This window comes from Niastella sp. OAS944, from assembly GCA_024809215.1.
In the GTDB taxonomy this organism is placed as follows: domain Bacteria; phylum Bacteroidota; class Bacteroidia; order Chitinophagales; family Chitinophagaceae; genus Niastella.
This window is the reverse complement of record JANUBW010000016.1, coordinates 57,672-115,342: the sequence shown is the minus strand read 5'-3', so window position 1 is coordinate 115,342 and position 57,671 is coordinate 57,672. Positions and strand designations below refer to the sequence as shown.

Genomic DNA, 57,671 nt, shown 5'->3' with positions numbered 1-57,671 from the left:
CAATTTTTTGGCATATAGTGGCTCAAAACCTATTCCGTTATCTTTTACACATATCATGTGATACATAACTCTCCCCTCTGCCATAAACTCGGGAATTACATCCCCAGGTACTTGTTTATAGGTTATGCTCACTTGCAATCTTCTTTCTGGATGTTTATATTTAACTGCATTATCAAAAAGATTAACCAACAATTGCTTTATTTGAAAAGGAACGGCCTTTATAACTGTAAGCTTTTCTAAGTCCACGGTTATATCAAAATGCTCCATTTCCTCTTTGAAAATATGAGTTACTTCCTCCATCAACTTATTTAAATCTACTGTTTCATAACTTTCAACTTTCGCTGTTGTGCGGGAGTAAATTAACAGGTCATCAATGAGCTTCTTCATTCGGTCAGCGGCATTAATAGAGCGGTTTAAATAGTCACGAGACTTGTCGCTTAACTGACTTAACCCGTCTTCAGCAATATAATCACTATAAAAATGGATCTTTCTTATAGGTTCTTTTAAGTCATGCGAAGCGGCATAAACAAATTGCTCAAGTTCTCTATTCTGAAATTCAAGTTGGTTTAAATACTCCTGCATTTTATCTTCCGACTGTTTTCGTTCGGTAAGATCACGGGTTACTTTAGAAAACCCTGTTACGTTACCTTGAAGATCATGTAAAGCAGTTATGACAGTGCTTGCCCAAAAAATGCTATTGTCTTTTCTTTTCCTCCATCCTTCATGAATGGCTTTGCCGGTTTCTCTGGCATGGTTAAGCAACTGTAATGGAATCCCGCTTTTTGTGTCATTGGGCAGATAAAACACCTGAAAGCTCTTTCCTACTATCTCCTCTTCTTTATACCCTTTTATCTTCTCGGCGCCTTTATTCCAGTTCTGTACAATACCTTCCTTATCTAACAGAATGATCGAATAATCTTCTACCTCTTCGACCATTTTATGATATCGTTCCTCGCTCTTCTTTAAATCTTCACTTTTGGATTTTAAATCCTGCACTTTTTTTTCAACTTCTTTTTCAAGAGAATTTGCTAATATCCGGTACTTTGTTTCACTTTCTCTTAAAGCATTTTCGGCTTCTTTCATGCGCGTAATATCAATCAGCATATTTATTGCTCCGGTCATATTTCCCGCGCTGTCAAAAACCGGCTGCGGATGCGGCGCAACATTTCTTATAGACCCGTCAGGCCGTACCACCAGAATTTCTTCGCCATACACAGGGCGTTTTTCCTTTAAGCAAATTGCCATAGGGCAGGTGTCCAGTGGCATATCAGACCCATCGACGTTAAGAATCTGAAAAGAACCACACCATAGATCTTTGCCTATAACCGGCTCTCTTCCCCAAAGTTCAGCTGCGGCTTTGTTATAAAGAGTAATACGGCCCTCCGTATCCGTGGTATACAATGGTGTTTCCAGAATATGAATGAGCTGCCGGTATTTTGATTCACTATCTCTTAACGCCGCCTCTATCTGTTTTGAATTAGTTACATCCTGGAATACGTTGATGGCACCAATAAGATCTCCATTTGCATCAAAAAGAGGATCAATATTTATACTGGCAAAAAAAACAGATCCGTCGGGACGTTCAACATATGCTTCAATATTTCTAAAGGCCTTTCCGGTATGTAAAGCGATCGCCATTGGCGTTTCATCAGGGTGTATCTGTTTACCCTCCCAGTATACTTTATGGCAGGCGCAATATTTCAGCAATTCATTATTGATATCGGGTCTATAACCCCATAATTGTACGGCCACTTCGTTGAAAAAGGTAATAGCTCCATCCTTGTTACAGGTATATATGGCAACTGGTAAACTGTTGACCAAATTTTTATAACGCACTTCACTTTCTATAATCTCCTTAACTAACTTCTTCTGCTCAGTAACGTCAACTGTAAAGCACCGGGTATGTATAAATTTCCCATCTTCCCGAAAGACATTTGAACTGATATGAACTGTCTTTATAGTTCCATCCTTACAACGCATTTCTGATTCATACTGTTTCAACGTTTCATTACAACGCAACTTTGTCAGAATTTCCGATATTTTATTTTCGTTGACATGAAATTCAGCAATGTGGTGGCCGATATATTCATTCTCATCATAACCCAGCAAATCCATCTCCGCCTTGTTAGCCCATTTAATTATTCCATTCTCATCAACCCAATGAAGCCCAATGCTGGCATTTTCTACATAGTCCTGTAACTCAACAGTTTTTCGCTGAAGCTGTTTTTCTGTGCTCTTTTTTTCCGTGTTGTCATAAATACAATTGATAATACCAATCTGATGGCCGTTGTCATCTTTTATAGGAATTACATTTACCTCTACATTTATTTTTGAATTATCAGGCCGTTCAATTATTAGTTCTATACCTCTACGAGGAATACCGTCCTTTAAGCAGGCGGCTGCCGGAGATAATTCGTGGGGCAAAGGATAGCCGTCGGTATAGTATAATTTCCAGGCGCCATTAAAACGCTCATTTAAATCGCCTATTAAAGGCCTTCTGCCCCATAATTGTACCGCCTGTTCATTATACTTCACAATGACGCCCGACAAATCACACATATATACTGCCTCCGGAATCAAATTGAGAATATAACTTTCGTGTAAATAATCTGAGGGAAATTTTGCCTCTACAGGGGATATTTTTATGTCTACCGATTGATTTTCCATTGACCGTATTTAGATATAAAGGTACCAAATAACTTCTGTCGACGGTAGTCCTGAAAAGGAATTAGCATAAAGAGGTTTTAGTGAAGCAAAGTTGATGCTGGCATGATTTTTTTATAGACACAGATCAGCAAATCCTCGCCAATGAATACAGGCTCTGTTTGGATTATTGATAGTGATATCGATGATCAGGAAATGGTTCGCGAAGTATGGAAAGAGTTACATTTACCGAACGAACTGGCGTTTTTTGAAACTGCGGAAGAAGCCATGGGACATCTTGCGAATATACCGACAGCACCATTCATTATAATTAGCGAATTACGCCTGCCAAAAACAAACGGGTTTGAATTAAGGGAAAAAATGTTAGCTACCCACTCCCCTAAATTCAAAAGCGTTCCCTTTATTATCTGGACCAGTCACGCATCCGAAGAATACATCATACGTGCATACGACTTGTCGGTACATGGATTTTTTATTAAGGACCCTCGTTTTGAAGAGCTAAAAGTTACCTTTCTCAACATAATAAATTACTGGCTGCGCTGCAAAATCCCTCCTAAAGGGGAAAAATAGGGCACTTCGATTAGTCATTGAGGATAAATGTAGATTGCCAAGTTATTCATTTACTTCACTTGTAGCCTACTTTCGTTCCCCTTGGCGAAAGCGACCTCAAAATTAGAAGCTATATTAACTTTAACTTATTTCGGCAGTGATTAATATTGCATCCCCAATAGTCAAATGGCCTTCAGAGGGTTTGTCATAGAATAATTGACAAATTTTCAAAAACTTGACAGTTCGACAAGCTTTTTGAACAGATGGGCGCAAATCTGGTCAAGGTAAAAGTTGATGAAAATGGCATTGATGTTGACGAAATTGAGAACATCTGCAAAAAATCGCCACCTGGCCTTCTATACATTATTCCTCACCACCACCAACAACAACCGTTACTCTAAGTAAAGAAAGAAGGATAAAACTTTTGGAGATTATTCGACACTATCGTTTTCCTGTTATTGAGGATGATTATGATTATGACTTTCATTATGAAAATTCTCCGATACTCAAGCAGACTCGAACTGGTGTAGACTGGTTGTTGCCGAATTGTCTGTCCTACAGAATTGTAAGTAGCTAACGATGAAGCCTTTTGTAAAATATCGGGCGCATAACCGCTTTTATTGTATTCATCAGTGCCCCTGCCATCTGTATAGGCTGAGATCTGAATTCATTCTCTTTCCGAAGCATAGCTATTGCCAAGTTTAATCTGGCTTTACGTTTCGTTTTACATTGTGAGATAACAAGTTACAATCCTTGAACGAACTTGCACAGACTTGAACAAGCCTTGAACACGATCCGTGAGCCTGATAGCCGATATTCGGTATGCAATTCATAAAGCATAAAACATTTATATGGTAAAACATTTGTTTCGGTCAATGGTATTGTTGCTTTGCTCACTGCCGTTTTTAAAGGCCCAGGCCCAGGGTATTAACCTGGCAGACTGGCTGGTATTGTCTGAACAAAAAGGTACCGCGGCCTTAACAGATACTGTTTTCCAGGGTAAGGCCTGCATAAAACTTGACGGTAAAGCCATTGCCGGCATCTGGAACAAAACAATAGTCTTGAAAAATTTCAGATTGGAACTTGATATTGCAGGTACAGTAATGCCTGGTGTTGGTTTCCATGCGAAGAATGAACAAAATTACCAGTTTCTTTATTTTCGCCCAGGCTATGGTGGCACAATTGAGGCTGTTCAATACATTCCCATTTATAACGGTGCATTGAGTTGGGTGTTTTATGGCGGTTATCAGGCCGCTGCAGATATTACTAGAAATGAATGGTTTCATGCAACCATCGAAGTAAGGGGTAATCATCTTAAAGTATTTACCAATAAGAACCCGAAGCCCAATATGGATATTACCATGCTGCAAACAGAAGCGGACAAAGGTGCACTTTTATTACGATCTATGTTTGGCCCAGCTTACTTCGCCAACATTACCTGGCGGGAGTTGCCGGAAGGAATTACCGACTGGGAAATTTCTGACCAACTACCCGCAGGCTTTATATACGATTATGAAAAGGTAAAAAAATTGAAAAACTGGAAAAAGATTAATGAGCCTGGTGATGACTATGTGAACCTTTGCCGTTATTTTAAATTACCGGAAGGTACCGTGGTTGCACGCCATATACTACATGCAGATAGTGCCGCAGAGAAATTGCTTAATTTTGATTTTACCGGTACACTTCAAATCATTTTGAATGGTAGAGAAGTCTTTAGCTATAATAAACACAAACTGGAAAGAGTAGAGGTAGATACCTATGTCACCAAACTTTCCCTTCAAAAGGGACAAAACGAACTACTTTTTATTACACAGGGCGATGGATTTTTTTTCGGCAACGGATATAACTCTCTTGGGCGATTGCAACACCAGAATTGGGGTTTTATTGCAGGAATTGGAAACCTTCATTAACGACAGTATTTTCATTGAACTATGAACCTTGCCTTTATAAAACGAGAAGGAAGGAGTAAAAATCCCTTCCAGTTAAACTAACTGTTTGCCTATGGAAAATTTGTTCGCCGGTGAGGTAGAATAGTTTCTAAATAAGGGGAGAAATGTCTGCGGCAAGCCCGACAGTTCGTAAATCAAAAATGGCCCTTGCTCGCCATTTCGCCTTCAATAAAGATCGGTTAAATCGAATTCAACCTTTATGAGGTGCCCAAGCAAATCCCATGAAGAAGCATAAGCAATAGTAAGTCAGCAACAACAACAGTTTTCTTTAAAAGCCCGGAGCCGAAGTTGCTTAGATGCACTTAAGTAGCTAACTATGACGCATTTTGACTTAAAATGAGCTATTAGTGACTAACGATGCGGAATATGTAGCTAACTATGAACTACAGTTAGTAACTATGCTGCGCAGATAGTTATGATTGGGTGTTCGCGGCCAAACATCCGTAACAAAGTTGTACCAATAGACCAAATGTTACCTACTGATGGGTCATAGTTACCTACTGATGAATCATAATAACCTACCGATGAGTCATAGTTACTTGCCGATAAGCATCAGTACGTTATGGTAAGGCATCCAGACTTTTCAATTTGCATAGGTGATCCACTATAAGGCATTATTGCGCAGCTTTGTATAACAGTTTGAAATTTTAAGACGCCAGTTGTTGACTTTTGATTTATTTTTTCAAACATACGACCTTATCTTATACACCGAAAGACTAAACTTCCGCCCTGACATTACAAAGTGAGCTACTGAAGATTCATAGTTAGTTCCAGCCGAACCAGGATGAAGTATACAACGAACGTTGCAACAGATAGCTACGGAATATTATATGCTTTTTTTTTATTAAAAGATATGAACGACGACTGTTTTGCTGCTCTTCAACCGCGCAACAAACACCATCAATGCGCCGGTGGCCAGGCAAATACTAATACCCCATAACAACCATACATACACCGGGTTGTAATTGCCCAGCAACAGGCCAACACCCTGTACTAATAATATCAGTTCCTGAACAATAACTGCCGCGGCAAATACCTGCAACGACAACCGTACAAACCGTAGCTGCACATTAAATGCACCTGCACCAATATAATTCGACAGAATGTAAAAACTAACCTGTCCTAAAAATACCAGGTGTAAAAAGCCAATGATGATGGGGCGTAAACCAAAAACGGCATTGCCTAAGTGAGGAAAAATGGTACCCATTTGTAATACTGATTTTATTACAAACGACGCCATTGATAAGAATAAGATCCCTTTTGCCAGTGGTGAAGTATATACCTTGTGAATAGGAAATGTTTTGCCTGCCCTGAAAAAACATATTAAACAACCAATGATAAGCACCACAGCTAATATGGATATAATTCTTAGAACGGGGTTATCGGCATGATACAACAGCGACAGGAAAAACGAAGGAAGTACAGAAGCGTTCAATAAATGCGCAAACCATTTTACTGATGTTGGTGATGCTGTTGGGTAGGCAGCATAAATAAGCAGCGCAAAAACCGACAAGGTAAAGAAACCATTGTATTGTAGATGCAGATAATAGTAAATGGCGTCTTTATATAAAATGCTATTTGCCGAACCCGATGCTTTTATATAGGCTAAAGAAAATGGTCCGGCCGATGAAATAATAAGGCACACCATGGCGCACAGCGCCAGCATATATGCCGGGTGGCGGTAATTGAGTTTTAAAATATGCTTTATTAAACACGCGCCATAACCGTAGGTAAAAAAAATAAGCAGCGTAGAAAAAATAATGGAAACTGCAGCATAACCCGTAAAGGGAAATGATAAAAGCATACCAAATGAAGCGATCGTTATACCCCACATCATCCACTGATACCATTTTCGTTGCTGGTATGTGGGCGGTAGCAAAGTATGGGTAAGCAGGTTCAATAATGCCAGGGTAATAAAGCCCCCGAATGCAAAATGCGAATGGGCATCAACCAGGTATTGGTGATTGATAAAAGGCAGCGGAAATAAGATCTTGCTGCGCAGGGTGAATCCCAAAACGGCTACAATACATAAATTGGCCAGCGATACGGTTATCCAGAACTGCTTCCTGTTCATGATAGGCAAAGTAACAACCTGTCGTCATTGTTTTATATGAGTAAACTCATATCCGGGGCTGACTTACCTTCATATGCCATTGTTTACATTTTTATTGCGGCTATCGTTCAACTGTTTATTGAGGTTGAATGCCGCGCTTATAAGTCCCAGGTGGGTAAATGCCTGCGGGAAGTTACCCAGGTGCTCACCTTTGAATCCAAGCTGTTCAGCGTACAGGCCCAGATGATTGGCATAGCCCAGCATTTTTTCAAAACAAAGACGGGCTTTCTCCAGTTGTCCCGAGCGGGACAGGCATTCTACATACCAAAAGGTGCACATGGAAAAGGTGCCTTCCCTGCTTAGTAATCCGTCTGGCGCAGCCTGTTTGGGTTTATAACGGTAAACCAGCGAGTCGGATACAAGTTCTTCTTCAATACGCTTTAATGTTGAAAGCCACCGGGGATCTTTGGGGCTTATAAAACGCACCAGGGGCATCAGCAGCACCGATGCATCAACGGTATGGGCGCCGGGGTACTGCATGAATGCTTTTTTCTTTTCGTCCCAACATTCACTATAAATGCGGTTGTAAATAATATCGCGGGTTTTTCGCCAGCCGGGTTTTAAAGGGAACGAGCGGGCATTGGCTATTTTTATGGCCCGGTCGAATGCTACCCAGCAAAGCAACCGGGAATACAGGAAATGCTGTTTGCCGCCTCGTACTTCCCATATGCCTTCATCGGGTTGGTCCCAGTTTTCGGCCAGCCAGTCAATTTGCTTTTCCAGGTCTTTCCAAAAATCGTAGGAGATCTTTTCACCGTATTTATTATACAGGTATATGGAGTCCATCAGTTCGCCGTAAATATCCAACTGCAGCTGTCTGTATGCATTATTACCAATTCTTACCGGTGATGTTTTTTTGTACCCTTCAAAGTGTTCGAGTATGGTTTCCTGTAACTGCCGCTGGCCGTCTATGGAATACATAATGCCCAGTGGGTTCTGTCCTTTTATATCGCGGCAAAGTTTTTCAACCCAGTTTATGAATTTGCCGGTTTCTTTTGAATAACCAAGCCGTAATAAAGCATATACGGTAAATGAGGCATCCCTGATCCAGGTATACCGGTAATCCCAATTTCTTTTCTCGCTTATGCTTTCGGGAATGCTAAATGTTGGCGCTGCTATTATTGATCCGTATTTATGCGAGGTGAGCAGTTTCAAGACCAATGCCGACCGGTTCACGGTTTCCATCCATCGGCCCTGGTACTGCGAGCGGCCGATCCAGTCTTTCCAGTAATTTACCGTTGCGAAGAGGCTGTCGGTAACTACGTCTTTGAATTTTTTTTCGCTGGTATGTTCTTTATCAACATGCTCCAATATAAAGTCGGCCGTTTCATTGGGCGATAAAGTAAACGTAGCTGTGATGGAACCGTTATTGGATTGTAATGGCACTGTGCTTTTAAGCCGCAGCGTAGTTTTGTCGTCGCCTTTGCTTTGCAGTATGATCTCGTTGTCTGAAACAATTTCTACCCTGTGGTCGCTTCGGCCATAATTGAAACGGGGCACACAATGCATTTCATATTTTACTTCTCCCCGTACGGTAGTTACCCGTCTTATCAATTCTTTACCATTCAATAGTTCTTCAACCGGCATAAAATCGGTGATCTCTCCTACCCCTTCCGGTGAAAGAAATCTGGTAAGCAAAACATTTGTGTCGGGCAGGTACAATTGTTTTGTGTTCATTTCTGAGAACACAGGCTTAATTTGATAATACCCACCTTTTTTGTCATCGAGCAAGGCTGCAAAAATGCTGGGCGAATCAAAATTGGGGAAACACATAAAGTCAATGGAACCATTCAATGCCACCAGGGCAATTGTATTCAGATCGCCTATAATGCCATAATTTTCTATGGGTTCATAAGCCATGGTCATTACATTTTGAGTGAACTGCGGTTTCCGGGGGGCCATTATGCTATGCAAATTCGGTTCCCGCCATAAAAAAGGCCCCAACGGTATCGTCGGGGCCTTCTTGTATATTCCTTACGCCTTTACATTAAAATCTATAACTAATGGTAGCCGACACCTGTGTTGGTGCTATTGGGTTCACGCTGTAATTTTCGTGAACAGAATAGTTATAGGTATTGGTGATATTCGAGATCTTTGCCAACAGTGAAACCTTTTTAATAGTATAACCGGCTGTAATATCAATGGTAGTATAACCACCTACTTCAATAAGCCTGTTGCGGTAAGTAACCGGGCCGGTTTTGGTTACATCAGTATTCCAACCTGCATAGCGATCGCCTAAATACACGATAGTTGTTCCTATTTTTAAACCTTCTAACCGGCCTTTGCCAAAGGTATAAAAAATACTTCCGTTGGCAGTATGCGCCGGGTTGTTCACCAACCGTTCGCCGGTTTTAAAACTACCTACCGAGGTATCGGTTTTCGTATAGCGCATATAGTTGTAGCTATAGCCAGCTGTAATGTTTAATCCGGCAATTGGGTTAGCAGCCAGGTCAACTTCTACCCCATCGCTGGTTGTTTCACCGCCCAGCAATTTAGTACTAGTATAGGGGTTGGGCCTGCCATCCAATAAATAGGGAGCTGTTTGCGCCAGGTTATTGTTAATGATGCGGTATACAGTAACGTTAGCTGACAGCAAACCATTCAGGAACTGGTTCTTTACACCTGCTTCATATTGATCTACAAGCGAAGGTTTTATCGATTTGCCATAGATATCCTGACCGGTATTGGTGATGAACGAACTGGAGTAGCTTACAAAAAATGAGGTCGAATTAAATGGTTTATATACCAGGCCAAAGCGGGGTGAAAATGCTTTGTCGTTTCTGGTTTCTCCTGTAATTTTTGTACCGTTTATGAGGTTGGTAGAGTCAATGCCGCGTGTTTCTACATAAGCCCATCTTACACCAGCCAGTAAATTGAATTTGGGTGTAAGTTTTATCAGGTCCTGTACAAATACACCAAAACGGTTTACCGGCGCAAATCGTTCTCTTATGGCAGTTGCTTCGGGTACATCGGTACGTGCGGCGTATTTGCCCATATCCAGCACATTGATAGAGTCGTAGATGGTATTTGTGACGTTATAGTCGTTATTGAACGTAACGGTGCGATCAGCATCTAAACCGGTAAGCAGGTTATGCTCCAGCTGGCCGGTATTGAATTTCCCGATCAGGTTAAACTGGGCGGCATAAAATTTTTCGGTAGTATAGATCTTACCCAATGGCCTTTTCCATTTTCCGGTTGAGTCGGCCTGTATGCGCTCTACTGCATAGTAATCTCTTTTGTAGTTCTGATACGAGAGAGAGCTGTTGATCTTCCAGTTGGCCGACAACTGATGTTTTACCGTAAGGGTGCTGGTAGTTTGCCATATTTTATTGTACTGCCAGGGTGTGCCCATAAAACGTGAACGGGGTACATCGGGAATACTTTTGTCGGCGATTGAGCCAATGCCGAAATCGGGTGTGAATTCATTATACAGGTAATCGCCTTCTGCTATCAGTTCGGTACGTTTGCCCAATTTAAACAACAGTGAAGGGTTAATATAAAACCTTTCGCTGCTTACCTGGTCGCGAAAACTTTTGGCGTTCTCATATGTACCGTTAACCCGGTAAGCAATGGAAGAATTGATGGGGCCGTAAATGTCAAATGTAGGTTTGTAAAGCGAATAGCTGCCTATGCGCATAGATACTTCGCCACCTTGTGTGAACTTGGGTTGTTTGGTAACCATATTTACAATACCACCGGGCGCAACCTGTCCGTATAGAATGGCGCCGCTTCCTTTCAGGATCTCTACTTTTTCCAAAGAGGTCATTTCGGGCAGTACGGTTGAATTTATGCGGAAACCGTTCTTGAACAAATTGGTGCTACCCAGGTTGTAGCCACGGGCGCCAAAACTTTCCTGTACGTTTCCTCTTGTAGTGGTAAGATATACACCATTTACGTTCCTGATCACATCGCTCAAACGTAAAGCCTGCTGTTCACGGATCACTCCCTGTCCCAGCACGCTAATGCTTTGTGGCAGGTCCATAGGGTCAATGGCAATTTTACCAAGGCTTACCGGCTGGTTGTTCATACTTCTGTGGTTTGTTACCACAACTTCTTCCAGTTGTTTATGATTTTCGGAAAGTGTAAAATCTGTTTCGGTGGTGGCCTGAGCTTTTACAGTTACTGATTGTTCTCTTGATTGCAATCCGGCCATGGTAACCACCAAGGTGTACTGGCCGGGTTTTATGTGTTTGATTGAATAAACACCCTGTTGATTGGTAAGGGTATTACGATTGAGTTCTTTTAGTGTAACAGTTACATTTTCGGCGGGCTGATTATCATTGGTAAGCACACGGCCCTGTAAGGCACCGGTCTCTTTGTCTTCGGGAACTTCGGTAACGGGAATTGATGAGGTTGCTAATGCAACAGTTTGAGTGTAACCAGTTTGAAAGAATGCAAGTGTAAGTAGTAGGGTGTAAAGTCTGCTCACAGCAATTTAATTTTTTGCAAAGGAAAAGCAAGCATAGTCAGTGTTTGCACGCGATGCGGAAAACGGTTTACGCAATCGGGAATTATGAAAATTTACGCACGAAAGCAGGTAAAATTCAGAATGTCTTCAGAATTGATGTTTATGGGTGACTTGCCTAATTACAAAGAAACCATTAATGGTTTGTAACCAACTTGTTAATTGGCTTTTACTACATTGAAAAAAGGCCCGGATTTCGGTATTTTTAACTGTCAGGTTCAAACAATTATACACTCCACATCTGTTATTTCTGAAAGAATTTTATCCTGCTTTTTATTTTAATAATCGCTGGTAAAAAACACAAATGAAATATTTACTCCTGTTATTGACGACGGGCCTGGGGCTTTCTTTCGCACCCTGGCAACCTGATTTTGATTCGGCCCAAAAACTGGCCAAAGAAAAAGACAAATACATTCTGCTGAACTTCTCGGGGAGCGACTGGTGCGGGCCCTGTATTCAATTACATAAAGAAGTATTTGAAAGCGCTGCGTTTAAAAAACTGGCCGATGAATCGCTGATATTGTATAAAGCAGATTTTCCGCGTAATAAAAAGAACCAGCTGGCAAAAGAAGTTCAACAAAGCAATGAGGCGCTGGCCGATAAATACAACCCGTTAGGTAAATTCCCTTACACCGTTGTATTGTCGGCCGAAGGAAAAGTAATAAATGCCTGGGAAGGTTACCCCAACCATAACAGCACTCAATTTATTGAGCAGCTAAAAGCAGTTTGCGATGCAGGTGGAAAATGATATAGGGCTAACTGAATTTAAACTGGTGGAACGCCTTATGGGCAACACCTTTGAGTTTACCGTAGTGGGCGATGATAAAGAAAAAGCTTATGAAGCTATAAACCTGGCCATCGCAGAAGTAAGAAGAATAGAAAAGCTGTTCACCACCTTTGACGACAACAGCCAAACCAACCAAATAAACCGTATGGCGGGAATAAGCCCGGTGAAGGTTGATAAGGAAGTGTTTGAACTTATAAAAAGATCGCTGAAGATAAGCGAGGTTACCGATGGCGCTTTTGATATTACATATGGATCAATAGATAAGCGGTTATGGAATTTTGATAAGACCATGACCAGTTTGCCCGATGCGGAAACTGCCAAAAGTATGGTTCGGCTTATCAATTACCGCAATGTGCTTTTGAATGAACAGGACTGCACGGTAATGCTAAAAGAAAAAGGCATGCGCATTGGGTTTGGCGGAATTGGCAAAGGCTATGCTGCCGACCGCGCCAAAGCCGTGCTTGTACAGGCGGGTGTTAAAAGCGGTATTGTAAATGCATCAGGAGATCTAATAACCTGGGGCCGCCAGGCCAACCAGCAACCCTGGACCATTGGCATTGCGCACCCCGACAATGCACGTGCTGCATTCTCATGGCTTAATATCTCTGACCTGGCCATTGCTACATCGGGCAATTATGAAAAATATGTATTGATCAACGGAAAGAAATATTCCCATACCATTAATCCAAAAACAGGTATGCCGGTAACAGGTATAAAAAGTGTTACCATTATAAGTCCGTATGCCGAAATAGCCGATGCCATGGCCACACCGGTTATGGTAATGGGTGTACAGGCGGGCCTCAACCTTATAAACCAGATCAATTACCTGGGTTGTATTATAGTTGATGACAACAACGACATTTACTCCACAAAAAATATACGTGTAACATGACGAACCAAAAGATCGCAGCAGCAGTGGGGATACTTTGTATACTCGCAACTGCCTGCCAGCCGGTTAAAGAATACCAGAAAAGTAAATTGAACGATTCGGAGATGAGCCTTGGTAACAGGAAAGTGGAAAAAACTGAATTAAGCTTTCAGGCCTACCGCGAAGGCGCTTCCGGCGCCAATGCCGGCAAAAGCGGCGGCGGTTGCGGTTGTAATTAATTCACCTGTTAAACCTACACATGAAAAAATTCTTTTTAACTGCTTTTGGCATTGCCTGTTTGCTGAAAAGCTTTTCACAACAAACACCCGATACCACCGGGTTTGGTTCGCGTAAACTAAAGGTCGATGAGATCAATCTTGTTTCGAGTTATTATGGGCAGAATGGCGATCATGCCGCTGTTACCGGTGGCATTGGTACGCAAAAGCTAACGGATATCGCTAATGTCTTTGATATAAAACTGGTTAAATACGACAAGAAGTTCCGCAAACATGCATTCGATGTAGAAGTAGGTATCGATCATTATACATCGGCTTCTTCTGACCGCGTAGACCTGAATGCAAATACTTCTGCCTCTTATGCCGATACCCGCATTTATCCTTCTTTAACCTGGAGTATGGAAAATGAAAAAAAGGGTACCACCATTAGCGCAGGTGTGTCAACTTCAACAGAGTTCGACTACCAGTCATTTGGCGCCAATATAGGATTTGCTAAAAAAACGAAAGACAGGAACGGTGAATTCTCTGCACGCGTGCAGGCTTATTTCGATCAGGTTCGACTAATAGCACCTGAGGAACTGCGGGGTACAGGCACTGCAAAGGATGGAGGAACAGAAGGCCGCACTACCATTGCCGCTTCCCTGGCGTGGTCGCAGGTGATAAACAAAAATTTACAAATAGCATTCCTGGCCGACCTGGTTACCCAGCAGGGTTTTCTTAGCCTTCCTTTTTACCGCGTATACTTTGCCGATGGCAGCGTACACCAGGAAAAATTACCCGATACCCGGTTTAAGATACCATTGGGCTTTAGGGCCAATTATTTTTTGGGCGACCGGTTTATAATACGAACGTATTATCGTTACTATAAAGACGACTGGGGTATATCATCACACACTGTAAACCTGGAGGTGCCGGTAAAGATCACGAACTTCTTTTCGATAAGTCCGTTTTACCGGTTCTATAACCAGTCGGCAGTGAAATATTTTGCGCCCTACCAACAGCATACTGCACAGGAACAATTTTTTACAAGCAACTACGATCTGTCGAATTTCAACAGTAATTTCCTGGGTGCGGGTATACGGCTGGCGCCGCCCAAAGGCGTGTTTGGTATTCAGCACTTCAATATGATAGAATTGCGGTATGGACATTATACCAAGAACATTAACATGAATGCGAACATTGTATCAATGAATTTAAAGTTTAAATAAACTTCTTCGGGTGGTAATGAAAGGGAGCTTTAGAATAGCAATGGGTGTGTTTTTTTTAACCACCAACCGATTGTGGCGCTGAAGGCCGTAATGAGATAGAAAATTATGCTGGCCGAAATGGCTATTGTTGATGAAACATGGAGGTACATGGCGCCAGCAGCCATAGACAATTCGCGAATGCCAATGCCGCCAATACTTATTGGCAACGCCGCAACTACAGCTGCTGCCAAAAAGATCACTGCATATTGGATATAAGCAACTGCAGGCACCTGCAGAAATTGTAGCAGGCAATAAAATGTAAACAGCTGCAGGCATTGTACAACAGCTGAAAGGGCCAATGCTTTTGTAATGACGCTACCAAATGGTGGAAAATAACGCTGCACAATAAACCCATATAATAAAAGGGCGGCAATAATGGCGAATGAGAGTATATGAATGAGCTGTTCCGATAAAGGAAGGGAAGCTAAATTCAGCAGTAAAAGACCGATAACAAGCAGTATTAACAAACCTGTGAATCTGTCGAGAACAGTGGCTTTGGCTGCGTTTACCCAGGCAATGCCCCTTTTTTTTAGAATGATCACTTTATAAACATCTCCACCTACACCTCCCGGTAAAAACAAATTATAGAACATGCCTGTATAGTATAATTGCAGATTGAACCCATAAGGTATGTCTGCATTAAGCGTTTTATAGTATTGTAACAACCTGTAGGCACTAACGAACTGAGAAGCATTAAATAACAATATAGCCGGCAATAGCCAGATAACGGAAATATTCCACCGGATATGTTGTAATTCATTATTTTTTACATGGCGCAAAGCCATGTACGTTGCTACTATAGCAACGATACATTTCAGTATAACGGGCAACCATTTTTTCATAATGTCACATTGGGTATTCAATAACCGACCTGATCCTGAATGCTTTTTTGTGCTGCGATTCATAATAAGTGCGCATTAGTATTTCGGCTACAAAACCAAATAATATCAACTGTAAACCCGCCAGTAATAAAATTACTCCCAGTATAAGCAAGGGCCTGCCGCCAATTTCATTGCCCAATAGTTTTACTACAAGCAAATATCCATCGATTACAAGGCCTGAGAAAAATAGCAGCAATCCAACCGGCCCAAATATATGCATGGGGCGTTGAAAAAATTTTTGAATGAACAGTATCAGCAGCAGATCGCTTAATACTTTGATGGTGCGGCCAATTCCATATTTTGATTTGCCATGGAAGCGGGGATGGTGTTTTACCGGCATCTCCATCATGCTTGCCCCCTGTACGGCAGCCAACACAGGAATAAACCGGTGCATGTCGCCATAGAGCCCCAGGTTCTTCGCTATATCCTGCCTGAAAACTTTTAAGGTGCAGCCATAATCGTGCAGCGTAACACCGGTGGCGGTTCTGATTAGTTTATTGGCAATGCGGCTGAGTACCTTTCTAAACCAGTTATCAAACCGTTTTGTTCTTATGCCTTCTACCAGTTCGCAATTTGCTGCCTGCAATTTCTCCAGCATAACCGGTATGTCGGTAGGGTCATTTTGTAAATCGGCATCCATGGTGGCAATGAACTCGCCGCCAGCCGCATCTATGCCGGCGGCCATGGCGGCCGACTGACCATAATTTTTCCGTAAAACAATCAGTTTCATGTTTGGGTGCAGGTGTTGTTTTATAACAGAAACAGACCCATCGGTAGACCCATCATCAACGAGTATCAGTTCATAGTCAAGTGACGTCAGGGCCACCATTGTCTTTTCAATTAATAATGGAATATTGCCCGCTTCATTGTACAATGCGATCACAACAGAAATTAGTTTCCTTTTCATCTGTTAGAATTTTTTGTTTAAGCCAGATGGTCGGTTCAGTTGTGTTTTAACTGGTATAAAAATGAATATTGATGGCTGAACAGGTCCCTGGCGCTGGCTACAATAACCAGGTCGGGTATACTGTCGGGTAAGGAAGCTTTTGCCGATCGTTCCAATACAAGGATCGCAGGATCTTTTTTAAGGTAAACGGCAATGGAATCTGCAGCGTTCAATATAGGAATAGGCTGTGTGTGATAAAAAACAAAAGCGTCATTAATACTTCGATAACCAATAACTGGTTTGCCATTTTGTATCAGTGGCTTCATTTTGTACACCGATCCCTGTTTATCGAGGGCAGGGAATAATACTGAAAAAAAGATCAGTGTGGCAATGACGGCTCCTATGGCAATAGTTGAAAATGCCGTGTGAATGCGCCATTGATTATAAAAATATATGGCTGCAAGTACGGATGCAGGAAACACAGCCAGCCACAAACTTAAAAGTGCTATTGGCCGAAATGCTTCTTCTGAGCGCATCATAACGTAAATGGCCGGAACTAATGAAATAGTGATTATAACTAGTGCAATCCATTCGGGCCATAACCTTTTGGCGGAAGATAGCCTGTGTGTTGTTGTTTGTGTAAAAAAATAACCGATGATGGTAGCCAGGAACGGATAAGAAGGCGATGTGTAGTTGATTAGTTTGGTAGCAGATACCGAGTATGCCAGTACGATCACTGCGGCCGCAATCAGGTTAAAGAATAACCAGTGATTCGTTGTGCGTTGTTTCAATGCCACGCTAATAGCTCTTATCAGAAAAACAGAAAAAGGAAACAATCCCAGCAAGACAAAAACCGAAGGAAGAATAAAGGGCCCTTTGTGCCCATTGAGCGGGTCCTTGAATCTGTTGACATTATGTTGTATAAAAAAGCCTTTTGTCCATGCCCCATGCGTGCGCACATGCACGAGGTAAAACCAGGGTATGGCTACCAGTGAAGTAATAAGTAGTCCGCTTACAGGAATTAACCTGCGCAGGTTTTGTACAGACCATTCTTTTTGGAATATGAGGTATAAGATAATAGTAATAACTGGTAAGGCCACCCCTACCGGGCCTTTGGCCAGCATGGCGAGCCCCAGCAAACCATACATCAATAACAAATATCTTTTTTTGGTGGTATTGTATCCTTCCCAGAAACAATACAGCGATAATACATGGCAGGCGATGAGGTAAGGATCGGGTGCTGCCAGCCTGAACTGGAAAATGGCATGGATAGAACCCAGTAATACCAGGCTGCTGAACCAGGCCGTTTGTACCCCCGCATATTTTCGCGAAAATAACCATGTAGCCATAATAACCAGTACACCGCATACGGCAGAAAAAAAGCGTGCGCCTGTTTCTGAAATACCACCTATGGTATAAGCCAGTAAAATTGAGTAATAGTGTAGCGGAGGTTTATCGGTGCGTAACGCTCCATTGAAATGTGGTGTAATATAATCACGGTTAACCATCATTTCAGCAACTGCCTGGCTGTTACGCGCTTCGGCAATCTGAAATACAGTAACGGACCCCAGTTTTATAAATAATAAAACCACTGAAAGAAGCAGGATGAGATAAAAAGACCAGGGATAACGCATACCTTAATATTACTCTGCTGCTGCAAATAAAGATCCTGTTTGGCGAATAAACGTGCGCCGGAATCTGATTAAAACAAGGCCTTATGTATTTTGTTTAATAATTTTTTCGAAAACCGTAAATTAATAAGAAAGGGCCCATACAGGCCCTTTGTTTAATGGAAAGCCGTTGCCGGCTACGCATGTTCAAGAATGCTTTCAGACATGTATACTTTCAATACGGGTGCTTTACTAAAATCTTTTTTTACTTTATTAACGAGTTCTCTATACAATCCGCTGCTTTCATAAGCATCGGCATCGGCCTTTGTTTCCCATATCGTCATGGAAATATATTCATCGTTTTCATTCATAGGTGTAAGCAGTTTGCAATCGATATTACCTTTTTGTTTTCTTACGGCAGGAACAACGTCATCGTGATAAATACTTTTTGCCTTAGCCAGATTTTCTGGTATAAAGCTTAGATAAGTGAGTCGAACGATCATAAACCCTCCTTTGGTTTAAAGTGATGAAATTGATTTGAATGCGGGCATGACCATGTTGTAGTGGTAAGGAGGAGCGGATTTGGCAGTCGGTGCTGAGTAAAAGGTACGATTTATAATTACCTGTTCAAAATAATTGTTATAGTTGCAGCAATCAATTCATTATGAGAACAGTCATAAAGTTGTTTGACCATGCTCATTTTTCTGAACTTACTTATAATATAACTTGTGTAAAATCTTTAATTATGAACCACCATGCCTCCTTGCGAAAAAGTAAAGCGGTCGAAGTTAAATCTCCGGCGCCTATCGTTCCTTTAAGGATAACCGGTGAAAAAAAAGGTAAACGGCAGGAAGCGACAGAACACAAAAATAACCGGGAGCTGTCTTTGAATCATAATGAACGAATATTTAAACCCAAAAAACACGATACATTATAATAAACGACACCATTGCCTTAAAAAACAAAAAGGGAGGTTCGCTTAAAACGTACCTCCCTTTTCTTTTTATAATAAGTTGATCTTTCTTTATTCTTTCATGCCTCCGTTCTTATACAGGTAATACGCCGTTTGATAGCTCGATACGGCTTTTTGAAGCAATAGTTTGTTATTAGGTATCAGCTGTTGTTCTTCGGTGCCCACCTTCCAGCGGTAAGTAGCGGTTTGTTGTTGCGGACTTAATACTACCAGGCTATCATTTTGTAAATAACCCAGCTTTTGGTAAGTAGCTACCCAGGCCCTTGGGCTATAGGCTGGTTGTAAAACGTTCTTGCCATACCAGTTTGTTTCATACTTCCAGTTCATTAATCCAAACAGGGTGGCAAAAAGATCTATTTGTGAGCATTGTATGCCTATTTCTTTAGGAGCATCGCCCTTGAAGTTATAGATCATACAGGGAATATGGTATTTATCAACGTTGATCTCGTTCTTACCTGCGCTGCTGGCGCAATGGTCGGCTACAAAGATCACCACCGTATTGGCGAACCAGGGTTTTGATTGTAATTTTTTTATGAACTGCCCTATGGCGTAATCGGTGTATTTAACGGCGCCATCGCGTCCTGAACCGGAGGGAATATCTATCTTTCCTTCGGGGTAAGTATAGGGGCGGTGGTTGCTGGTGGTCATTACAAAATCGAAAAATGGTTTCTGCTCACTGAACTTTTTATCGGCATCGCGAATAACCGCGTCGTACAGGTCTTCGTCAGAAATACCCCAGGCATTCTCAAAATGAACATTCGAGTCGGGGATAATGGTGCGTGAAGCTTTCAAACTTTCACCGGGCACCATTCTGCCGCCACGGTCGGTAATGGCAAAACCATTGTTGCCAAAGAAATTGTTCATATTATCGAAATAGCCATCGCCGCCATAGAAGAAGCCGCTGACATAACCGGCATTTCTGAAAATGGTGCTTACATTATACAGGTGTGCATTGTCGGCCCGGCGAACGATACTATTGCCCGGCGTTGGCGGCACACATAAAGTAAGTGCTTCCATACCCCGTACGGTACGGGTGCCGGTAGCATACATATTGGTAAATAAAATGCTTTTATCGGCCAGGGAATCAAGCACCGGTGTAAGGTTATTGCCGTTCCCGAAATGATGCATGAAGTCGGCGCTAAAGCTTTCAATGGTAACCATAATTACATTGGGCTGTTGCGCAGTGCCGGGGTTGGTAATGGTGCGTCGAATGCTTTCGGTTTTACCCCTGAATTTGGTTTCACCATCGGTCAGTTGCTCCTTCATAGTATTGAAAGCAACCTGCTCGTTTTCGCGCACGTAAAAATCATAGTAATTCAATTCGTTATTGCGAAAGGCAGCAAAGAATGAAAAAATGCCGGCTTTTGAGGCCTCGTTCCTGTAGCGGTTACTGCTGGTATCGCCCCAGGAATTGGAGATAAAGAAAAAGCTGCCTAAAGTACCCAGTAACACGGCGCCCGATATTTGTAAACGGGTGGCAATACGGGTATCGGAATCAAAACTTAATTTAAAGAGGTTCAGTTTATTGAAAATAAAACCAACCAGCAGGGTGAGCAGTACCATACCACTAATTAACCAGGGTAAGGGATACGACTGATTGATGTTATTTATAACTTCGAAAGTATATACCAGGTAATCAACAGCAATAAAGTTAAACCGGCTTTCAAATTCGCCCCAGAAAACGAACTCCGCAAAAAAGGAGAACATAATAATAAGCACTACTATAAAAAAGCAGGTGTAGGTGATGATGCGGTTGGCAAGGGTATTGTTCCAACGCCGGGGCAAAAACAACAGGTAAATGGCATAAATCGTACAAAAATAGAGCGCAACGGCCGTATCGAATACCAGTCCTTTACCATACACCTTAAACAGGGATAAAAGGCCAAGATCTGATTTGGGGCCGGCCTGTATTAATAACATAGTCCTTGTTAAAAAGGAGACGACCAGGAAAAAGATGATAAAGCCGAGAAGTATCGAGTACCTAGATTTTAAAATTGTCATGGTTTACTGGAAAGTCACAAACAAACGCCTAATTCTGTAGCGAATTTGAAAAAGTTTAAAGAAACTAGGTTAATTAAATGTTAACACTTATTTATGCTTTCGTTAACAACCCGGTTTCAGGAAGTATTCAGAATCTTAAAATAGGTTGGCAGGCATGAAGATCCTTATAATTGAAGACGAAAAAGAGCTGGCATCAAGCATAGGCGCTTATCTTACCGGCGAACAATACCTGTGCGAATACGCCGAAACGTTTAAAGATGCCCTTGAAAAATTGTCGGTTTACGTATACGACTGTATTCTGCTCGACCTTATGTTGCCCGGCGGCGATGGGTTACGACTTTTGGAAGAGATAAAATATATGAAAGTGGAAGCCGGTGTTATCATCATTTCGGCCAAAAATGCCGTTGAAGATAAAATTAAAGGGCTGCAGATAGGCGCCGATGATTATATGGCCAAACCATTTCATTTATCAGAACTGGCCGCCCGCATATACTCCGTTGTAAGGCGAAAACAGTTTGGCAATTCCAATATTATTCAGCAGAATGAGATCAGGGTTGACCTGCTTGCCAAAATGGTATATGTAAATGAAAAGGAAGTGACGCTTACCCGAAAGGAATACGACCTCCTACTCTATTTTATAAGCAATAAGAACAAGGTGATCTCAAAAAACGCACTGGCCGAACATATTTCGGGCGATGTGGCCGATATGTTCGATAACTATGATTTTGTGTACGCACATATTAAGAACCTGAAGAAAAAGCTGGCCGAGGCCGGAAGCGGTAATTACCTGAAAACGCTTTATGGAAGCGGTTATAAATGGGATATATGAGCAAATTACTCAACAGGTCGCTAAAAACATTTATTATATATGCAGCATTGGTGCTTGCCGGCAGTATTCCGGTTTATTATGTGGCCATCAATATACTTTGGAAATATGAACAGCTTGAACACCAGATAATTTTAACACCCGAAGCGGGACGGGAAGACAGGTTGTTGATCGTTGGCGCCGTTACATTATTAACGGTGTTGTTCTTTGCATTATTGCTGACCGGTTTTATTTTACTGAACCGGCGCATTTCACAACGCTTATGGCAGCCCTTTTACAACAGCCTTGCTAAGATCAAAAACTTTAGCCTGGAACAAAATAAAGCGATACAGTTTGATAAAACAGAGATAGATGAATTTGCACAATTGAACCAAAGCCTCGATAAATTGATTACCGGTAATATTGCCGCCTATACGCAACAAAAAGAATTTGCCGAGAACGCTTCGCATGAGTTACAAACGCCGCTGGCCATTGTGCAATCGAAGCTGGAACTGTTGATGCAAAGCCAGCAGCTTACTACTGCGCAGTACAATATAATTGAAGATGCATTAAAGGCTTTGTCGCGCGTGAGCCGGGTGAACAAGAACCTGTTGCTGCTTACGAAAATTGAGAATAGCCAGTATATGGAAAAGGATACGATAGAGGTACAGGAACTACTGGCCAACCTGATACCACAATTTGAGACCATTGCAGCCGGCAAACAAATAATACTTACCATTCAGGTACAAGCTGCGGTCAGTATTAATGGCAATCGCGCCCTGGTTGAGATCCTGCTCAATAATTTAATTACAAACGCCATCAGGCATAGTGAGGCCGGCAGTAATGTTTTAATAGAACTCACACCCAATAGCTTTATAATTTCAAACCCCGGCGAAAGGTCGTTACAAACCGAACAGTTGTTCAAACGGTTTGCTTCAGCTACTATACAACAACCTGGTACAGGGCTTGGCCTTGCTATTGTAAAACAGATCTGTAACCGCTATGGGTGGATAATACAATATGCATTCAACAACGGGCGCCATGTTTTTACATTGCACTTCGTTCAGATTTCATTCTGAATTGAGCTATAACTATGCAGTAACAATTCTGCATAATGAACAGCAAATCGCTCATCTGCCTTGTATTTACAGTATTAATAACCTGTATAGCAACTGCACAAAATTCCAGGGAAGCACCTGTTGCCAGGGATAGCATTGTGGTTCCGCATGTAAAGTACCTCGATACGGTGGCCGTTACCGGTAGGCAGATAGCAGTGAGCGCCCGGCTCGATAAAAAGACATTTAATGTATCGGAGAATATCAGCCGGGCCGGAGGTTCGGCACTGGAAGCCATGCAAAACCTGCCCGGTATTACAGTCAGCGATGGAAAAGTGTTGTTACGTGGCAGCGATAAGGTGATGATACTGATAGATGGTAAACAAACCGCATTAACGGGTTTTGGTGCGCAAAGCGGACTGGGTAATATGCCGGCTTCGGCTATAGATAAAATAGAGATCATCAATAACCCTTCTTCAAAATATGATGCCGGTGGCAATGCCGGTATCATTAATATCATACTTAAAAAAGAAAAGAAAGAAGGTTTTAACGGCAAGCTTGGTTTAACTGCCGGTGCAGGCGCTTTATGGATCAAAAAAGAGAACCTGCCTTCAATACGCCCACAATACCAGGGTACGCCAAAGCTCAACCCTTCCCTGTCGTTCAATTATCGCAAGAACAAAATGAACCTGTTTTTTCAGGGCGATAACCTGTATACCAAAACGCTGAACAAAAATGAGTTTGTAGATCGTTATTACGATGATGGCGATACCGTAAAACAACAAACCAAAAGAAACCGCACCACCAATATCGTAACTGTAAAAACGGGTATGGACTGGTTTCAAAATGCAAACAACACCTTCACCATATCGGGTTTGTTCAGCAGTGAAAAGATCCTCGACCGGGGCGATGAGCCGTTCTTTAGTAGCGACCTGAGTAAGCGTAACCGGTTATGGCAATTTTTAGAAGATGAATTAAAAACAACGGCAACTGCCTCGGTCAGCTGGCAACATAAGTTCAAACAACCAGGCCGTTTACTGAATGCCGGGTTTAACTATACTTTTCACCGGGAAGATGAGAAGTATTATTTCGCCAACATTATGCCTGCTTATACCGGGCTCGATTCATTTAAACTGCTTTCTGATGAACATGTGGCCGACGTGAATATTGATTATGTTCAACCTGTACGATATGGGCGTTTTGAAACGGGTGTAAAATTCAGACGGCGGTTTATTCCTACCAATATGCAATTCAAACCGGGTTTGCACTCGGTGCTCGATTCTACGGCCGGTGGTAAAGCCAGCTATGGCGAAACCATTCCAGCTATTTATGGCAATTATATTTTCGAGAACAACAACTTTGAGATTGAAGCAGGTGTACGGTTAGAGTATGTAAGCCTCGATTACCATGTAAATCCCGGGCACCCGGTATATACCAGCGATGGATATAATTATATGCAACCCTTTCCCAGTTTGCGGACAGCCTGGAAAATAAATGCAAACAACCGGTTATCTGTATTCTTTAACCGCCGGGTAGACAGGCCTAATGAGGTTGACATTCGCATTTTTCCCAAGTACGATGATGCTGAAATTATAAAGGTGGGCAATCCTGCGCTTAAGCCACAGTTCACCAACAATTTTGAGTTGGGTTATAAAACCAGTTGGAAAAGTGGCTATTTATTTTCCTCGCTTTATCATAAACGAATGAATGGAACCATAGCCCGTATAGGCAGTATAGCGCCGGGCAGCGATATCATTTATAACATATTTCAAAATGCAGGTAAAAGTTACAATACTGGTTTAGAATTGATGTTTTCGCAAAACATAAGTAATTGGGCAACCCTAAGCCTGAACCTGAATGGCTACCGCAATATTATCGATTCGTTTAGTGTAGAGAACAAATACCCGGTACTGAATATTTACAGCGCCGCCAGGGAAGAAATGAATTCGGGCAATATAAAATTCAACGGCTTGTTTCATTTTCCCAAACAACTCGATGCACAGGTTAGCGCTAATTATCAGGCCCCCGACCTGATACCACAAGGCAAAACCTTTTCCCGGTTTTCCATTGACCTGGGTGTTAAAAAAAGTATTCAAAAAGGAAAAGGGGAGGTATTTCTGAATGCTACAGATGTGGCCAACACCTTACGGTTAAAAAAAGAATTTCGGGGTAATGGTTACGTTTTTGTCAGCAGCGATTACTATGAAACGCAAGTTTTTCGGATTGGTTACAATTATAAGTTATAGCATACCCACTTACCCAAGCTAAGTGGTTATGCTTATATTCATAATGTATATACCACTTATGTGCAATACTAAGTGAATAATTATAATTAAATATATGTTGCAAAACACATATTAATTTAGATAAATTTGCGTTTAATGTTTATGGGTGCTACCCAATCACCTTGATTGAAAGGTGATCTGATCTTATCCGGTTTAATGTTCTGAAGTATAGAATATTGATGTTTTGTCCCTTAATAAATCCGTTTTTATGAAAAAAGTTCTGCTAATCCTTTTACTGGCATTTTACGCCTATGGTAGTAACGCCCAGGTAATTGTTCCAGTTATTGAGGGTAAATTCGGTGTAGATGCCGATGCTCAGTCGAACATCTTCATTGATGCTACCAGCCCCTGTTCTGATTGTGATGACTGGTGGTACGACCAACTTCTTAGCGGCGGAAATGGTTTGTTTGTAATTGATACCACCGGCGCCGGCGCTATCGTTAAAGGATATTTAACAAACCCCGCAGGCACTCATAACGTTCCCTTTTATAGAAAAATGCGGTATCAGGCCTTTGAACAAAACAATGAAAGGACCTTAATTGATGCCATCTTTGTGCGCGATTACCACGGCACAGACCAAACCGCATTCGTTGATGGTTCAAACAAAAATGCCGATCACCCAACCGATTGGCGGGGATCTACCAAGAGTGTACTCGATAAAAATGACATCCTCGACGTGTATTGTCATATAAGACGTGTAGGGCCAAGTTATAGTACTGCCGATCCGCTCTGGCTATTTGGCGCCGTTGCCGTGGAAGGCACTAATGGTGACCGGTATTTTGATTTTGAAATGTACCAAACGGATATTTTTTATACGCGAAGCACTACCCGTTTTACCGGTTATGGGCCCGATGCCGGACATACATCGTGGAAATTTGATGCCGCCGGCAATGTAACACAGCCCGGCGATATTATTTTTGCGGCCAATTTCAGCACTTCAGGCCTTACCGATATTGAAGCCCGTATTTGGATCAACAAGGCCGATAAGTTGAAAGTACCCGCTACGTTCGACTGGACCGGTACTTTTGATGGCGCCAGCAGTAGTGCAACATATGGTTATGCAGGCATTCAACCCAAATATGGCGATCCGTTTTATTATGGTACATTAAATGCGGACCCTACATGGGCCGGCCCTTTCAGACTGCCACGTGCCAATGGCTCAATAGTTACGCAGTTTGAACCCGCCCAGTTTATGGAATTTGGGGTGAATTTAACCGCACTCGGGTTAAATCCTTCGAGCCTGTTAGGAAAAACGCCTTGTGGAATACCTTTTAGTAAAGTAATGGTAAAGACCCGCTCATCTACATCGTTCACATCGGAGTTAAAAGACTTCATTGCTCCTTTCGACTTGTTTTTACCACCAACGGCAGATCTTGCAGCTGACGTGCCCCTGTTTTGCGGAACAAACAACATTAGCAATATCTGGGTTACCGATCCTTATTCCACTTCAATTTATAATTGGAGCACACCTAACGGACATATTCAAACCAACAACGGTACTTCTATAATTGTAGATTCACCGGGAACCTATATTGTACAGCAGATCCTGGATAATGGCTGTCCGCTGTGGTCGAGCGATACGGTGGCAATAGCATATGACCCTACCTGTACTTTGCTGGGTAAACCCAATAAAGACAAACCAACGCAAATATCTACAGCTGCCAAAGCTGCTGTATCTGTAACGCCCAACCCGGTTCGTAATGTAATGCAAATAAACCTGGCTTCAGATAGAGATAAAGATGTGCAGGTGTTTATATACGATGTTACCGGAAAGCTGATGAAAACAACCAGTGACCGTGTTCAAAAAGGAAATGCAACCATTAAATTAAGCGGATTCGATTCGTGGGCAACAGGTTTGTATACTGTAAAAGTGTTGTCGGGCAATGATGTTTATATAAAGAGAGTTTTGTTATCAAAATGACCATAAAAAGGGATGGATCTTTAAATGGTTCATCCCTTTCTTTTTTCAATAACCTATAGAATTTAAACCACTCTACCTGCTATGCCAAGAATTTTGCGTAAGCAACTTTTTAAGAAGGTATTTGCGCTTTTACTTTGTTTACCATTATGTGGCCACTATTTAGTTAAAGCCCAGGTATCGGGCACGTACACTATTAATTCAACATTGCCAACGGGCGGCACCAATTTCAATTCTTTTACTGCTGCAGTGGCCTACCTGCAAACCGGGCTTAGCGGACCAGTGGTATTTAATGTAGCAGCGGGTACAGGTCCTTATAATGAACAGGTTTTCCTGGGAAATACAATTGGCACCACTTCTGCCAATACCCTCACTTTTAATTGTAATGGCGTAACGCTTTCCTTTACTTCGAACAATACCAACAGCCGGGCTGGTATAAAACTCGACAATATCAGTTATGTAACTTTCGATAATCTTAAAATTACTCCACAAGCTGCCGGGCAGTATGGGTATGGTTTTCATTTGCTTAATAATTCAGATAATAATATTATTCAAAATTGCCAGATCGTATTGCCAACCAATGCAACCACACCTGCCAATAATGAAGGGATAGTAATAAATGGGAATAATGGTTTTGCTACAGCGGCTGGTAGCAGCAATTGTGATAACAATACTATAAGAAACAATACCATTTCGGGCGGTAACGCCGGTATTACCTTAAGCAGTGTGCCTGTTTCTGGTGCCGCAGTATTAATGCGGGATAATAAAATATTGAACAATTCTATTTCCGATTCATACGTAAGCTGTATTCAATTGTATTATAATGATGGTACAATTGTAGATGGTAACGACCTGCAGGGCGGGCTGCATGCTACTACCAAAGTAATGGGGGTTTACCTCAATGGGTTCGATCAGAATGTAAAGGTGATCAATAATAAGATCCACAATTTTCATATCAGTAATAGCGTAACTGGAAGCTATATCTATGGCATTTTAAATTCGGCACAGGGCGCTGAAGGTAATGTAAACCTGTTTGCCAGCAATCTTATATACGACTTTAGCTCAAACGGTATACAACACGGCATCTCTTCACGGTTTGCAGCTGCTTCTTATTTTAATATTTACCATAATACCATTTCAATCGACGATCAGGTTATTAAGGGCCAGGAAAGCGATGGAATATATTTTGAAAATGTGAGCGATGTAAATGTGCTGAACAACATCATAACTATATCAAGGCCCACTACCGACTGGAACTATGCTTTTAGGCTGGTGACAACAATGACGCGGTTAACCAGCAACAGGAATGTTTACCAGGTGTCGGGCGCAGATTTTTACAATGCAGTAGGTGGGCTTGCCAGCCGCAGGCTCGATTCGTTACCGTTGTGGCAACAGGTTACCGGGCTCGATTACTCTTCGGTGTATGAAGATCCCCTATATACCAACCTGGCAGCATTCAATTTTGTGCCTATGGGGCAACCCATAGATAATATGGCGCTGTTTGTAAACGTAACAACTGATATCATCGGCGCCACCCGCAGCTCGCTGAACCCCGACCCCGGCTGTTACGAGTTCGTAACACCGGCCTGCCAAACGCCGGTAAAACCCGGCAGTACCAAAGTATTGCCCGATACGGTTATGTGTTATGGGCCAACCATTGCATTAGGCCTGAAAGGCAACTCGTGGGGTGTGGGGCAAACCTATACCTGGCAAAGCGCCACTTCGCCAACCGGTACTTATACCAATATCAGCAACGGACTCGCCTACCCTGCTTTTGATATATTGCCTGCTACAACTACCTGGTACCGGGCGGCTGTAACCTGTTTGGGCAACACCATGTATTCTGCGCCAATCAGGGTGATCATTCATACACGGCTCACTGGCGGTACTTATACTATCAACTCAACCCAGCCTACCGGCGGTATTAATTTTACTTCGTTCAGTGATGCGGCCCTGGCCATGCAATGCGGAGTTACGGGACCGGTAGTATTTAACGTAGCGCCAAACACGGGTCCCTACAACGAACAGTTGTCACTTCCTTCTATCAATAACACGCCTTCACAAACGATCGTTTTTAAAGGCAACGGCGATACGCTTGCATTTGCTGCAACCAGCAACACCGACAGAGCGGTTATAAAATTGAATGGTATTGATTATGTTACTATCGATAGCTTAAATATTAATGTAACCGGCGCCTCATATGGTTACGGTGTACAATTAATTGGTGATGCCGACCGTAATACAATTAAAAAATGCAAAATAATTCTGCCTGCCAATATAACTACTACAGGGTATGCCGGCATAGTGATAAATAACAGCACAAGCAGTGCTATTGATGTAAATACTGTTTCTACCTGCGACAGCAATACAATAGTTAACAATACAATTACCGGCGGTTATTACGGTATAACGTGTACAAGTAAGGCCCAGGTAGCGCCTATTCCTTTGGGTAATACTTTTACCGGTAACAGAATAGTAGATGCATGCGGTTTTGGTATTTATATGGATGGAGTGGCTAGCTGCGTTGTAGATAGTAATGACATTAGCCAGGATGCCCGTACCGTGTTCACTAACTTTAATGGCATTTACGTAAAGCAAAGCTGGACCACTGGTGTAACATCGTATGGGATGCAAATTACCCGTAATAAAGTGCATGACCTAATATACGGCGGTACAGTAGCCACGGTAGAGGCGCACGGCATTCACTTTGAAACAGTGGCCGGTATGGCGGCTTTTCCGGGTAACGTCAGCAATAATGTGATGTATAATTTCTGGGGTGTAGGCAGGCAGTATGGTCTTTATTCAAGAAGTTCAAATTATTTAAAGGTTTATCATAATACCATATCTCTCGACGATTCGCTGGCAACGCCCATAAGCAATATCGTTACATGCGGTTATGGGTTAACCGGCACTGCTACTGTTGGCAATGAGTTTATAAATAACAATATTACCATTAGAAGAGGCGGGCTAACTACAAGGACCGGTATTAGTGTACAAGCCAACGATCTTAATTTAAAAGCAGATTACAATAACTATTTAATAAGCGGTGCCACCGGTATTAACTATATCGGTTCACAGAATACTACAAATTATACCTCGTTGAGTAATTGGCTGGCTGTAAAAAAAGACACCAATTCGGTAAGCATTGACCCCGGTTATGTAAATGTGCCGGGCGGTGATCTTACACCGGGTAATGTGCCCTTCGAAAACAAAGGTACTGCCCTGCCGGCTGTTCCCCGCGACATAAATGATAGCACCCGTAGTATAACAAAACCCGATTTAGGCGCCCATGAGTTCACTATTTGTTATCCACTGAGCCCGTTGGTAGTTACTATAGATTCGGTTGGCGGCAATACCATTCGTTTTGCCTGGAAGCCGGTGACCAATGCAACCGCTTACCTAGTATCGCGCAACGGAATAAACTGGCTTACACCCTCCTCGGGAAAACTGGGTACAACACATATAGTAACCGGCTTGAACGGACTGGATACAACCGGGCTGATAGTAAAGGCGCTGGGAACAAGGTACGACTGCCCGCCACAGATATCACCACGAATAAAAAGCCAAACGTTAAGCGATGATGTATTTTTCCCGAACATGTTTTCGCCTAATGGCAATAAGGTCGATGATGAGTTTAAGGTGTACAGTAATGTTGTAAAAAGCATGCGGTTGATGATCTTTAACCAATGGGGGCAAAAGGTTTTTGAGACCAGCGATGTTACAGCGGGCTGGGACGGCACTTACCAGGGCAAACCACAACCGGTGGGTGTATACGTATACGTTGCCACCCTGCGGTTAAACGATAATACAACAGTAACAAAGAAAGGCAGCCTAAGCCTTATCAGGTAACCCATAAACGCTAATTAACTTTTCATAGGTTCTAATTTACACATGTATAGCTGGATGTCTATCCAGCTTTTTTTATTGTAACAAGCTGATAATTAAATTATTGTTATATGTAATTTTTGTAGTTGGAACAGGAGAAAGTTCATTATCATGGGATTATAACATAAGCATTTAAGGGGTTATATTTAGCATATTAACAGTAAGAGCATATATAGTTATGTATAATGTAATTTTATACACAATTAAAAATTCAACCTGTTTTTCTATAAAATGAGATTTGCTAGATTTATATTTGCAACTAGTTAATCAAAACAAATATTCTTAAAACACCCCCCATGCGTAAATCCTTCATGTTGCTGGTTGCTCTGTTTGCAACAGTGATCGTATTCGGACAAGACAAAATGTATAAACATTCTGGCGAAAAACTAGATGTTAAGATCCTGAAAGTTGGTGAATTTGTTATCACTTACTCTTACCCTAATGAAACAGCTGAGCAAACAATCGGAAAGTATGCCGTTGGTAAAATCGAGTATGCAAGCGGCCGCAAAGAAGATGTTACTGAAAAGATCGTTGTTGGTAGTAGCGATGATTGGGAAAAAGTAGTTATCCTGGAAGACGTTGCTACAACTGTAGGTTTGAAAAGACAAGGCGAGATCAGAGGTAAAACTTCTGGTATGCTGTCTTACCGTACTGCAGGTAATGCCGACAAAAAAGCAATGGAAAGGCTGAAAAAAGAAGCCGCTGAATTAGGTGCGCCATTTATCCTGCTCACCAGTGATAAAGACAGCAGATGGAGCACACAGTCTATTAAGAAAGGATTTGCTTATTCTTATAAATAATAAGTAGAAAGTAGGGAATAAAGAAAAGATTAAAAAAGCCCTCCCGGTATATGTCGGGAGGGCTTTTTTTATGGGTTGTATTATTTTACCTGTTACAGGGACTTAGCGTTTGTACATATTCAGCGGTAACCTGCTTTCCTTCGCATACACCCGGCACCCAGCGGCCCGATTTGCGAACCATACGAACTACTTCTTTTTCGAGTTCATTGGGTTCTTTTACCTCGGCATCGCCGTTTAAGGCAACCACTTTTACAATCTCGCCTTCGGCAGTTATGATCATTTTGATCTTAACATTACAGTTATTGACAGTGCCAATATTCTCTTCGCGGAAATTTCGGTTTACAAACCGTCCCCAGGCAGCCGCACCGCCGGGATATTCCGGTTTTAAGTCAACGGTAGTATATACATTCATATTGACCGAGGTGTCGAAATGGCTTTTGCATTCAACTGTTGGTTGAGGGCCGTTGGCAGAAGCAAATAACAGGGTTAAATAAGTAATAGGGTTCATGATAAAGATTTGGTTTTCGATAAACAATATTGGCTAACTGCAACAAGATACAGTTTTTTGGGTGGGAGGCAAATGTGATCACAAAACGGCTGGCATAATTTTTAAAGCTATTATCTTATTTACATTAAAACTCAAAGTTATGCCAGGCACAAACAAGTCAATAGGCGGTCGTGGAAATGAGCAGGGCGGGCCTAATATGGGTAATGATATAAGTCGTAACATCAGTCGTGAAGTACAGTCCGACGATACCGCGGGCCAGGTTATAAAAAACAAGGATAAAAATAAGAAGGAGCAAAACGCAAAGACCAATGAAGATCAGTTAGATCGGCAACAACAACAGGATGAATCAGAAATTGAAACAGACCAGTAAAGAATGCTCATACCAGGTAACATAAAGCCAGGCTGTTTAAATAGCCTGGCTTTATGTTTTAATAAACCAACCTGGCATTAAATTTTTATCAGCATATAATGCTTTCCCTGTTTAATCAACCGCCTGTACTTCCTGAAGGATTTTACTACTATCCCGATTTTATTGATCAGGAAGAAGAGAAACAATTGCTTGCTATAATTCAACAGATAGAATTACATGCAATGGTTTTTCAGGGCTATACCGCAAAAAGAAAGGTAGCCAGTTTTGGTTATGATTATAATTTCTCAACCAGGAAGTTGACCAAAGGAATGCCTATTCCGGAAAGCTTTAGCCGGCTGATCGATCGGGTGGCAACTCAACTGTTGGTCCATCGTGAGCAAATTGCTGAATTACTGGTGACGGAATACCCTGTTGGTTCGGTGATCAACTGGCATCGTGATGCGCCACCGTTTGAAACCATTGCCGGTATATCGCTGGCTGCAGATTGCATTTTCAAATTAAGACCATACGATCAATCGATAAGATCGCGTAAATCGGTGATCTCATTACCGGTAAAACAAAGATCATTATATATTATGCAGGGACCTGCAAGGTCGAACTGGGAACATAGCACAGCACCGGTACAGGATATCAGGTATTCCATTACGATAAGAACGTTAAAATAAGTTCACGCATGTTTTATCAGTGAACCTATATGGTGCTCCGGCGAAATACAAAAAAAATATATACATACTACAAGGTAATTCCTTAAATACATTTTAACAGGTGATTTATTACCTTCAGCCGATTCAAACGAACTATGCCACCCAACCTGCAACAGATACCCGATAACGAACTTTGGCTTATCATTATTAGCGGTGATGTAGCTGCCTATACCGAGCTGTATGAACGTTATTGGGAAACCCTTTTTGAAACCGCTTACTGGCATTTATTCGATAAAGCAGCCGCCAAGGATATTGTACAGGAAGTATTCGTGTATTGCTGGCAAAAGCGGGCGCAAATTCACATCAACGAGTCGGTTATAGCCTACTTTCGTACCGCTGTACGTTTTAAGGTATTGAACTATCTGAGATCAGAAGCTGCCAGGGAAAAATACCAGTTACTGGCTGGCCGGGACCTGCCTGTTATTTCATATAATACAAATGATCATATGGCAATGGCCGATCTGCAGGCCTGTTATCGCCGCGAACTGGAACGCCTGCCCCATAAAATGCGGGAAGTGTTTATCGACAGCCGTGATCATGGCCTATCGATAGACGAAATTGCACACAAACGGGCTATCTCTCCGCAAACCGTTAAAAACCAGTTGTCTGCCGCCCTCAAAAAACTCCGCGAAGGGCTGGGCAACTTTTTTATAGAATAATTTTTCTGCCAACATAGTACTCCACCTTTTTGAGGATTGTCTAATAAAAGCCATAACACATGAATAAGCCCGACCAGTTAATATTATCATCTCTGCTGGAAAAGCATTCGCTCGGTATTTGTACACCGGAAGAAATGGCATTGCTGGAACAATGGTATGCTGCCTTTCCTGAAAACGGGCAGCTGTGGCAAAACAATGATGAAAAGGCCGCGCTGAAAGATTCCCTGAAAGCAGGCATTTTTGAGGTGATAGCACAGCAGAAAGTGGCGCCTGTAACACGCTTCAAAAACGCAGTAAGCGCGCGGCGCGTATGGTGGCAGGCTGCAGCTGTATTGGCAGTACTGGCAGTTGGTTATTTCATTTATAATAAATACGGTAGTAAGAAAGAACCAGTGTATGTGGTGGTGTCGGCTCCGGCGGGCAAAGGCATTGTAAAGGTTGAACTACCCGATCACTCTGAGGTGTGGCTTGAACCGGGCACTGCCGTGCGCTATCAAAAAGATTTTGGGCATAACGGCCGCGAAATAGCGCTCATGAATGGAATGGCATTTTTCTCGGTGCGAAAAAATGCACAACTCCCCTTCGTGGTAAAAACATTGCGTGGCGTACAAACAAAAGTACTGGGAACCGAATTTACCGTAAAGGCATACACGCAGGAAGAAGAAGTGCAGGTAATGGTTACTTCAGGTATTGTACAGGTGTCTGACAGTGCCGGAATGTTGGGTATACTAAAAGCCGATCAACAGCTCAGTTACCAGCCAAAGGCGCATATTACAAAACTTAGTGAAGGCAAATTGGATGACTGGCGCACAGGTAACATTGCTTTGCGTGATGCTTCGTTTGCCGAATTGGCCCGCATTATGGAGAATCGTTTTGGTTTACAGGTGGTGTACAATGAAAGATCGGTTGCCGCCTTTAGGTTTACGCTTCGTATTAACGAACAAACTACTGCTGAAGATTTGTTGGAGATGATCAAAGATATCAGCGGTCTATTGTATGAGTACAACAATGGCAAGGTAATTATTCATTAATATATAATCTGAAATTTCATTTAAAACTGGCATCGGCTGCAATTGCGGCAGGGATACTTAATGCCCATACTTAAACCAGATCTATGCGATATTATTTTACCCTTGTTTTCTTACTCATATTGTTTTCGGTAAGCGCGCAACAATTACAGCGGCAGTTCACGGTAAGCCTTCCGGTTACTACGCTTGAGGCGGCGCTAAAGCTGTTGGAAAAGGCCAGTGGAATACCTATCTCCTATGAACTTACGCGTATAAAGGGTATTCAAATAAAACCCTGCGTATACAAAAGCGCTCCCCTGGGAACTATTCTAAAAGGGTTACTCGAGGGCACGCAATTGGACTTTAAAGAAAAAGGTGGCAATATACTTATTGTACCACGTGCACCCCGCGCGCGCGGTGCCGGTAAAACGCTTAGTGGATTTGTTGAAGATGCAATAAGCGGCGAAAAGCTGATAGGCGTTTCATTAACGGCACCGCAATTCCAGGCTGGCACCTCTACAAATAACTATGGGTTTTACAGTATTACAATACCTGGCGATTCATTGTTTATTCAGGTATCTTATACCGGTTATCAACAGCTGGATACTATTATAGGTTTAAATGAAAATACACTTGTGAATTTTAGTTTGCAACCTGCCGGCAAACAACTGGAACAAATAACCGTAAGCGCATCACGAACGCAACCCATTCAACAAACATCGCAAATGAGTGCTATCAGTTTGCCGGTGGCACAGGTGCGTTCTATGCCCCGGTTATTGGGTGAACCCGATCTGATGAAGACCCTTCAACTATTGCCCGGGGTAAAACAAGGCACCGAAGCCACAGCTGCCTTACTGGTTCGTGGCGGAACGCCCGATCAAAATCTTATTTTGCTCGATGGCGCCCCGCTTTATAATCCCATGCACCTGCTGGGTGTGTTTTCTACTTTTAACTCAAGTGTACTTAAAGATGTAACACTCTATAAAGGTGCTTTCCCTGCACGTTATGCCGGTAGGCTTTCGTCGGTGGTTGATATTTCAACAAAGGATGGCAATATGCATGAACTGCATGGCGATTTTTCTATTGGCCTGCTATCAACACAACTCACCCTGGAAGGACCACTGAAAAAAGAAAAAACATCATTTGTTATCTCGGGCCGCCGTTCGTATCCCGATCTGTTTGCAACACCTCTTGCAAAGAATGCGCCGGATGGCCCTGAGAAATTAAGCGTTTTCTTTTACGACATCAATGCCAAAGTGCACCATAAGATCTCCGATAAAGACAAATTATACCTGAGTTTTTATATGGGAAAAGATAAGTTTAGGCTAATGGAGCATTATTCTGTTGCCGTTGATCCACCGGTTGATAATTACAATATTTCTGATCTGTTTATTAAATGGGGTAATGTTACCGGCACCCTTCGCTGGAACCATATCTTCTCGCCTAAAATGTTTGCCAATACCATGTTGATTGGTAGCAGTTATAAATTGAACAGTGGTATTTATTCAGAAGACCTGTATGATACGGATATCAATACCAGCACACTGAAGCTAAATTCAGGCATTCAGGATTATGGTGTAAAAACCGATCTTGACTTTCGCCCCACCCCTGCGCATACTATAAAAATGGGCGCTTCTTTTATGTACAGGATCTTTACGCCCGGTACAGTACGCATAAAACAAACCAGCGGAAATTCAGTGTCGATCGATTCTTCAAACAATAACCGTAACATCAACGCTGCAGAAACCGATTTGTATGTTGAGGATGATTGGGAAATTACCCGCCGGCTTAAATTAAATGGTGGTTTGCACTGGAGCGGGTTTATTGTACAGGAACAGTTTTATAACTCCCTGCAACCCCGGCTGGGATTGCGTTATTTGTTACCCGGCAATTGGGCTTTAAAAGCATCTTATACCCGCATGACCCAATATATTCACCTGCTTGCCTACAATTCCATCTCATTACCAACCGACCTGTGGGTGCCAGCCACTAAAAAGATAGCGCCCCAACAGGCCGAGCAGTATGCAGTTGGAGTTGCCCGTAACCTGTTCCGTAATAAGTTTGAATTTTCTATAGAAGGATATTATAAGAAAATGCGTAACGTGATTGAATATAAAGAAGGCGCTGATTACCTCACCAGCAGTAAAGACGATACCTGGCAGGAACAGGTAGCGGCCGGTACAGGCGAATCGTATGGCTTGGAACTGTTGCTGCAAAAGAAAACCGGCCGGCTTACCGGTTGGCTGGGTTATACCTGGGCTACTGCCAACCGAAAGATACAGGGTGTGAATTTCAATAGAACTTTTCCTTATAAATACGACCGTCGCCACGATGTGCACCTGGTAGCGGTATATAAGGCAAAAAAGAACGTGGAACTTTCCGCCAGCTGGATGTACCAGTCAGCCATGCCATTCACCATTCCTATAGCCCAATATGAAAGAACGGACGGGCCGGTTCAGCCCAATGTTGCCGGCCCCACCTATCAACAGTTTCCACAAAATATTGACTACATCAACAGCCGCAATAATGTAAGGATCGGGAACTACCATCGGCTCGATGCAGGTATCAGTTTTATAAAACAAAAAAAGAATGGCAATGTGCGTACCTGGAATATCAGTGTGTTGAATGTATATAACAAATTGAACCCGTTCTTTTATTATAAAGAAAATTATTCAGCCAATAGCGCCAATGCCTTATTTACGGGAGTAGCCGTATTGCCTGTTATGCCAGGCTTTTCATACAGCTTAAAATTTTAAACATGCGAATGAGAATTTTACTTTTTATATTATTTGTAGTGGTCAACAGCAGTTGCGAAAAGACTGTCAATATTCCTTTGCCCAATGAAGCCAATAAGCTGGTATTGAACCTCATCATGAATAAAGACAGCATTATGATGGCACGCGTGACCATTTCTGAGCGGATGAACAATTATCAGTCACCGGTAGATATCAAAAATGCCGTGGTAAATCTGTATGAAAATGGCACCTTTAAGGAAACACTTACGCAGTATGAATATTCAGGCCGTTTTTATTACCGTAGCAATACCCTGCCCCTGGCAGGCGCTACTTACAAGGTAACGGCTTCTGTTCCCGGTTATACAGAAGTATCGGGCAGTGATTACATACCAGATACCGTACAGATGGAAGAAATTCGGATAACGGCCGCTCAGTCTGTTGTTTGGTTAACCAAGGCCACAATCGCTGTTCAATGGCATGATGATCCGGATGTACAAAACTATTACCGCGTAAGGATATATGATATAAATGAGTGGATGAATGCAAACGGTAGCGGCGGCCGGCAGAAAATACAGCATTCCTTTGAGGCGGAAGAAGCTACCCTTAATATCTTTAGCGATAAGGAGCGCGGCGAATTTTATACAACAGATGCTTTGTTCAACGGCCGCAGTCCCCGGTTTACTTTCAAAGCAAATACTGGCAGTAATGTCAGGAAGATGATAGTAGAGGTCTCTTCTCTGACTTATAATAGCTATAATTATCTCAACAGCTCTTACATGGCCAGGGAAAAGAGTGACGATGGATTTTCGGAGAAAGTGATCGTGTTTAATAATATTGAAAATGGCCTTGGTATCGTTGGCGGCGTGGCGCAACGGGAATACATATTGGAAAAGTGAAATATATTAAGCTGACTTTTTTTTATATTTTTACGGATCACTGATATCAAAATCTGACCATGAAAATCAAAATCAGTTTTCTTGTTATTTCAATGACATTGTTTATTAGTATTGGCTGTGGGAAAAAAGACCACGGCGAACCAGCGGTAGAGGAACCCAAATATTGCTGGATGTTAATAGATCAGGCTGGAAATCTTATGGGGAGGATTTGTGATAGGACCGAAAAGCAAATGTCAGATTCGGTGCCATCCTGTAATTACTATAAGCTGGGTGGTGAAGAACTTTGCTGGCTTATTGATGGCACAAATTATATTGAAAAAAAGCCTGAAGAGTACGTAAAGCTGGTGATAAAATGTTTTGGCCAGAAGAATTCTTATAAGAAAGTGGATTGCGGTTATTGCCAGGTTTGGTATACCAGGCAAAAGAGTATTTATAAACCTGATAATACTGCTACATATTCGAAAGTTAAGGTTGAACGTTTGTGTGGCGACACCGTAAAGACCTTATATAATCGCCGCAATGTTACGATTCGGGAAACAACCGATTCGTTGATCGTGATAGAGTTTGGCAATAGTCCCACTTTTTAATGTGCTATTTTTCCAATCTTAAAACTTTTTTATAGATCTCGTTATTGAATGAGTCTTTTTCATTTGATAAATGACATTTTCTATGGCAATTGGGACATAGCGCAATGGTGTTTTCAATAATGTCAGGTCCGCCGAGCGCTAGAGGTATCATATGGTGAACTTCTAAAAAAGGATATCCATCAGCGAGAATAAATGGAGCATTTGAACCACAGGCTTCACATTTGCCTTTGGCATTTTCTAACACCCAGGCGCGTACTGCAGGATCACGAAAATAAATTGTAGTTGTGGTTTCGGTTTTTCTGGGTTTTTGCTCACCGGTAGGCTTCTCGGTTAAGTTAATGGTTCTTCTTATCTCTCTGGTCCGTTGCTGTAATTTATTTTCATCGGCCTCAGCACCGCCTGAGCCGGGTTTATTTTGATGAAGTATTATATTGAGCAGGAATGCAAAGTTCTTATGTTCCAGCTCAAAGACATCGATCAATTGTTTTTTCGACATGGTTGAAGAAGCGTAATCGGTACTGATATGAAAGTAACAGTCACGCATAACAATTGGGTCGTACTTCAATAATACTCTTTTTAATTTGGGTAAAGTGAAGCTGTAGATGGGGGTAGATTCAGTAATGCCTGCATTAGGTAGCCAAAGTGTATAATCCTGAAATTTTAATATTCCGGTTGCTATTTCATCTGTCTTTTTTCTGAACACACTACGCAGCAGGTGTGCATCACTTAGTGCATGGGTTAGATGAAATCCCTGAGTAACATAATCGTTGCCAAAACTAACCCCAACAGAGGCACGGTGAGTCATTTTTTTATCGGGCCCTAACCTGAATGTAACATGTGTACGAAAGTTGCTAATATGCGGGTAAAGCTTTTCAGTGGCATATTTTACAGATAATTCATCTGCTACATCGCGTAAAAAAGGTTCTATATTGGCTGTATATTGCTTTGCCAGGTCTTCTTTCCGGGATAGTTGTATGTAACTGGCAAAACGTTTGAGGAAGTCAGTTTCGGTCATATGGCGGCATTGGGGGTATTCGTAATTATTCAAATATACAAATGGTTTTATAATGAATTGCTGTTAGATATGCCCCGGTCTAACTGGTATTACGTACGCATAGTTTTGTGAACACATGCCCCCCCTGTCAAAAAAAGTTGTAATTTTTAGGTAAATTTGATTTCAGGAAATTAGGATTTCGGGCAGTAGCGCAGCCCGGTAGCGTGCGTCGTTCGGGACGACGAGGTCGCAGGTTCGAATCCTGTCTGCCCGACTGAAATTTACGAGGGCCTTCAAGTCGTTGGATTTGAAGGCCCTTTTTGGTTCGAAGTATTCTTGTTGAAAACGGATTTTTAACAATGAAACTTCTACTTTCGAAGCTCTTTCCATAATTATTTACCAAATAGGCGAAGGTTCGGTACAACAAGCTGCCTAATCGCTGGTGCTTTGTACCTACGAAGCATAGTTGTTAGCGGCACGCAAATTTAGTTAAGTCATAAATGGAATTGATTTTCCACCGTTCTGTCAGACTTCCATATAACTTAAGCGAAACATAAGCCGGTTATTGGATTACTATGAGGATGTTAAGACTGCCTTGGCCCATCTCCTTTCCTGCGATTTCTCTTGGTCAGGATAACTCCCGGTAACGCCTTTTCTTATCGCTTGTCAGGGTGGCGATACATACCCTGCAAGCCGTACTGTTTGGGTTTGGTCAAGCCTTGTTAACCGATTTTCGGTTGGAGGTAGTATACTCTCCTGTGATCCCGTACTACCCTGCCTGTCTGTGATATGTTCTCAGCCCCCCGCCGAATCTTGCCAACTCGTCGTAACGATGGTTTGATATTGTCCTGACATTTCGAACAATCAGGACTTCAGCATGCAGGACAGTTTCGAGGTTCAATAGCAGCCTTAGCAATCGCTTAGAGCTTCGACAAAGCGTCGTTCCTTGCTCTGTCTTGCTCGTAACCTTCGCTACCGCTCGGTTATGCTTCGTGCTGGGATCTCTACCAACTACGCAAGACTCGCTGCCCGTGGTTGACTAAACCTTGCTACACAGGATGGGCACCTGTCGGGTTATGTTGAAGTGTTTCATTTTTCCAATCCCCACTTCACGGGCATTGCACAGCGCGATAGACAATTGTGCAGCCAGCCCGATTGAAAATTTTTTCGTTCCTCAATACACCCATTCAATAATTTCAAATTCAAAGTACTATATCCACGGATTTTATTATTTTAGCACAATAATAAATCAGGGTAAAGGCATATAATAGGGAAGCATTTTACTAATCAAAACAGCTATGAAACAATTTTTACTCGCGGCCCTGTTGATTTCATCCTTCCAAAGCATATTTAGTCAAGCCACCCCTGGCATTATTTCAAACGTCAAATACGGCGGTTCCGGAGATGACAGATTTTGCGATATCATCCGGTTAAACAATGGGAGCTACATTTGCAGTGGTAATACGTTATCGACCAACGGACAGGCTACCGGCAACCATGGCGGTTCCGACTTTTTTATCGTTTGTATTTCACCCAAAGGACAGTTATTATGGAGAAAGGTCATCGGTGGCTCGGCCGATGACGGTGGTAATTTTGTAGGCAATGGGGAATTCCTGTCGCCTACAGCCGATGGTGGTTTTTATTTCGGTGGCGCCACTTCTTCATCGAACGGTGACATTCCATTACAACGTGGCAGCTATGATATTTTCATCAGTCGTTTTGATGCCAATGGCAATATATTATGGAAGAAAACCTATGGTGGCTCATCAACAGAATTTATGTCCTCCATTCAAACCACCAGCGATGGCGGCTGTATTTTTTCTGCCACGACCAGTTCCAGTAGCAATGGCGATGTACCCGCCAATCATGGATCAAGCGATGTTTGGATCGTGAAGCTGGATGAAACCGGCGCCATCCAATGGAATAAATTGTTTGGCGGCACAAAAGCCGAAACCGGTATTAGGATGATAACAACAACCGATGGCGGCTATATTTTCACGGCAGATGTAAGCTCTGAAGATGGTGATCTGACCGGTACAGTTCCCGTAGGCGCATTCAGAAGAACGGATATCTGGGTGGTTAAACTGGCCAGTGACGGTTCCCTCACCTGGCAAAAACGCATTGGTGGTTCCGACAGTGATGATGGCGCCAAAATAATTCAGTCTACCACCGGTGATTATTATGTATTGGCTAGCTCCAGATCGATTGATGGTGATTTTATCAGCAACTCCGGGCTGTATGATTGGGCCTTCATTAAATTAACCAACGGCGGCACAGTTTCCTTCATAAAATCCATAGGCGGCCTGGCGTGGGATTCGAGCAATGATCTGGCAGAAGCGGAGGATGGTAATTTCCTGCTGACTGGCATTACGTATTCCACGCAAATGGGAGGCATAACCGTACCTAACAAAGGTTCCAGTGATATAGTGCTGGCAAAAGTTGACAAATCCAACGGCAATTTGCAATGGGTTTCAACCATTGGTGGTACCTATGGTGATTTTCCGACGGCCATATACAAAGCGCCTGGACAGGAAACGATGATAGTAGGTAGTTCAGGATCTTCTGACGGCGATATGTCTATGGGCCTGGGCGGTTCAGATGCATTTATAATAGGAATAGCCCCTTACAATGCAGTAAAAGGCTATGTGTTCTACGATTATAACGGGAACGGTACAAAAGAAGCTACAGAGCCATTTGTACAGAACGTAAATGTGACCACCACGAAGAACAATGTATACAGTGTGTCGAGCTATACAGAAAGCGGGAACTATTTCAATGAAGTAGATTCGGGAACGTTTGTAACAAAGCCCCGCATCTTTAACGAGAATTACTATGTTATTACGCCTGACTCGTTCACCAATACTTTTCCCACTTATTATGGCACTGTTACCAGGAACTTCGGCTTGAAACCAATTCGCGGAAAAAGAGACCTCAGAAGCGCTTTGGTCGCCATTAATCCGGCAAGGGCTGGCTTCAGAAGTTATTACAAGCTGATATGTTACAATGCTGGCACCGATACGGTTGCTACTGGTACCGTAAAACTCATTAAGGATTCGCGTACAACCTATGTATCTTCTACCCCCACGCATCTGAATGTTTCGGGTGACACCATTACATGGGTTTACACTAATTTTAAACCGCTCGATACGCTTGTGTTCAATATAGTGATCGATCTGGCCGTGCCACCTGCTATTAAAATAGGGGATTGGATCAAATATGTTTCAGTAATCGGGCCTGCCATGGGTGATCTTCAGCCCGGTGACAATACCTTTACCTTGTTCCATAAAGTCACCGGTTCTTATGACCCGAACGATAAATCAGAAGCGCATGGCGAGTTTTACACACCAAGTGCATTGAGTAAAAGGGAACCATTAATGTATACGATCCGGTTCCAGAATACCGGTACGGATACTGCCTTCAACATTGTTGTGAAAGATACGCTCGATCGCAAGCTGGATTTGAAAAGCTTTGAGCTGTTGGCTACCAGTCACAAAACGAAGCTCATAATAACCGATAATATTTGTACGTGGAAGTTTTCAAACATCCTGCTGCCAGATAGCAATCGCAACGAACCGGCAAGTCATGGCTTTATTACTTACCGCATAAAACCGGGGAATGGCGTGCAGGTGAACGACACCATCAGGAATTCAGCTTCCATTTATTTCGATTACAACGAACCGATACAAACTAACACCAATTTAACGATCGTTAAATTGCCTAATGTGCCACGGCCTGAGTTTGCCGGCGCTATAGATAGTTTTTGTACTAGCCCAAAACTAAAACTTTTGAATATGCCCGTTATCGAATACGAGGCTACTGTTGCTGTAAAAGTTGACAATACATCATTAAATGTGCAGGATGATAGTACAGTGAGTATTCCGGCACTGCTTACACCTGGCATTCATACGTTTACTGTCATATATACCAATGCCAGCTTATCTACTGCTATCAGCAAAGGATTTAAAATGTTGGAAAAAGTAACGCCACGGGTTCGCTTAATGGCCAGCACCACGCAGGTGAATGACCTGCAAACCCCGGTAACCATAACAGCTACGAATGTAGCCGGAGGAGGAAGCGCACCGGTATATACGTTTGCCCGGGATGTGAATTTCACGAGTAGTTTGCAGGCGGAAGGCGCGCAAAATGTATTAACCCTACAGGCGGCTTCGATGACGACAGGTAATAACATGTTCTATGTAAGAATGAAAACCAGTGACACCTGTTATACGGCACAAACAAGTACAGATAGTGTGAACGTAAGGCTGAGCAATGTTACAGGCATCATCGATCCAGCTTACCCTGATCGTGCTATCACCATTTCACCCAATCCTTTCAATGGGGTATTGACCATTAACGGTCTCAATATCTTTTCTACCATGTATATCAGTATGTATGACGCGACTGGCAAATTGGTATATAATCAGGTAACAAAGGGACAAGCGACGGTGAGCTTTAATCCGCCTGTGCGTGCAGGTATTTGTTATTTGATCATCCGCAACAACAAGCAACAGAAGATAGGAGCGATGAAGCTGATAAAGCGATAGATGGTCTTTAGGTTTTGTAATTAATGCGCGAAGGCCCATATCAATAAGTTCACTAACTATTGTTATTTTGGCAGTAAAGTTAATTATTGATTCCTGTACCAATCAATTCTCAATACACCTAATAAATCGTTCTAATACCTTTAAATCCTGTATCAGCAGGTTAGAAATCTGTCCAGCTGACCCGACTAAAAAAATGGACCCTTCAGATCGTTGGATTTGAAGGGTTTTTTAATTTGAATAACTTTTAATCCGTCGTCTATAGAAGCCGCATAGTGCTGGTGCTAAGCAAGTTGATTTGGGTTCGAATCCGTTTGCATCAAAAAGTTTCGGTGTACCAAATCGCTGTTGAATTTCCTAGATAGCGGTGTACGCTAATTATTCAGTTCAGGGTTTTTCTAAACTCAATAATTTCCTGTTTCCAATCTTCCGACGTAGTAGGTAAAAACTCATTCAATATCTGATCTCCTCTTTCAATATTACCATTTTTAATCATTGTCAACCCAATAAACGGCCTGCAATCTGTCCAACTATTTGGAAATTCATTATTCAGCATAATACAGTCCTCGATAGTAGAATATCTTTCATAAAAAGGCAGAATTTCCTTTTGGATATCACTCAGTAGTAAATTTTCAAGTTCTTGAATATTCGTTTTTGAAGTCAGTTCGTATGTCTGATTTCTTCCTGTTAATGAATCTGATCGAATATTAAACTGGCAATCATACCCCTTGGGATTCTTGGGGTGTTGTTCATTTTTTATCTCGAACCCAATTGGAAAGAGAAGTCCAATATTGAGATAAAAAGATACATGGTCTTCCACATTAAATCCGCTGGATTGAATATTAAAAATCTTAATAAAGCCGTTCTCTTGCTTTTTAAACGTTGTCCCCGATACACTAAAGCCTGAAGTTTTAAAGGCAGGTTTAAAAATGTTCTTTAATATTCTATCTCTATGTTCAAGTAATGACATCATTTTCTTATTAGTAGGAAACAATTTTTGTAAATTATTATCTTATAGCTGCATGGTGAATAAGGAATTATTCGTCTATAAGCGCAGCTGCAAATCCAATGTTACCTGCATATTGCATCATTCGTTGTCTCTTTCCTAAAGTAAGTAGTCTAATTCCGCTTTCCAATAGTTGTTGTCCAGTAAACTTATATAATCAATTTGCTTAAAGTCCTCACACACCTTAGAAAATTCTTCGTCTGAGAATTTTCTTTCGATGAAGGTGTTGTTTTCAAATCTTGGGTCTAATGAAGTATGAAATTCTTTATACCTAATTCTTCATTGCAGCCTGATGTATTTTCAGGACTGCTGTTGCGCCGAAACCTTTTACATATAGACTTGTCCAGCTGGCCCGGGTTTGCGATTTTGATCGATTATTGGTGACTAAGATCGAGTATCGTCGATCTTGTTCGATTCGACAAACGATTAAAAAGTGAGCCTTCAAAACCAATGGCCGCGCCGACTTTCCTACGCCCGGCAACGGTTGATGCACGATGTCATCGTACTAATATAACCATTCCTTTTTCGTGTTGTACGGGCGCCCCTTCAAATTGGTAAGTACACTTCCACACATAACCACCCGAATTTTGCGGTTTGCCAGCTAAATTTCCATCCCAACCGGTATTCAAGTCAACACTTTGAAAAACGATCTGGCCCCACCTGTTATAAATGAGTAACTGGTATTTTACTACATTGCCCATTAATATGGGTTTAAAGGTATCATTCTTTTTGTCTCCATTGGGAGAGAAGGCGTTTGGCACAAAAAAACCAGCTAAACATTGCTTCGGTATTACAAACAGAGAGTCGCGGCCGGTACAACCTTTGGCATCCTGCACCTGAAGCCAGTACATGCCTGGCTGCTGAACAGTGATGGATGAAGATACCGCATTGGTACTCCACCAATAGCTGGAGAATTTATTGAAGGGATTGATAGTTAGTTTGGCATAACTACACAAGGCCGTATCATCCGGCAAAAATGCAGTGGGTAACGGATTGATGCGGGTGATAGCAGTGGTATCGCTGTCTGTACAATTATTGCGATCTGTTACCTGTACCCAGTACGTGCCGGTATGTTGAACGGTCAGTTTGGATGCCGTACTTCCATCCTGCCACAAATATTTGGCAAATTCATTACCGGCATTCAAAACGGCCGTTGTTCCTGCGCACAATTCCGCCTCCTTTGGTAAAGTAACATCTGGATTGTTGTACACTGTTACCTGCACCGTATCATAAGACAGACAACTGTTGGTGCCGGTTGCTTTCACCGAATAGGTACCGCTGCTATTTACCGTAATAGAGACATTCTGGCTACCCGTGTTCCATTGCTGCTGCTGAAAGCCGGCACCTACACTGAACGTTGCGGCGCCGCCTGCACAAAAGCTGGTGTCGTTGGCGATGTGCAGGGGAACAGTAAACAGCTGCACCATTGCCGTGTCGTAGGATTTACAACTATTGTTGCCGGTGGCTATCACAGAATAAGTACCACTACGGTTTACAATAATAAAGGGAGCATTGCTACCCGTGCTCCATTGAGGCTGCTGGAAACCCGCCCCCGGACTGAAGGTTACGGAAGCGCCTTCACAAATACTGGTATCGTTGCCGATGTGCATTGGTAAAGGTTGTTTCATCGTAACCCGGATGGAATCATACCCAAAACAACCCGGCGTTTTTTCGACTTTTACATAATACATAGTGTCCAATTCAGGAGAAAGCGTTACTGCATTACTATTGGCGTTATCGATGTTGTAAACGGGCGTCCAGGAATAATGCATGAAACCAGTGGGCGCTGCTGCCTTCAATTTATCGTGTATGCATAAGCTGGTATCATTACCTATATCAAACACAATGGGTGCATCTGCGGTTACAACAAGAGTATCACTTAATTTGGCGCCACAGGCGTCTGTTACATCTACATAATATTTTCCGGGTGTAGTAACCGTAAGACCGGTTGCGGTTGAGCCGTCCTGCCAGGTGTAATTAACAAAACCGGGGTTGGCTTTCAATACTATCGAAGTCCCGGCACATAGGATGGTATCATTGCCCAGCTCAAGGTTATTCACCGCCACCGATGCCTGCACTTCTATACTGTCTTTCAGCATACGGCAACCGGAAAATATACCTGAATAGATCTTTGAAACGCCGTTGCCTATGAATTGCACTTTCAATAAGGTATCGCTGGAGGATATGGCTTTCACCATTCTGGTATCAAACTCCCAGCTTATGGGCGCAGTACAGCCTGCACTTTTTTTCACGCGGTATTCATATACGAGTCCCGCACTACATATACTGGCAGGGCCGGTTAGCTCAGGTTCTAAACAAGTGATCGGCGAACTGCATACCAACCTGTTTTGTTGCAATGAATAGTCTTCTTCCGAATAAGGAAGCGTTATCAGGGGAAGTGGCGTGGTGTTGGTATTAAAATTGACCGGGGTAATGGTGAAAGGAGTGGTTTCCTGCAAATATCCAAAACTCTCCGTCATACAATTCCCCATGGCGCCGTCAAAAGTGTATTTTTTAAGATACATGTCGGCGTTATAAGGATTGTTATAGAAAAAGTTACCTGCCTCGTAAAAACCGCCATCTGTTGCTTCGGCTACATGAGTGGGAAAGCCCGCATCCATAGAGAAAATACGCTTGCTGTGCAACACTTTTCCGGTTGCATCGAGCCTGATGAAAACATTAAATCCTCTATAAGGGTTTACAGAATTGTCATACATAAACCCGCTCAATACCACCTCATTGTTTTGGGTAACCAGGGTAGTTGAGGAAAGCGACTGATTGTTATAAGAGAAAGAAGTTGTGTACACCTGGTTACCGTTCTTATCAAGAAACAGAATAGCTGTTACGGTCCTGGAGTTGTTGATATCAGCATACCCCGACAATACCAATTTATCCTGCAGCAATTGTAAATCTCTTTCCATTCCAATGCCGCGTCCGGGCCCGGTAATATTCCTGACCCATACCAGGTTACCGCTTGCCTTTTCCATTTTAAACACCATGGTGCTGGCAGAATTGGGCATATTCATTGAGAAATACAGGTACTGTTCATCCTGGCACATAGTGCCATATGAGCCCGTCATAAAACTGTTACCAGGTGGTGCATAGTTTTTTCTCCACAACAGGTTCCCGGCAGCGTCCAGCTTGATGAGGGAAAGCTGTTCATTCCAGGTAAAGGGATCGTTTTGGAAGATCAGATAGATATTGCCATCGGCATCTTCTATCAGGTCGAAAAAGTCGTTATATACGTCCTGAACGGGTAACGCTTTATTCCAAATCATATTCAGGTTATCGGTGAGCTTGCTGACCGTGAAATAGCCTTTTCCGTTATAACTGGCGCCGCCCATTACCAGCAGGTTGCCACCATGCATTTGAAATTGCCTTCCCAAACCCGCTCTATCACCAAGCTGAACCTTTTTACGGTTCACCAGTTTTCCCTTTGCATCAAATTTTATCAAAATGGCGTGTTGCGTGCCTGGTGTATAGCCATCATCACGCATAGAGCCGGTAACCATTACTTCGTTGTTGGCATTCACTGACAGGCCAGACGCCAGATCACAGAAATGGGTACTTCTAAAACTGCGGTAAAAAGTATATACACAGGTATCTTCAACCGGTTTCGGCGGACAACTCAACTGGTGACAGGTAAACTGTGTATCGATAAGCGCCGGCTGAAACACCCAGCCCGGCGACGTTATGACGGGCACAAGCACTGCCGCCGTATTCGATACCGCCTGACTGGGATTGTTTGCATTAACTAAACGGGTAACTGTAAATGTAGTTCCGTCGCAACTCCCCAGGTAGCCTGCTGTGTCGGTTTTTATAACGAGTGGTTTTGCAGCGGCTGCATTACTGGCAACCAAAAAACCGCCATCGGCCATGCGATCAATGGCCGATGGCTGATAGCCGCTAAAACCGCCAAATTGTTTTGAAAACTCAACGGGCGCATTGTAGGAACTCGCTTCTTCCCCAATGGATTTCAACATGTACAGGTCATTACTGCCGGTTGTGTTCATAAAGGCAATCACATCTGCCCGGTCTGTCAGCAAACTGGAGGCCGTTTCGTCGAACGTAATGGCGGGCATTTGATAGGTTTCGAATAAACCCATATTTACAAAACCATTATAAGACGACATCTTGAACAACTGGTAAGGTGCGCCGTTCATCGAGTACACGCCAATGATGCGTGGCCGCATGTTGATCAATTGCATATCGTGGAAGATGAAATCGGCATTGTTAGCCGTACCTCCAAATTGCCTGGAGGCTTTAATAGCGCCGTCTACTGCGTTTATGGTAAGGATACCTCCAACTTTTCGGCCGGCCTCTATGCCGGTGTAGGCCAGGTACCAATCGAAATAATCATATGGCCCTACGGTAATGCCCACGGTAGTACTTTGAGGCAGCGCCTGCACTTTGTTCATCCATTTCAGGGTTCCGGTTTTATCGAATCGGCCATATAGCATAGAGGCATCGTCTTCAGCCACCATCCCAATGTCTTCCATCTCTCCTGCAAATACAGCCACGCCCCTGTAATTGGTAGCCGTTTGCAGCAATTTCATCCATAGCAGGTTGCCATTGATATCGGTTAATGCAATAAATGGTTGCTGAGCGGTACCGCCAGGGTCTTCGCTGGTGCCTGCGAGTACAATATTTCCATCAGGCATACGGGCCATACGGTGTATGCGTTCGTTTTTTAAGGGGGTGCCCAGGGTTTTCGACCAGGTAACCTGGCCATTGATATCGAGTTGTTGCAACAGGGCATCCTGCTGACCACCATTGACCGTAGTATAGCCTGCCTGGAAGCTATAGCCGGTGGTGCTGCCAAGGATATCGCTGATATGATTTTGCGAGGCTGCATTGCCCAAAAGCATTTTAAAAGTATATGTAGCGCAGTCGTTTATGGGAAATGCGAAGGCCATGGCGCGGGCGTTGGGGCGACTGCTTTGGTAAAGGGGAATTTTTGGAGGCAATGGCGGCAGTTTGGCTGAGGTGATGGGTGGCGGCAGGGGTTGCTCCTGCGAAAAAGTGGTAAGGGATAAGATAAGTAATATTAGGGTTAGGGCATAAAAGCGCATGTTTGCGATAGGTATTACGGTTTGGGCGTGGGTTTAGAATTTTGAGTGGCAAAATAGAATAATATGGGGGATTTGCAAAGGAAGGAGGTGAAATAAGACCTAATCGCAGAAAAGCTTTTTCGACAATTTATTTATTGCCATCAAGCTCAGTAACTCTCTAATAACTGCCTTAATGCCTTTAGGTTCTGTATTAATTGGTTCGAAATCTGTCCAGCTGTCCCGACCAAAATTAAAAGAGCCTTCAAGTCGTTGGATTGAAGGCTCTTTTTGGTTCGAGATATTCTGTATTCGCTACTGAATTATGTAATCCCGTTTTGTGGGATATTCTGCAATTTCAATCTTCCGACCTTGAATGATTACAAAACCAGAGTTTGCCATATCAGTCGCAGCCTTAGTCTCGGAATTCCATTGAGTTGATGTCGCCGAAAAGGAAACAATTCTTCTTCCTGCATCTTCATAATATTCAGTATGATGAAACCAAATCTTTTTGTCTAATAGTTTTTGTACTTTCTTTAAACTGTCTCCTTGATGAATCGCTAAATATGTTGAAGAGTCTGTTGAAAGAATCGTAAAAAGTGTATCGTTATAAACAAAACTATTCAAACTACTTTCTTTTAGGTTAGGTTTGTATTCATAAAGCCCATCAATCTTTTGATATCTGCTTTTTTCATAAGAATTTAGACTGTCGACCTGTGTCCACCAATTACAGCCGAATCGCCTGTCTTTATATTTTAACTCAATGAGTTTTTCAGGATTGCTAATTCTTGTATAATCGTATGTGTACAAATCATCAAATACGTAATAAGAGTTGTGATAATAAACAACTTGGTAAACACATTCTGAATTATAAAAGTATAACCGTTTATTACGTTTGTTATAAAAAAATAATGAACCCCCAAATTCACCTGCGCAACAGCCATAGATTTGGTAAGTACTGTCTTCAAGAAAAACCTGTACAGGAGGTATCGGCCTGGAAGCTGCAAAGCAATTTTTAGCCAATGGCACAAAAGTGATCATCACCGGCAGAAACCAGGAAAAATTGGATGAAGCCAGAAAATTATATCCTGCGTTAACTGCTATAAAAAGCGATGTAGCTAATGCCGATGATGCCCGGTTACTTTTCAATAAGATTAAGGAGCTTGGAGGAATTGATATCCTTTACAATAATGCTGGCGTTATGAGCGGTCCACTGAACCTGGGAATAGCGAATGATAAACATTTTGAGCAGGCAAAGAATGAAATGGACATCAACTACCTGGGGGTAATTCGCCTTAACAACCTGTTCATCGAAATGCTGAAATCAAGGAAAGAAGCCGCAATTATTAACACATCTTCCCTCTTAAGTTACGTACCATTAAATCTTGGAGCAACCTATTCTGCCAGCAAAGTGGCCATGCGTTTTTACACAGTGGCACTGAGAGATCATTTGAAAATACTGGGCAGCAATGTGAAAGTGTTTGAGCTATCACCACCTGTGGTGGCAACAAGTATGACAGAACACGTTGGGAGAAAAGGAGTCTCTCCGGAAAAATTGGTAAACGCTTTGATTGCCGGCATTAAAAACAACCGGTTTACTATACGTGTCGGTATCAGCAAATTGGTTTACCTGGCTAATCGCCTTTTTCCTAAAATAGCATATGGGTTAGTTAACCCGGCAAAAAATGCCCAGCAACTTCAATCATAGCCTATTTTCTTCAAACAATATAATATCAAAAAAATGACAACTACTAACATAAAACCAGAAACAGAAGACGCTAAAACTAGCCTTTGTACGGAGCGTTACTGTTGAAAAAATCATTACCGGTAGCAAAACCAGCAATCTCACCATCTTCATGTTGGGCCACGAAGCAAAACCAGTTTTCTTTTCTATTGGCAAATCGTTGTTGCCATTGCTGATTTCTTATTTCGGGCGTAGGCTTTGGATGATGATTTGGATAAGTAGCATTCCACGATGTTACGTGCACATGCACAAGCTGCTCCAGGTCGTCTGGAACAGCCTCACGAATAATAAATCTGCCTTTAGACGTAGAAATATACATACCAGTTGTTAAAGTTAGCATTTGTGGTCAGGATATCCCTAGTATTCCATTCTTTTTCAGGCTACCGGTACCCGCAGGCTGCTATGATGAGAACTTAAGGTGTGTGTTCCCCAATTGATCTATTTGCTTCATTACACCATTTACAATGCGGTCGCAGCAAACCAGGTTAAACTCGTAAATATCCTCGGTGGAATATGTTTTTTCAATCTCTTTTCGAAGCATGGCTTTTGCCCGGTTTAACCTGACCTTAACGTTGCTGGTGGTGGTGTTCATCGCTTCTGCCGTTTCTGCAACGCTAAGACCCGTGAGCTCACGAAGCGTAAATGTTGTTCTATACTCTTGCGGAAGTTGTTGAAGACAGGCTTCAACAACTTTATTAAATTCCTTGCTGATCATTGCATCGTTGGTGTTGCTATGGTTGGGTAAAAGCATAAACGATGAATTGTCGGGTAAAATATCTGTTGTTTGTTCTTTCTGGTAACTGAACTTATGTGCCTTGCGATAGCATTGATTAAGCATGATCCTGATGAGCCATGTTTTAAAGGAAGAGCGTTCGGCAAATTGCTTAAGGTTCACATAACTATTAATAAATGCTTCCTGCATCAGATCTTCCGTGTCCTGGTGATTATAACCATAGCTTCTTCCCACTTTGTAGAGATAGGGATTATACCTGCGGATTATAATTTCAAACACAGCAGTATTGCCTGCCAATACCTGCTGAATAATTTCGATATCGGTATATTCCTGAACCTTCTTATCTGACATGTTTAATGCCATAGCTGTTCCTGTTTAATGCTACCGGTAATTCAAAGTTACCAAATTGTGCGTAATGCGCTGCTTATCCCCTTGAGAACGACACGTTGCTTTTAGCCTCCTGCCGAACATTTGTTGTGCCGGTTACCCGGGCTAGTTGAGCTAGCGAATAGGCGCCTATGGCCATAACAAGGTCGCGAACCGCTACGTCAAGATATCCTCCGTTAGCAAGAAGCGATAAGCCAATTAGTGCAAGCCATGCACTTACAATATAAGCTCCGAAGGCAGGTCTGAACAAAACGATCAATCCCGCAATAACTTCAATCACACCAACAATCAGCATAAATGTATGTGGGCTAAATGGAAGCATTTTTGCAATGGTAGGATTGAGATATTTTTCCCAATCTGTAAGAAGATTGGTGAATTTATCTAACCCTGCCACAATGGGCACTAATCCATAAGTAAGTTTCATAAGCTTGTAAATGCGCTCAACTCTTGGCGAGGTTATAACTGCTGTTTCCATAACATTTGTTTTTTAATGACCTGAAAATTAAACTCATCAAAATAATAGAGCAGGTGACAGCTCAAAAGGTTACAAATGCCGGAAACAATTTCACCAGAGGTGATGGACAAAGGGCGGCTCGTGAGCCATAGGCTCACGGGCCGCCTGCTTGATCGATTATTTCCTCCCTATTTCGCGAATGGGAGCGCGAGCGGCCTAACAGGGGCACCGGTAGCACCACGAAGTTTAAGTGAAGCTGCAATAAACGCAAATTCATACACCTTATCGGTTGCCAATTCTTCCAGGAACATATTTTCGATAAACATTACTCCTTTCTGTGCCAGTAGATAAGTATGCACGGGTACCCAGTTTCCTTCCTGCTCCGGCGGAAACATTTCCAGGCTTAGATTGTCGGCTCCCATCGTCATAACTTTCTGATCTTCTACCAGCCACTTTACTGCAGCAAGACTAATACCAGCGTATTGATCAAGATATTTGTTCCCTTCCTGAAAAAATTTGGCCATACCTGTTCTGATCAGCACTACATCACCTTCTGCCAGCTTAATTTCTTGCTTTTTAAGCGCTCCTCTCAGGTCTTCAACGGTAATTCGATAGTTCTGGTCCAGCACAGATTTGCCTTTAAAAGCTGCCATATCTATCAGAACGCCGCGTGCAATAATCGGCGGAATTGTTTCTGCACTGCCTTTTTTCCATCCTTTGTCGCCAAGGTATTTTTCGGCCGAAAATCCGTTCCAGATTTTCCCTTCCAATCCAAAATGGCTCAGGGCATCTATGTGCGTACCCGTGTGGGTAAACATAGAAATAGCATCTGACGTATAGCTTATCTTCTTATTCATTGATTCTCCCTGTCCATTTGGATTATCAACCAAAGTGCCATGTGGTGTATGTGTTAGCCAATATTGGTATTGCGGATCGCCAAATATATTAAAGCCTGGCATGCCAACATAATATGGAACGCTTAGATCGTAAGTCTTTCCTAATTTAACCGACCGTAATGCCTGTAGTTGCGATTGCCCGCTCATCATGTTCAGCGTGCCAATTTCATCGTTTGGCCCCCAGGGGCTTTTCCCTGCGGTTTCCTGCGCATTTACTCCATAAGAGAATAAAAACAATAACATGTTGATTCCTGAAATTTTCCTTTTCATGATTTTTTTTTTAATCAGGAGGCAAAATTCAGGCAACAAAAAACAATAAATTTTAAGGTACCTTAATAAATGGATCGGTGGCTTTTCCTAAGGTAACTAAGAAACTCTTTGGTGATACCCAGATAAGAAGCGATCATATATTGCGGAACCCGTTGCTCTATTTCCCGGTATTGGCTCCGGAACTGTTCATATCTTTCGCCAGCGCTTTGACTAATGCTTTTGAGATGGCGTTCCTGCATTACAGTAAGCGCACTTTGAAATTTAATCCTGAAAAACCGCTCAAGAGGTGGAACTTTATCGTAGAGTTCTTCAAGCGTGTCACGATGGATCTGAAGCAATACTGAAGGCTCAATGGCCTGAATGAATTGTGTGGCCGGTTTAAGAGTAAGGTAACTTGTGAGGTCATTTACGCACCATCCTTTAATTCCGAATTGAGTAATGATCTCCCGAACATCTTCTAATGTATATACACGTAAACAACCGGAAGAAACAAAATATAAGTGATGGGAAATCTGCCCAGGCCTTAGCAAGTATTCTTTCTTGGCAAGCTTTCTGATTTTAAAGGCTTCTTTTATGATTGCCAGCTGTTCGCTAGTGAAATCTGCTTTAGCCGTAAGGTTCTCAATTAAAGGGGTGTACAAATCTGATTTCATTCAAAAACGTGATTTAACCTAAAATTATAGCCTAGTTGTCAAAAAGACATTGTTCCCAGATAAGAAAATCTACTTTCTTTTCTTTTTCTATGGCACCATAGGCCCAATGCTTTTACTCAGTTGATGGTTGAGATCTGCAGAATATCGGGAATCATAAAGCCTCTTGTTTTCCATTTTATGAAATCATCGCTAAGGCCACCATAATTAAGGGCTGTTTTGATCTTTCACGGGAAAAATATTAGCCATCTGATCTTGTTTTTACCGCTCAGTTTCAAAATATGTGTTTTGTATCTTTATCAATAATACAGAAACATGGCAAAGGAAACGGGGTATGACAAAGTAAACAGTCTTGTAGACCATCTTTTCAGACATGAAACAGGAAAGATGGTTGCTGTGTTGACCCGGATATTTGGTATTCATAATCTTCAGCTATTTCAGCTCGAAGTAGTATTGGTATAATCAAGTATTTATTCGCTAAACGTTTTTTGACAGCGAGTCCGATTCAGTTGATTTCTGTCCGATCATTTTTTGGCGATGCTTTTTCCCCCATTCATGCATGGCAATTATCACCTCCGAAAGCGTGTTACTGTAAGGGGTAAGTTCATACTCCACCATGATTGGGCTAGTGTCCAGTACCGTCCGGGTAACCAGCCCATTGACTTCCATCTCCTTCAATTCCTTGGATAATATCCGGGGCGATATCCCGGCTTCCCTGGACAGTTCCCGAAACTTTAACTTACCACCTCTCAATATGGCGATCAGTACCAGTTTCCATTTGCCGCCTACTACGTCCAGTGTGTCCTGAAGGCTGAGTCTTGCCCTTCTACATTCTTCGTCGGTGGCGGGTGTTAAACAACGATTTTTGTTTGCCATAGTAACCTTTTTGTAACCGGTAACCTTAATGTAACAGATAATAAAGATATAGCATCTCCCCTGTAGTTTTGTGAGGAAATAAAAAACGATTAAAGACTCTAAACTTTTTAAAAAAAGCTCATGAACTCAACCATTACCGAAAATAGTACGGCTCGCGCTGAACGTTTATTTCGAATGCACCTTTCTATGTTTACCGACCCCGACATGCCTCGGGAAGCCTATGCCGACCTATGGACTGAGGACGCTGTGCACGAGTACCCATATGCGCCCGCCCCCTATTCCAAACAGCTAGAAGGACGAGACATTATTACGGCGTATATAGCTAATGTGACCCAAAGCGCTACCAACTGGAGTTTTACTAACTTCGCCTTCTCGGCCACGTCTGATCCCGATACAGTGTTTGTGGAGTTCGAAGGAAGTGCCCTGGTGACTGCTACTGGCAAGAGGTACCAGCAGATTTATGTAGGCCGCATTACGTTGCGAGAAGGGAAAATCGCAAACTATCGGGAATTTTGGAATCCAAGTTGGATCTTAGATGCCTTTCTGTAAGGTACTTCCGACAGGCAGTTATCCTGAACTGAGAAAATCATTGATAAACAGTAACCCGATGAAGCGTTTGGCTCAAGTGG

General features: G+C 42.4%; 45 protein-coding genes and 1 tRNA gene (2 of these 46 cut by a window edge). 26 read left to right on the top strand and 20 right to left on the bottom strand.

Annotation, left to right across the window (positions count from 1 at the left end; translation table 11 throughout):
- On the bottom strand, window positions 1-2,667 hold the 5' portion of the coding sequence (locus GGD38_RS37085) for a PAS domain S-box protein (protein WP_375300900.1). The gene continues 165 nt to the left of window position 1, outside the view; 2,667 of the gene's 2,832 nt are visible here — the first part of the coding sequence; its start codon is at window positions 2,665-2,667; its stop codon lies off the left edge, out of view.
- 141 nt (window positions 2,668-2,808) lie between these two features.
- Between GGD38_RS37085 and GGD38_RS37080 the strand changes: the two genes are divergently transcribed.
- Together GGD38_RS37080 and GGD38_RS37075 are read left to right on the top strand one after the other, a co-directional pair.
- On the top strand, window positions 2,809-3,234 hold the full coding sequence (locus tag GGD38_RS37080; RefSeq protein ID WP_375300901.1) for a response regulator: 426 nt from the start codon (window positions 2,809-2,811) through the stop codon (window positions 3,232-3,234).
- Between the two features lie 830 nt (window positions 3,235-4,064).
- Window positions 4,065-5,123 (top strand): family 16 glycoside hydrolase, encoded by a 1,059-nt coding sequence (locus tag GGD38_RS37075; RefSeq protein WP_375303969.1) that lies wholly within the window; start codon window positions 4,065-4,067, stop codon window positions 5,121-5,123.
- Between the two features lie 883 nt (window positions 5,124-6,006).
- On the opposite strand, the gene GGD38_RS37070 is transcribed toward GGD38_RS37075, so the two are convergent.
- The 3 genes from GGD38_RS37070 to GGD38_RS37060 form a co-directional block, all read right to left on the bottom strand.
- Complete coding sequence (locus tag GGD38_RS37070) at window positions 6,007-7,236, bottom strand: hypothetical protein (RefSeq protein WP_375300903.1); 1,230 nt, start codon at window positions 7,234-7,236, stop codon at window positions 6,007-6,009.
- A 69-nt stretch (window positions 7,237-7,305) separates the two neighbouring features.
- Window positions 7,306-9,135 (bottom strand): glycoside hydrolase family 15 protein, encoded by a 1,830-nt coding sequence (locus GGD38_RS37065; RefSeq protein WP_375300904.1) that lies wholly within the window; start codon window positions 9,133-9,135, stop codon window positions 7,306-7,308.
- Window positions 9,136-9,262: 127 nt separating this feature from the next.
- Window positions 9,263-11,704: a TonB-dependent siderophore receptor gene (locus tag GGD38_RS37060; protein WP_375300905.1), complete on the bottom strand. Its 2,442-nt coding sequence runs from the start codon at window positions 11,702-11,704 to the stop codon at window positions 9,263-9,265.
- Window positions 11,705-12,044: 340 nt separating this feature from the next.
- Between GGD38_RS37060 and GGD38_RS37055 the strand changes: the two genes are divergently transcribed.
- Genes GGD38_RS37055 through GGD38_RS37040 form a run of 4 tightly spaced genes read left to right on the top strand, consistent with a single transcriptional unit; the run spans window position 12,045 to window position 14,839 of the window.
- Complete coding sequence (locus GGD38_RS37055; RefSeq protein WP_375300906.1) at window positions 12,045-12,488, top strand: thioredoxin family protein; 444 nt, start codon at window positions 12,045-12,047, stop codon at window positions 12,486-12,488.
- Window positions 12,472-13,419 carry an FAD:protein FMN transferase gene (locus GGD38_RS37050; RefSeq protein WP_375300907.1) on the top strand — a complete coding sequence of 316 codons (948 nt, stop codon included), beginning with the start codon at window positions 12,472-12,474 and terminating at the stop codon, window positions 13,417-13,419. The genes GGD38_RS37055 and GGD38_RS37050 overlap by 17 nt, the downstream gene beginning before the upstream one ends.
- Window positions 13,416-13,634 (top strand): DUF4266 domain-containing protein, encoded by a 219-nt coding sequence (locus GGD38_RS37045; protein ID WP_375300908.1) that lies wholly within the window; start codon window positions 13,416-13,418, stop codon window positions 13,632-13,634. The genes GGD38_RS37050 and GGD38_RS37045 overlap by 4 nt, the downstream gene beginning before the upstream one ends.
- Before the next feature lie 20 nt (window positions 13,635-13,654).
- Window positions 13,655-14,839 (top strand): DUF3570 domain-containing protein, encoded by a 1,185-nt coding sequence (locus tag GGD38_RS37040; protein ID WP_375300909.1) that lies wholly within the window; start codon window positions 13,655-13,657, stop codon window positions 14,837-14,839.
- Between the two features lie 29 nt (window positions 14,840-14,868).
- Here the strand turns inward: GGD38_RS37040 and GGD38_RS37035 are convergent, their stop codons facing one another.
- The 4 genes from GGD38_RS37035 to GGD38_RS37020 all read right to left on the bottom strand — a co-directional run bounded on the left by GGD38_RS37035 (window position 14,869) and on the right by GGD38_RS37020 (window position 18,758).
- Complete coding sequence (locus tag GGD38_RS37035) at window positions 14,869-15,720, bottom strand: YbhN family protein (protein ID WP_375300910.1); 852 nt, start codon at window positions 15,718-15,720, stop codon at window positions 14,869-14,871.
- A 4-nt stretch (window positions 15,721-15,724) separates the two neighbouring features.
- Window positions 15,725-16,666: a glycosyltransferase family 2 protein gene (locus tag GGD38_RS37030; RefSeq protein WP_375300911.1), complete on the bottom strand. Its 942-nt coding sequence runs from the start codon at window positions 16,664-16,666 to the stop codon at window positions 15,725-15,727.
- Window positions 16,667-16,701: 35 nt separating this feature from the next.
- Window positions 16,702-18,279: an ArnT family glycosyltransferase gene (locus GGD38_RS37025; protein WP_375300912.1), complete on the bottom strand. Its 1,578-nt coding sequence runs from the start codon at window positions 18,277-18,279 to the stop codon at window positions 16,702-16,704.
- Between the two features lie 173 nt (window positions 18,280-18,452).
- Window positions 18,453-18,758 carry an antibiotic biosynthesis monooxygenase family protein gene (locus tag GGD38_RS37020; RefSeq protein WP_375300913.1) on the bottom strand — a complete coding sequence of 102 codons (306 nt, stop codon included), beginning with the start codon at window positions 18,756-18,758 and terminating at the stop codon, window positions 18,453-18,455.
- Between the two features lie 161 nt (window positions 18,759-18,919).
- On the opposite strand from GGD38_RS37020, the gene GGD38_RS37015 reads away from it, so the two are divergent.
- Complete coding sequence (locus tag GGD38_RS37015) at window positions 18,920-19,192, top strand: hypothetical protein (protein ID WP_375300914.1); 273 nt, start codon at window positions 18,920-18,922, stop codon at window positions 19,190-19,192.
- 87 nt (window positions 19,193-19,279) lie between these two features.
- Here the strand turns inward: GGD38_RS37015 and GGD38_RS37010 are convergent, their stop codons facing one another.
- Complete coding sequence (locus GGD38_RS37010) at window positions 19,280-21,148, bottom strand: LTA synthase family protein (RefSeq protein ID WP_375300915.1); 1,869 nt, start codon at window positions 21,146-21,148, stop codon at window positions 19,280-19,282.
- Between the two features lie 235 nt (window positions 21,149-21,383).
- Between GGD38_RS37010 and GGD38_RS37005 the strand changes: the two genes are divergently transcribed.
- The 6 genes from GGD38_RS37005 (at window position 21,384) to GGD38_RS36980 (ending at window position 31,977) form a co-directional block, all read left to right on the top strand.
- Window positions 21,384-22,058: a response regulator transcription factor gene (locus GGD38_RS37005; protein WP_375300916.1), complete on the top strand. Its 675-nt coding sequence runs from the start codon at window positions 21,384-21,386 to the stop codon at window positions 22,056-22,058.
- A complete protein-coding gene (locus GGD38_RS37000) occupies window positions 22,055-23,113 on the top strand; it encodes a sensor histidine kinase (RefSeq protein ID WP_375300917.1) in 1,059 nt (352 codons plus the stop codon). The genes GGD38_RS37005 and GGD38_RS37000 overlap by 4 nt, the downstream gene beginning before the upstream one ends.
- Window positions 23,114-23,148: 35 nt before the next feature.
- Window positions 23,149-25,335: a TonB-dependent receptor domain-containing protein gene (locus GGD38_RS36995; protein WP_375300918.1), complete on the top strand. Its 2,187-nt coding sequence runs from the start codon at window positions 23,149-23,151 to the stop codon at window positions 25,333-25,335.
- Window positions 25,336-25,582: 247 nt separating this feature from the next.
- Window positions 25,583-27,295: a T9SS type A sorting domain-containing protein gene (locus GGD38_RS36990; RefSeq protein ID WP_375300919.1), complete on the top strand. Its 1,713-nt coding sequence runs from the start codon at window positions 25,583-25,585 to the stop codon at window positions 27,293-27,295.
- Between the two features lie 81 nt (window positions 27,296-27,376).
- Window positions 27,377-31,141 carry a gliding motility-associated C-terminal domain-containing protein gene (locus GGD38_RS36985; RefSeq protein ID WP_375300920.1) on the top strand — a complete coding sequence of 1,255 codons (3,765 nt, stop codon included), beginning with the start codon at window positions 27,377-27,379 and terminating at the stop codon, window positions 31,139-31,141.
- 332 nt (window positions 31,142-31,473) lie between these two features.
- Complete coding sequence (locus GGD38_RS36980; protein WP_375300921.1) at window positions 31,474-31,977, top strand: hypothetical protein; 504 nt, start codon at window positions 31,474-31,476, stop codon at window positions 31,975-31,977.
- Between the two features lie 85 nt (window positions 31,978-32,062).
- On the opposite strand, the gene GGD38_RS36975 is transcribed toward GGD38_RS36980, so the two are convergent.
- Window positions 32,063-32,485: a hypothetical protein gene (locus tag GGD38_RS36975; RefSeq protein ID WP_375300922.1), complete on the bottom strand. Its 423-nt coding sequence runs from the start codon at window positions 32,483-32,485 to the stop codon at window positions 32,063-32,065.
- A gap of 139 nt (window positions 32,486-32,624) precedes the next feature.
- Here GGD38_RS36975 and GGD38_RS36970 point away from each other — a divergent pair, with 139 nt between their 5' ends.
- From GGD38_RS36970 to GGD38_RS36940, 7 genes are all read left to right on the top strand, one after another.
- On the top strand, window positions 32,625-32,855 hold the full coding sequence (locus GGD38_RS36970; RefSeq protein ID WP_375300923.1) for a hypothetical protein: 231 nt from the start codon (window positions 32,625-32,627) through the stop codon (window positions 32,853-32,855).
- 98 nt (window positions 32,856-32,953) lie between these two features.
- Window positions 32,954-33,520, top strand: a complete 567-nt coding sequence (locus GGD38_RS36965) for an alpha-ketoglutarate-dependent dioxygenase AlkB (protein ID WP_375300924.1) — start codon at window positions 32,954-32,956, stop codon at window positions 33,518-33,520.
- A gap of 134 nt (window positions 33,521-33,654) precedes the next feature.
- Window positions 33,655-34,218: an RNA polymerase sigma-70 factor gene (locus GGD38_RS36960; protein ID WP_375300925.1), complete on the top strand. Its 564-nt coding sequence runs from the start codon at window positions 33,655-33,657 to the stop codon at window positions 34,216-34,218.
- 59 nt (window positions 34,219-34,277) lie between these two features.
- Window positions 34,278-35,249 carry a FecR family protein gene (locus GGD38_RS36955; RefSeq protein WP_375300926.1) on the top strand — a complete coding sequence of 324 codons (972 nt, stop codon included), beginning with the start codon at window positions 34,278-34,280 and terminating at the stop codon, window positions 35,247-35,249.
- 83 nt (window positions 35,250-35,332) lie between these two features.
- Window positions 35,333-37,981, top strand: a complete 2,649-nt coding sequence (locus GGD38_RS36950) for a TonB-dependent receptor domain-containing protein (RefSeq protein WP_375300927.1) — start codon at window positions 35,333-35,335, stop codon at window positions 37,979-37,981.
- Window positions 37,982-37,989: 8 nt separating this feature from the next.
- On the top strand, window positions 37,990-38,856 hold the full coding sequence (locus GGD38_RS36945; RefSeq protein WP_375300928.1) for a DUF4249 domain-containing protein: 867 nt from the start codon (window positions 37,990-37,992) through the stop codon (window positions 38,854-38,856).
- Between the two features lie 59 nt (window positions 38,857-38,915).
- The gene (locus GGD38_RS36940) at window positions 38,916-39,443 is read left to right on the top strand and encodes a hypothetical protein (protein ID WP_375300929.1); all 528 of its coding nucleotides are present in this window, start codon (window positions 38,916-38,918) and stop codon (window positions 39,441-39,443) included.
- 4 nt (window positions 39,444-39,447) lie between these two features.
- Here GGD38_RS36940 and GGD38_RS36935 read toward each other — a convergent pair whose 3' ends face one another.
- Window positions 39,448-40,458 (bottom strand): HNH endonuclease, encoded by a 1,011-nt coding sequence (locus GGD38_RS36935; protein WP_375300930.1) that lies wholly within the window; start codon window positions 40,456-40,458, stop codon window positions 39,448-39,450.
- A gap of 179 nt (window positions 40,459-40,637) precedes the next feature.
- Between GGD38_RS36935 and GGD38_RS36930 the strand changes: the two genes are divergently transcribed.
- A tRNA-Pro gene (locus GGD38_RS36930) sits at window positions 40,638-40,711 on the top strand.
- A gap of 1,024 nt (window positions 40,712-41,735) precedes the next feature.
- On the top strand, window positions 41,736-44,981 hold the full coding sequence (locus GGD38_RS36925; RefSeq protein ID WP_375300931.1) for a T9SS type A sorting domain-containing protein: 3,246 nt from the start codon (window positions 41,736-41,738) through the stop codon (window positions 44,979-44,981).
- Window positions 44,982-45,360: 379 nt separating this feature from the next.
- Here the strand turns inward: GGD38_RS36925 and GGD38_RS36920 are convergent, their stop codons facing one another.
- The 3 genes from GGD38_RS36920 to GGD38_RS36910 all read right to left on the bottom strand — a co-directional run bounded on the left by GGD38_RS36920 (window position 45,361) and on the right by GGD38_RS36910 (window position 52,073).
- The gene (locus GGD38_RS36920) at window positions 45,361-45,951 is read right to left on the bottom strand and encodes a DUF4304 domain-containing protein (protein ID WP_375300932.1); all 591 of its coding nucleotides are present in this window, start codon (window positions 45,949-45,951) and stop codon (window positions 45,361-45,363) included.
- Between the two features lie 530 nt (window positions 45,952-46,481).
- Window positions 46,482-51,056, bottom strand: a complete 4,575-nt coding sequence (locus GGD38_RS36915; protein ID WP_375300933.1) for a gliding motility-associated C-terminal domain-containing protein — start codon at window positions 51,054-51,056, stop codon at window positions 46,482-46,484.
- A gap of 291 nt (window positions 51,057-51,347) precedes the next feature.
- Entirely contained in the window at window positions 51,348-52,073 is a 726-nt protein-coding gene (locus GGD38_RS36910; protein WP_375300934.1) for a hypothetical protein, read from the bottom strand.
- Between GGD38_RS36910 and GGD38_RS36905 the strand changes: the two genes are divergently transcribed.
- The gene (locus GGD38_RS36905) at window positions 52,066-52,740 is read left to right on the top strand and encodes an SDR family oxidoreductase (protein ID WP_375300935.1); all 675 of its coding nucleotides are present in this window, start codon (window positions 52,066-52,068) and stop codon (window positions 52,738-52,740) included. The two genes, GGD38_RS36910 and GGD38_RS36905, sit on opposite strands and share 8 nt — an antisense overlap.
- Window positions 52,741-52,816: 76 nt before the next feature.
- Here the strand turns inward: GGD38_RS36905 and GGD38_RS36900 are convergent, their stop codons facing one another.
- The 5 genes from GGD38_RS36900 to GGD38_RS36880 form a co-directional block, all read right to left on the bottom strand.
- The gene (locus GGD38_RS36900; protein ID WP_375300936.1) at window positions 52,817-53,095 is read right to left on the bottom strand and encodes a GNAT family N-acetyltransferase; all 279 of its coding nucleotides are present in this window, start codon (window positions 53,093-53,095) and stop codon (window positions 52,817-52,819) included.
- Between the two features lie 81 nt (window positions 53,096-53,176).
- Complete coding sequence (locus GGD38_RS36895) at window positions 53,177-53,872, bottom strand: sigma-70 family RNA polymerase sigma factor (RefSeq protein ID WP_375300937.1); 696 nt, start codon at window positions 53,870-53,872, stop codon at window positions 53,177-53,179.
- Between the two features lie 61 nt (window positions 53,873-53,933).
- On the bottom strand, window positions 53,934-54,371 hold the full coding sequence (locus GGD38_RS36890) for a hypothetical protein (protein ID WP_375300938.1): 438 nt from the start codon (window positions 54,369-54,371) through the stop codon (window positions 53,934-53,936).
- Window positions 54,372-54,538: 167 nt separating this feature from the next.
- A complete protein-coding gene (locus GGD38_RS36885) occupies window positions 54,539-55,516 on the bottom strand; it encodes a cyclase family protein (protein ID WP_375300939.1) in 978 nt (325 codons plus the stop codon).
- Between the two features lie 62 nt (window positions 55,517-55,578).
- Window positions 55,579-56,169 (bottom strand): Crp/Fnr family transcriptional regulator, encoded by a 591-nt coding sequence (locus GGD38_RS36880; RefSeq protein ID WP_375300940.1) that lies wholly within the window; start codon window positions 56,167-56,169, stop codon window positions 55,579-55,581.
- A gap of 312 nt (window positions 56,170-56,481) precedes the next feature.
- Between GGD38_RS36880 and GGD38_RS36875 the strand changes: the two genes are divergently transcribed.
- Complete coding sequence (locus tag GGD38_RS36875; RefSeq protein ID WP_375300941.1) at window positions 56,482-56,628, top strand: hypothetical protein; 147 nt, start codon at window positions 56,482-56,484, stop codon at window positions 56,626-56,628.
- Window positions 56,629-56,643: 15 nt separating this feature from the next.
- Here the strand turns inward: GGD38_RS36875 and GGD38_RS36870 are convergent, their stop codons facing one another.
- Window positions 56,644-57,042 (bottom strand): winged helix-turn-helix transcriptional regulator, encoded by a 399-nt coding sequence (locus GGD38_RS36870; RefSeq protein WP_375300942.1) that lies wholly within the window; start codon window positions 57,040-57,042, stop codon window positions 56,644-56,646.
- Between the two features lie 120 nt (window positions 57,043-57,162).
- On the opposite strand from GGD38_RS36870, the gene GGD38_RS36865 reads away from it, so the two are divergent.
- The gene (locus GGD38_RS36865) at window positions 57,163-57,591 is read left to right on the top strand and encodes a nuclear transport factor 2 family protein (protein WP_375300943.1); all 429 of its coding nucleotides are present in this window, start codon (window positions 57,163-57,165) and stop codon (window positions 57,589-57,591) included.
- On the top strand, window positions 57,578-57,671 hold the 5' portion of the coding sequence (locus tag GGD38_RS36860; protein ID WP_375300944.1) for an SDR family oxidoreductase. Its footprint extends 71 nt past the window's final position; 94 of the gene's 165 nt are visible here — the first part of the coding sequence; its start codon is at window positions 57,578-57,580; the stop codon falls past the right edge of the window. Before GGD38_RS36865 ends, GGD38_RS36860 begins: the two co-directional genes overlap by 14 nt.

Coding starts and splice junctions, on each gene's coding strand:
- GGD38_RS37080 (WP_375300901.1), top strand. CDS start 2,809: ATGAATACAGGCTCTGTTTGGATTATTGATAGTGATATCGATGATCAG.
- GGD38_RS37075 (WP_375303969.1), top strand. CDS start 4,065: ATGGTAAAACATTTGTTTCGGTCAATGGTATTGTTGCTTTGCTCACTG.
- GGD38_RS37070 (WP_375300903.1), bottom strand. CDS start 7,236: ATGAACAGGAAGCAGTTCTGGATAACCGTATCGCTGGCCAATTTATGT.
- GGD38_RS37065 (WP_375300904.1), bottom strand. CDS start 9,135: ATGGCTTATGAACCCATAGAAAATTATGGCATTATAGGCGATCTGAAT.
- GGD38_RS37055 (WP_375300906.1), top strand. CDS start 12,045: ATGAAATATTTACTCCTGTTATTGACGACGGGCCTGGGGCTTTCTTTC.
- GGD38_RS37050 (WP_375300907.1), top strand. CDS start 12,472: ATGCAGGTGGAAAATGATATAGGGCTAACTGAATTTAAACTGGTGGAA.
- GGD38_RS37045 (WP_375300908.1), top strand. CDS start 13,416: ATGACGAACCAAAAGATCGCAGCAGCAGTGGGGATACTTTGTATACTC.
- GGD38_RS37040 (WP_375300909.1), top strand. CDS start 13,655: ATGAAAAAATTCTTTTTAACTGCTTTTGGCATTGCCTGTTTGCTGAAA.
- GGD38_RS37035 (WP_375300910.1), bottom strand. CDS start 15,720: ATGAAAAAATGGTTGCCCGTTATACTGAAATGTATCGTTGCTATAGTA.
- GGD38_RS37030 (WP_375300911.1), bottom strand. CDS start 16,666: ATGAAAAGGAAACTAATTTCTGTTGTGATCGCATTGTACAATGAAGCG.
- GGD38_RS37025 (WP_375300912.1), bottom strand. CDS start 18,279: ATGCGTTATCCCTGGTCTTTTTATCTCATCCTGCTTCTTTCAGTGGTT.
- GGD38_RS37020 (WP_375300913.1), bottom strand. CDS start 18,758: ATGATCGTTCGACTCACTTATCTAAGCTTTATACCAGAAAATCTGGCT.
- GGD38_RS37015 (WP_375300914.1), top strand. CDS start 18,920: ATGAGAACAGTCATAAAGTTGTTTGACCATGCTCATTTTTCTGAACTT.
- GGD38_RS37010 (WP_375300915.1), bottom strand. CDS start 21,148: ATGTTATTAATACAGGCCGGCCCCAAATCAGATCTTGGCCTTTTATCC.
- GGD38_RS37005 (WP_375300916.1), top strand. CDS start 21,384: ATGAAGATCCTTATAATTGAAGACGAAAAAGAGCTGGCATCAAGCATA.
- GGD38_RS37000 (WP_375300917.1), top strand. CDS start 22,055: ATGAGCAAATTACTCAACAGGTCGCTAAAAACATTTATTATATATGCA.
- GGD38_RS36995 (WP_375300918.1), top strand. CDS start 23,149: ATGAACAGCAAATCGCTCATCTGCCTTGTATTTACAGTATTAATAACC.
- GGD38_RS36990 (WP_375300919.1), top strand. CDS start 25,583: ATGAAAAAAGTTCTGCTAATCCTTTTACTGGCATTTTACGCCTATGGT.
- GGD38_RS36985 (WP_375300920.1), top strand. CDS start 27,377: ATGCCAAGAATTTTGCGTAAGCAACTTTTTAAGAAGGTATTTGCGCTT.
- GGD38_RS36980 (WP_375300921.1), top strand. CDS start 31,474: ATGCGTAAATCCTTCATGTTGCTGGTTGCTCTGTTTGCAACAGTGATC.
- GGD38_RS36975 (WP_375300922.1), bottom strand. CDS start 32,485: ATGAACCCTATTACTTATTTAACCCTGTTATTTGCTTCTGCCAACGGC.
- GGD38_RS36970 (WP_375300923.1), top strand. CDS start 32,625: ATGCCAGGCACAAACAAGTCAATAGGCGGTCGTGGAAATGAGCAGGGC.
- GGD38_RS36965 (WP_375300924.1), top strand. CDS start 32,954: ATGCTTTCCCTGTTTAATCAACCGCCTGTACTTCCTGAAGGATTTTAC.
- GGD38_RS36960 (WP_375300925.1), top strand. CDS start 33,655: ATGCCACCCAACCTGCAACAGATACCCGATAACGAACTTTGGCTTATC.
- GGD38_RS36955 (WP_375300926.1), top strand. CDS start 34,278: ATGAATAAGCCCGACCAGTTAATATTATCATCTCTGCTGGAAAAGCAT.
- GGD38_RS36950 (WP_375300927.1), top strand. CDS start 35,333: ATGCGATATTATTTTACCCTTGTTTTCTTACTCATATTGTTTTCGGTA.
- GGD38_RS36945 (WP_375300928.1), top strand. CDS start 37,990: ATGAGAATTTTACTTTTTATATTATTTGTAGTGGTCAACAGCAGTTGC.
- GGD38_RS36940 (WP_375300929.1), top strand. CDS start 38,916: ATGAAAATCAAAATCAGTTTTCTTGTTATTTCAATGACATTGTTTATT.
- GGD38_RS36935 (WP_375300930.1), bottom strand. CDS start 40,458: ATGACCGAAACTGACTTCCTCAAACGTTTTGCCAGTTACATACAACTA.
- GGD38_RS36925 (WP_375300931.1), top strand. CDS start 41,736: ATGAAACAATTTTTACTCGCGGCCCTGTTGATTTCATCCTTCCAAAGC.
- GGD38_RS36920 (WP_375300932.1), bottom strand. CDS start 45,951: ATGATGTCATTACTTGAACATAGAGATAGAATATTAAAGAACATTTTT.
- GGD38_RS36915 (WP_375300933.1), bottom strand. CDS start 51,056: ATGCGCTTTTATGCCCTAACCCTAATATTACTTATCTTATCCCTTACC.
- GGD38_RS36910 (WP_375300934.1), bottom strand. CDS start 52,073: ATGATCACTTTTGTGCCATTGGCTAAAAATTGCTTTGCAGCTTCCAGG.
- GGD38_RS36900 (WP_375300936.1), bottom strand. CDS start 53,095: ATGTATATTTCTACGTCTAAAGGCAGATTTATTATTCGTGAGGCTGTT.
- GGD38_RS36895 (WP_375300937.1), bottom strand. CDS start 53,872: ATGGCATTAAACATGTCAGATAAGAAGGTTCAGGAATATACCGATATC.
- GGD38_RS36890 (WP_375300938.1), bottom strand. CDS start 54,371: ATGGAAACAGCAGTTATAACCTCGCCAAGAGTTGAGCGCATTTACAAG.
- GGD38_RS36885 (WP_375300939.1), bottom strand. CDS start 55,516: ATGAAAAGGAAAATTTCAGGAATCAACATGTTATTGTTTTTATTCTCT.
- GGD38_RS36880 (WP_375300940.1), bottom strand. CDS start 56,169: ATGAAATCAGATTTGTACACCCCTTTAATTGAGAACCTTACGGCTAAA.
- GGD38_RS36875 (WP_375300941.1), top strand. CDS start 56,482: ATGGCAAAGGAAACGGGGTATGACAAAGTAAACAGTCTTGTAGACCAT.
- GGD38_RS36870 (WP_375300942.1), bottom strand. CDS start 57,042: ATGGCAAACAAAAATCGTTGTTTAACACCCGCCACCGACGAAGAATGT.
- GGD38_RS36865 (WP_375300943.1), top strand. CDS start 57,163: ATGAACTCAACCATTACCGAAAATAGTACGGCTCGCGCTGAACGTTTA.